At 33.3% G+C, this 57,671-nt stretch carries 64 protein-coding genes and 1 tRNA gene (2 of these 65 cut by a window edge); 23 read left to right on the top strand and 42 right to left on the bottom strand.

Annotated features, from left to right (window positions below; all coding sequences use genetic code 11):
• The 10 genes from EF513_RS05010 to EF513_RS04965 all read left to right on the top strand — a co-directional run.
• Positions 1–811, top strand: the 3' portion of a protein-coding gene (locus EF513_RS05010; protein ID WP_206425188.1) for a tyrosine-type recombinase/integrase. It extends 413 nt beyond the left edge of the window; the window shows 811 of its 1,224 coding nt (coding positions 414–1,224); the start codon falls outside the window, past its left edge; the stop codon is at positions 809–811.
• A gap of 29 nt (positions 812–840) precedes the next feature.
• Positions 841–1,830 (top strand): hypothetical protein, encoded by a 990-nt coding sequence (locus EF513_RS05005; protein ID WP_125216317.1) that lies wholly within the window; start codon positions 841–843, stop codon positions 1,828–1,830.
• 217 nt (positions 1,831–2,047) lie between these two features.
• Positions 2,048–2,266 (top strand): helix-turn-helix transcriptional regulator, encoded by a 219-nt coding sequence (locus tag EF513_RS05000; protein ID WP_125216316.1) that lies wholly within the window; start codon positions 2,048–2,050, stop codon positions 2,264–2,266.
• A complete protein-coding gene (locus EF513_RS04995; protein ID WP_125216315.1) occupies positions 2,266–2,580 on the top strand; it encodes a hypothetical protein in 315 nt (104 codons plus the stop codon). The genes EF513_RS05000 and EF513_RS04995 overlap by 1 nt, the downstream gene beginning before the upstream one ends.
• Entirely contained in the window at positions 2,577–3,149 is a 573-nt protein-coding gene (locus tag EF513_RS04990; protein ID WP_125216314.1) for a toprim domain-containing protein, read from the top strand. Before EF513_RS04995 ends, EF513_RS04990 begins: the two co-directional genes overlap by 4 nt.
• Positions 3,133–4,719 (top strand): DNA primase family protein, encoded by a 1,587-nt coding sequence (locus EF513_RS04985; protein ID WP_125216313.1) that lies wholly within the window; start codon positions 3,133–3,135, stop codon positions 4,717–4,719. Before EF513_RS04990 ends, EF513_RS04985 begins: the two co-directional genes overlap by 17 nt.
• A gap of 10 nt (positions 4,720–4,729) precedes the next feature.
• The gene (locus EF513_RS04980) at positions 4,730–5,143 is read left to right on the top strand and encodes a hypothetical protein (protein WP_125216312.1); all 414 of its coding nucleotides are present in this window, start codon (positions 4,730–4,732) and stop codon (positions 5,141–5,143) included.
• A gap of 22 nt (positions 5,144–5,165) precedes the next feature.
• Positions 5,166–5,576 (top strand): hypothetical protein, encoded by a 411-nt coding sequence (locus EF513_RS04975; protein ID WP_125216311.1) that lies wholly within the window; start codon positions 5,166–5,168, stop codon positions 5,574–5,576.
• A 95-nt stretch (positions 5,577–5,671) separates the two neighbouring features.
• The gene (locus EF513_RS04970; RefSeq protein ID WP_125216310.1) at positions 5,672–8,722 is read left to right on the top strand and encodes an Eco57I restriction-modification methylase domain-containing protein; all 3,051 of its coding nucleotides are present in this window, start codon (positions 5,672–5,674) and stop codon (positions 8,720–8,722) included.
• Positions 8,722–9,705 (top strand): hypothetical protein, encoded by a 984-nt coding sequence (locus EF513_RS04965; RefSeq protein WP_125216309.1) that lies wholly within the window; start codon positions 8,722–8,724, stop codon positions 9,703–9,705. Before EF513_RS04970 ends, EF513_RS04965 begins: the two co-directional genes overlap by 1 nt.
• 14 nt (positions 9,706–9,719) lie before the next feature.
• On the opposite strand, the gene EF513_RS04960 is transcribed toward EF513_RS04965, so the two are convergent.
• On the bottom strand, positions 9,720–10,859 hold the full coding sequence (locus EF513_RS04960) for a hypothetical protein (RefSeq protein WP_125216308.1): 1,140 nt from the start codon (positions 10,857–10,859) through the stop codon (positions 9,720–9,722).
• Between the two features lie 434 nt (positions 10,860–11,293).
• Here EF513_RS04960 and EF513_RS08155 point away from each other — a divergent pair, with 434 nt between their 5' ends.
• On the top strand, positions 11,294–11,446 hold the full coding sequence (locus EF513_RS08155; protein ID WP_125216852.1) for an Arm DNA-binding domain-containing protein: 153 nt from the start codon (positions 11,294–11,296) through the stop codon (positions 11,444–11,446).
• Between the two features lie 278 nt (positions 11,447–11,724).
• Here the strand turns inward: EF513_RS08155 and EF513_RS04950 are convergent, their stop codons facing one another.
• Positions 11,725–13,521 (bottom strand): sensor histidine kinase, encoded by a 1,797-nt coding sequence (locus EF513_RS04950; RefSeq protein WP_164503831.1) that lies wholly within the window; start codon positions 13,519–13,521, stop codon positions 11,725–11,727.
• A 414-nt stretch (positions 13,522–13,935) separates the two neighbouring features.
• Here EF513_RS04950 and EF513_RS04945 point away from each other — a divergent pair, with 414 nt between their 5' ends.
• Positions 13,936–14,595, top strand: a complete 660-nt coding sequence (locus tag EF513_RS04945; protein WP_164503830.1) for a phosphatase PAP2 family protein — start codon at positions 13,936–13,938, stop codon at positions 14,593–14,595.
• On the opposite strand, the gene EF513_RS04940 is transcribed toward EF513_RS04945, so the two are convergent.
• Positions 14,592–15,131 (bottom strand): redoxin domain-containing protein, encoded by a 540-nt coding sequence (locus EF513_RS04940; RefSeq protein WP_164503829.1) that lies wholly within the window; start codon positions 15,129–15,131, stop codon positions 14,592–14,594. The genes EF513_RS04945 and EF513_RS04940 overlap by 4 nt on opposite strands.
• A gap of 149 nt (positions 15,132–15,280) precedes the next feature.
• On the opposite strand from EF513_RS04940, the gene EF513_RS04935 reads away from it, so the two are divergent.
• The gene (locus EF513_RS04935; protein WP_125216304.1) at positions 15,281–16,276 is read left to right on the top strand and encodes an aspartate-semialdehyde dehydrogenase; all 996 of its coding nucleotides are present in this window, start codon (positions 15,281–15,283) and stop codon (positions 16,274–16,276) included.
• A gap of 3 nt (positions 16,277–16,279) precedes the next feature.
• Here the strand turns inward: EF513_RS04935 and EF513_RS04930 are convergent.
• A tRNA-Met gene (locus tag EF513_RS04930) sits at positions 16,280–16,354 on the bottom strand.
• A 30-nt stretch (positions 16,355–16,384) separates the two neighbouring features.
• Between EF513_RS04930 and EF513_RS04925 the strand changes: the two genes are divergently transcribed.
• From EF513_RS04925 to parC, 3 genes are all read left to right on the top strand, one after another.
• Entirely contained in the window at positions 16,385–16,897 is a 513-nt protein-coding gene (locus tag EF513_RS04925) for a TlpA disulfide reductase family protein (RefSeq protein WP_164503828.1), read from the top strand.
• Positions 16,894–17,625, top strand: coding sequence for a DNA repair protein RecO (recO, locus tag EF513_RS04920; protein ID WP_125216302.1), 732 nt, complete (start codon positions 16,894–16,896; stop codon positions 17,623–17,625). The genes EF513_RS04925 and recO overlap by 4 nt, the downstream gene beginning before the upstream one ends.
• Positions 17,626–17,703: 78 nt before the next feature.
• Positions 17,704–19,929 (top strand): DNA topoisomerase IV subunit A, encoded by a 2,226-nt coding sequence (gene parC, locus EF513_RS04915; protein WP_125216301.1) that lies wholly within the window; start codon positions 17,704–17,706, stop codon positions 19,927–19,929.
• Between the two features lie 26 nt (positions 19,930–19,955).
• On the opposite strand, the gene EF513_RS04910 is transcribed toward parC, so the two are convergent.
• The 35 genes from EF513_RS04910 to EF513_RS04740 all read right to left on the bottom strand — a co-directional run bounded on the left by EF513_RS04910 (position 19,956) and on the right by EF513_RS04740 (position 45,197).
• Complete coding sequence (locus EF513_RS04910) at positions 19,956–21,353, bottom strand: fused MFS/spermidine synthase (protein WP_125216300.1); 1,398 nt, start codon at positions 21,351–21,353, stop codon at positions 19,956–19,958.
• 627 nt (positions 21,354–21,980) lie between these two features.
• Positions 21,981–22,691 (bottom strand): SURF1 family protein, encoded by a 711-nt coding sequence (locus tag EF513_RS04905; RefSeq protein WP_125216299.1) that lies wholly within the window; start codon positions 22,689–22,691, stop codon positions 21,981–21,983.
• A 1,330-nt stretch (positions 22,692–24,021) separates the two neighbouring features.
• Positions 24,022–24,396, bottom strand: coding sequence for a 50S ribosomal protein L17 (gene rplQ, locus EF513_RS04900; RefSeq protein WP_125216298.1), 375 nt, complete (start codon positions 24,394–24,396; stop codon positions 24,022–24,024).
• 13 nt (positions 24,397–24,409) lie between these two features.
• Positions 24,410–25,435 carry a DNA-directed RNA polymerase subunit alpha gene (locus EF513_RS04895; protein WP_125216297.1) on the bottom strand — a complete coding sequence of 342 codons (1,026 nt, stop codon included), beginning with the start codon at positions 25,433–25,435 and terminating at the stop codon, positions 24,410–24,412.
• Positions 25,436–25,473: 38 nt separating this feature from the next.
• Entirely contained in the window at positions 25,474–25,851 is a 378-nt protein-coding gene (rpsK, locus tag EF513_RS04890) for a 30S ribosomal protein S11 (RefSeq protein WP_125216296.1), read from the bottom strand.
• Positions 25,852–25,857: 6 nt separating this feature from the next.
• A complete protein-coding gene (gene rpsM, locus EF513_RS04885; RefSeq protein WP_125216295.1) occupies positions 25,858–26,226 on the bottom strand; it encodes a 30S ribosomal protein S13 in 369 nt (122 codons plus the stop codon).
• A 75-nt stretch (positions 26,227–26,301) separates the two neighbouring features.
• Positions 26,302–26,940: an adenylate kinase family protein gene (locus tag EF513_RS04880; protein ID WP_125216294.1), complete on the bottom strand. Its 639-nt coding sequence runs from the start codon at positions 26,938–26,940 to the stop codon at positions 26,302–26,304.
• A gap of 2 nt (positions 26,941–26,942) precedes the next feature.
• Positions 26,943–28,274: a preprotein translocase subunit SecY gene (gene secY / locus EF513_RS04875; RefSeq protein WP_125216293.1), complete on the bottom strand. Its 1,332-nt coding sequence runs from the start codon at positions 28,272–28,274 to the stop codon at positions 26,943–26,945.
• A gap of 15 nt (positions 28,275–28,289) precedes the next feature.
• Positions 28,290–28,739 carry a 50S ribosomal protein L15 gene (gene rplO, locus EF513_RS04870; protein WP_125216292.1) on the bottom strand — a complete coding sequence of 150 codons (450 nt, stop codon included), beginning with the start codon at positions 28,737–28,739 and terminating at the stop codon, positions 28,290–28,292.
• A gap of 21 nt (positions 28,740–28,760) precedes the next feature.
• Positions 28,761–28,943, bottom strand: a complete 183-nt coding sequence (gene rpmD, locus EF513_RS04865; protein ID WP_125216291.1) for a 50S ribosomal protein L30 — start codon at positions 28,941–28,943, stop codon at positions 28,761–28,763.
• Positions 28,918–29,496 carry a 30S ribosomal protein S5 gene (gene rpsE, locus EF513_RS04860; RefSeq protein WP_125216290.1) on the bottom strand — a complete coding sequence of 193 codons (579 nt, stop codon included), beginning with the start codon at positions 29,494–29,496 and terminating at the stop codon, positions 28,918–28,920. The genes rpmD and rpsE overlap by 26 nt, the downstream gene beginning before the upstream one ends.
• 9 nt (positions 29,497–29,505) lie before the next feature.
• The gene (gene rplR / locus EF513_RS04855; RefSeq protein WP_125216289.1) at positions 29,506–29,865 is read right to left on the bottom strand and encodes a 50S ribosomal protein L18; all 360 of its coding nucleotides are present in this window, start codon (positions 29,863–29,865) and stop codon (positions 29,506–29,508) included.
• Between the two features lie 21 nt (positions 29,866–29,886).
• A complete protein-coding gene (gene rplF / locus EF513_RS04850) occupies positions 29,887–30,447 on the bottom strand; it encodes a 50S ribosomal protein L6 (protein WP_125216288.1) in 561 nt (186 codons plus the stop codon).
• Between the two features lie 9 nt (positions 30,448–30,456).
• Positions 30,457–30,849: a 30S ribosomal protein S8 gene (gene rpsH / locus EF513_RS04845; protein ID WP_125216287.1), complete on the bottom strand. Its 393-nt coding sequence runs from the start codon at positions 30,847–30,849 to the stop codon at positions 30,457–30,459.
• 6 nt (positions 30,850–30,855) lie between these two features.
• The gene (gene rpsN, locus EF513_RS04840; RefSeq protein WP_125216286.1) at positions 30,856–31,161 is read right to left on the bottom strand and encodes a 30S ribosomal protein S14; all 306 of its coding nucleotides are present in this window, start codon (positions 31,159–31,161) and stop codon (positions 30,856–30,858) included.
• A gap of 11 nt (positions 31,162–31,172) precedes the next feature.
• Positions 31,173–31,727: a 50S ribosomal protein L5 gene (gene rplE, locus EF513_RS04835; protein ID WP_125216285.1), complete on the bottom strand. Its 555-nt coding sequence runs from the start codon at positions 31,725–31,727 to the stop codon at positions 31,173–31,175.
• 18 nt (positions 31,728–31,745) lie between these two features.
• A complete protein-coding gene (rplX, locus tag EF513_RS04830) occupies positions 31,746–32,060 on the bottom strand; it encodes a 50S ribosomal protein L24 (RefSeq protein ID WP_125216284.1) in 315 nt (104 codons plus the stop codon).
• Positions 32,057–32,425 (bottom strand): 50S ribosomal protein L14, encoded by a 369-nt coding sequence (gene rplN, locus EF513_RS04825; protein WP_125216283.1) that lies wholly within the window; start codon positions 32,423–32,425, stop codon positions 32,057–32,059. The genes rplX and rplN overlap by 4 nt, the downstream gene beginning before the upstream one ends.
• Positions 32,426–32,448: 23 nt before the next feature.
• Positions 32,449–32,694 carry a 30S ribosomal protein S17 gene (gene rpsQ / locus EF513_RS04820; protein WP_125216282.1) on the bottom strand — a complete coding sequence of 82 codons (246 nt, stop codon included), beginning with the start codon at positions 32,692–32,694 and terminating at the stop codon, positions 32,449–32,451.
• The gene (gene rpmC / locus EF513_RS04815; protein WP_125216281.1) at positions 32,687–32,902 is read right to left on the bottom strand and encodes a 50S ribosomal protein L29; all 216 of its coding nucleotides are present in this window, start codon (positions 32,900–32,902) and stop codon (positions 32,687–32,689) included. Before rpmC ends, rpsQ begins: the two co-directional genes overlap by 8 nt.
• On the bottom strand, positions 32,895–33,320 hold the full coding sequence (gene rplP, locus EF513_RS04810; RefSeq protein ID WP_125216280.1) for a 50S ribosomal protein L16: 426 nt from the start codon (positions 33,318–33,320) through the stop codon (positions 32,895–32,897). The genes rpmC and rplP overlap by 8 nt, the downstream gene beginning before the upstream one ends.
• A gap of 18 nt (positions 33,321–33,338) precedes the next feature.
• The gene (rpsC, locus tag EF513_RS04805) at positions 33,339–33,986 is read right to left on the bottom strand and encodes a 30S ribosomal protein S3 (RefSeq protein WP_125216279.1); all 648 of its coding nucleotides are present in this window, start codon (positions 33,984–33,986) and stop codon (positions 33,339–33,341) included.
• Positions 33,987–33,994: 8 nt separating this feature from the next.
• Positions 33,995–34,348, bottom strand: coding sequence for a 50S ribosomal protein L22 (gene rplV / locus EF513_RS04800; protein WP_125216278.1), 354 nt, complete (start codon positions 34,346–34,348; stop codon positions 33,995–33,997).
• 2 nt (positions 34,349–34,350) lie between these two features.
• Entirely contained in the window at positions 34,351–34,632 is a 282-nt protein-coding gene (rpsS, locus tag EF513_RS04795) for a 30S ribosomal protein S19 (RefSeq protein WP_125216277.1), read from the bottom strand.
• The gene (gene rplB / locus EF513_RS04790; RefSeq protein ID WP_125216276.1) at positions 34,632–35,468 is read right to left on the bottom strand and encodes a 50S ribosomal protein L2; all 837 of its coding nucleotides are present in this window, start codon (positions 35,466–35,468) and stop codon (positions 34,632–34,634) included. Before rplB ends, rpsS begins: the two co-directional genes overlap by 1 nt.
• Position 35,469: 1 nt before the next feature.
• Positions 35,470–35,763, bottom strand: a complete 294-nt coding sequence (gene rplW / locus EF513_RS04785; RefSeq protein WP_125216275.1) for a 50S ribosomal protein L23 — start codon at positions 35,761–35,763, stop codon at positions 35,470–35,472.
• Entirely contained in the window at positions 35,760–36,380 is a 621-nt protein-coding gene (gene rplD, locus EF513_RS04780) for a 50S ribosomal protein L4 (RefSeq protein ID WP_125216274.1), read from the bottom strand. Before rplD ends, rplW begins: the two co-directional genes overlap by 4 nt.
• A 25-nt stretch (positions 36,381–36,405) precedes the next feature.
• Positions 36,406–37,143 (bottom strand): 50S ribosomal protein L3, encoded by a 738-nt coding sequence (rplC, locus tag EF513_RS04775; RefSeq protein ID WP_125216273.1) that lies wholly within the window; start codon positions 37,141–37,143, stop codon positions 36,406–36,408.
• Complete coding sequence (rpsJ, locus tag EF513_RS04770; protein ID WP_125216272.1) at positions 37,143–37,460, bottom strand: 30S ribosomal protein S10; 318 nt, start codon at positions 37,458–37,460, stop codon at positions 37,143–37,145. The genes rplC and rpsJ overlap by 1 nt, the downstream gene beginning before the upstream one ends.
• Positions 37,461–37,483: 23 nt before the next feature.
• A complete protein-coding gene (gene tuf, locus EF513_RS04765; protein ID WP_125216271.1) occupies positions 37,484–38,674 on the bottom strand; it encodes an elongation factor Tu in 1,191 nt (396 codons plus the stop codon).
• Positions 38,675–38,689: 15 nt separating this feature from the next.
• The gene (gene fusA / locus EF513_RS04760; protein ID WP_125216270.1) at positions 38,690–40,771 is read right to left on the bottom strand and encodes an elongation factor G; all 2,082 of its coding nucleotides are present in this window, start codon (positions 40,769–40,771) and stop codon (positions 38,690–38,692) included.
• 14 nt (positions 40,772–40,785) lie between these two features.
• Positions 40,786–41,256: a 30S ribosomal protein S7 gene (gene rpsG, locus EF513_RS04755; protein WP_125216269.1), complete on the bottom strand. Its 471-nt coding sequence runs from the start codon at positions 41,254–41,256 to the stop codon at positions 40,786–40,788.
• Positions 41,257–41,269: 13 nt separating this feature from the next.
• Entirely contained in the window at positions 41,270–41,641 is a 372-nt protein-coding gene (rpsL, locus tag EF513_RS04750; RefSeq protein ID WP_125216268.1) for a 30S ribosomal protein S12, read from the bottom strand.
• 124 nt (positions 41,642–41,765) lie between these two features.
• Positions 41,766–43,076, bottom strand: a complete 1,311-nt coding sequence (locus EF513_RS04745; RefSeq protein WP_125216267.1) for a 3-phosphoshikimate 1-carboxyvinyltransferase — start codon at positions 43,074–43,076, stop codon at positions 41,766–41,768.
• Positions 43,077–45,197 carry an Rne/Rng family ribonuclease gene (locus tag EF513_RS04740; protein ID WP_125216266.1) on the bottom strand — a complete coding sequence of 707 codons (2,121 nt, stop codon included), beginning with the start codon at positions 45,195–45,197 and terminating at the stop codon, positions 43,077–43,079. It abuts the gene before it with no gap.
• A 362-nt stretch (positions 45,198–45,559) separates the two neighbouring features.
• On the opposite strand from EF513_RS04740, the gene EF513_RS04735 reads away from it, so the two are divergent.
• Positions 45,560–46,759 carry an N-acetylmuramoyl-L-alanine amidase family protein gene (locus tag EF513_RS04735; protein ID WP_125216265.1) on the top strand — a complete coding sequence of 400 codons (1,200 nt, stop codon included), beginning with the start codon at positions 45,560–45,562 and terminating at the stop codon, positions 46,757–46,759.
• Between the two features lie 9 nt (positions 46,760–46,768).
• Positions 46,769–49,162: a penicillin-binding protein 1A gene (locus EF513_RS04730; RefSeq protein WP_125216264.1), complete on the top strand. Its 2,394-nt coding sequence runs from the start codon at positions 46,769–46,771 to the stop codon at positions 49,160–49,162.
• 255 nt (positions 49,163–49,417) lie between these two features.
• Here EF513_RS04730 and EF513_RS04725 read toward each other — a convergent pair whose 3' ends face one another.
• Complete coding sequence (locus EF513_RS04725) at positions 49,418–51,631, bottom strand: flagellin N-terminal helical domain-containing protein (RefSeq protein WP_125216263.1); 2,214 nt, start codon at positions 51,629–51,631, stop codon at positions 49,418–49,420.
• Positions 51,632–51,855: 224 nt separating this feature from the next.
• On the opposite strand from EF513_RS04725, the gene EF513_RS04720 reads away from it, so the two are divergent.
• A complete protein-coding gene (locus EF513_RS04720; RefSeq protein WP_125216262.1) occupies positions 51,856–53,304 on the top strand; it encodes an NADP-dependent isocitrate dehydrogenase in 1,449 nt (482 codons plus the stop codon).
• 239 nt (positions 53,305–53,543) lie between these two features.
• On the opposite strand, the gene EF513_RS04715 is transcribed toward EF513_RS04720, so the two are convergent.
• Complete coding sequence (locus EF513_RS04715) at positions 53,544–53,894, bottom strand: YraN family protein (RefSeq protein ID WP_125216261.1); 351 nt, start codon at positions 53,892–53,894, stop codon at positions 53,544–53,546.
• 203 nt (positions 53,895–54,097) lie between these two features.
• Between EF513_RS04715 and dksA the strand changes: the two genes are divergently transcribed.
• The 4 genes from dksA to EF513_RS04695 all read left to right on the top strand — a co-directional run bounded on the left by dksA (position 54,098) and on the right by EF513_RS04695 (position 57,547).
• Positions 54,098–54,520, top strand: coding sequence for an RNA polymerase-binding protein DksA (gene dksA / locus EF513_RS04710; RefSeq protein WP_125216851.1), 423 nt, complete (start codon positions 54,098–54,100; stop codon positions 54,518–54,520).
• 438 nt (positions 54,521–54,958) lie between these two features.
• On the top strand, positions 54,959–55,894 hold the full coding sequence (locus tag EF513_RS04705; RefSeq protein ID WP_125216260.1) for an AEC family transporter: 936 nt from the start codon (positions 54,959–54,961) through the stop codon (positions 55,892–55,894).
• Between the two features lie 4 nt (positions 55,895–55,898).
• Positions 55,899–56,756 carry a dTDP-4-dehydrorhamnose reductase gene (gene rfbD / locus EF513_RS04700; protein ID WP_125216259.1) on the top strand — a complete coding sequence of 286 codons (858 nt, stop codon included), beginning with the start codon at positions 55,899–55,901 and terminating at the stop codon, positions 56,754–56,756.
• Positions 56,753–57,547 (top strand): glycosyltransferase family 2 protein, encoded by a 795-nt coding sequence (locus EF513_RS04695; RefSeq protein ID WP_125216258.1) that lies wholly within the window; start codon positions 56,753–56,755, stop codon positions 57,545–57,547. Before rfbD ends, EF513_RS04695 begins: the two co-directional genes overlap by 4 nt.
• Positions 57,548–57,581: 34 nt before the next feature.
• Here the strand turns inward: EF513_RS04695 and EF513_RS04690 are convergent, their stop codons facing one another.
• Positions 57,582–57,671 carry the 3' portion of a hypothetical protein gene (locus EF513_RS04690; protein ID WP_125216257.1) on the bottom strand. It continues 723 nt past the right edge of the window, so 90 of the gene's 813 nt are visible here — the last part of the coding sequence; its start codon lies off the right edge, out of view — the gene reads right to left on this strand; its stop codon occupies positions 57,582–57,584.

Raw genomic sequence — 57,671 nt, 5'->3', positions numbered from 1 at the left:
AAGATTAGAAGCTGATATATTTCCTAAACTTGGCTTCAAATCAATCAATACTGTTACACCACCCGAATTACTTTTAGTATTACGAGATATAGAAAAAAGAGGAGCTATTGATATTGCCAAGCGAGCGCTACAAACTTGCGGACAAATTTTTAGATATGCTGTTGCAACGGGCAGAGCAGAACGTGATATTTCATCTGATCTACGAGGAGCTCTCCAAACTCGTAAAAAAGAACATTATTCAAGGTTGGAAGCAAAGGAACTACCAGAATTTTTAGAAAAGCTTGCATTATATGATGGGGATTTACAAACAAAATTAGCTTTAAAGTTATTGATACTTACATTTGTACGCACAGGGGAATTAAGAGGTGCTAGGTGGGAAGAAATCGATTTAGAAAAGAAAGAATGGCGTATACCCGCAGAACGAATGAAGATGCGTGAACCTCACATTGTACCTTTATCAAATCAAGCAATAGATATCATACAAGAATTAAAGCTAATAAGTGGTTATAGAGAGCATTTATTTACTAATCGCAATAAACCATTAAGCTTTATAAGCGAGAATACGCTACTATATGCTATGTATCGGATGGGTTATCATAGTAGAGCAACTCCCCATGGTTTCAGAGCTACAGCCTCCACTATTCTCAATGAGCACGGATTTAGACCGGATATTATAGAAAGACAACTTGCTCATGCCGAACGTAATAAAGTACGAGCAAGCTATAACCATGCCCAGTATTTACCAGAGCGCCGAGAAATGATGCAATGGTGGGCGGATTATTTATACGCATTGATAGAAATAAATAGATAACAAAAAACAACCCAACTTATGGTAATAATATGACTATTGTATGCAAAGATAGAGAAGATAAAATGCAGTATTTAATACAGTATGCTTTTCCATTTAGGCAAAAGATTTATAGAGAATCATGCCGACTTAATCATGAATTCTCTACCAATGATCAATTATATCTGGATAACGCAAAAGAATATGAAATAAAATTAAGATCACTTTCTGAACAAGAGTTTTATGAAGAATACAGCAAGATAGAAAAGCAATATGATTTCCCACCTTCTACAAAAAAAGTTAATTTTGAATTTTATGCTAAGCTACCCACTTGGAGAACAGATGAAGCCATCGCTCTAATATTTGGATTAGATCCTATCGCTTTACAGTATAGCATAGGAAGCTTCTTCTCGTGCGACCCGCATGTTCACACCATGGAGAGAACAATACAATATGTAAATCCAAATAAATTTTCTGCTCATTATGCTCAACTTTACTTACTTGCATATAGAGCACTAGGCACAGGGGCGCTAACAAACCCAATAAAACCAGCAGATTTTATATTATGGGCTAAAAATAATGATTTAGAGGTTCCTAATGAGCTTGAGGAATTATTAAAAAAGCATAGTAATTTTATTGATTGGGAAGAAAGATATAAAAATTATCAATATGAATCTGAACAAAAAATAACTGTATTACAAAGTAAAAATAATGAATTAAATGATATAATTCAAAACTATGGATATAGTAATTCAAATAAACCAAATAACAACCAAACTTTATCAAGAGATGATAGTTTAAAATCTATAATTTTATTACCATTCAATGATTACTATATTGAGAATCGACAAACTCCAAATGCAAAGCAATTATGCAAATTTATTCAAGATAAAAAGACAAACAATAGCCTAGCATATGAAGATATCAAAGATATTAAACATGGTAAATGTATTATAATTGTTAATTCTCAAGGTGATGATGTACCAAGAGAATATAAAAGCTATATGAATAAAGTCTCAGAATTAAAAAAGGAGAGAAAGTAACATATTGTCCAATCATCTAAGCTTATAATTTATCCCTATTTCTTCCTTGTTATATCCTCAATTTGCCCTTAATCCTTCCCTAGCCTATCCCTAAGCATTCCTTTTTTCCTTACTTCCTCCTTTATTCCTAGAACGGCGGCAAGCTTTTCTGTTATATATTATAAACCTTAAAATATTTATTTTCTGAATATATTTAATTTAAAAATAAGGTTTAATTATGACTTGTAAAAATAGATGTTACATACCAGAAATCGGATACATCCGGCTTCCAATTATCTTACAGGTTATCCCTGTGGGCAAATCCACTTGGTGGGCAGGCGTCAAGGCAGGTCGCTTTCCGCAGCCTGTTAAACTTGGCCCTCGTATTACTGCATGGCGTGCAGAAGACATTACAGCCTTGATTAATAAATTTAACCAAGAACAAGGAGAAATGTAATGAGAAAGAAATATTCTTACAAAAAAGATATCTTTCAAAAAGGCAGAGCCATTCTAGAGAGAAATCATAGCAGCATTTTACCCAGGATACTTCCTGGTGGGAAAGTGATTGGTAATGAATATGTAGCTACTAATCCTAATAGAGCTGATAAACATTTAGGTTCTTTCAAATTTAACTTAAGAACAGGTAAATGGTGTGAATTTGCTGAAGGCATCGGGGGAAATGATATAATTTCCTTCTATGCATACCTAAGCCGCAAATCCCAAAAAGAAGCTCTGCTTGAATTGTTAGATATTATAGGAGAAAGGATATGAATATCAAACGAGTGCTTAACATAGTTCCTGAAGATGCTAATTGCTTTAGTGATATTCTAAAGAAGATTGAGCCTAGTAGCATATATCCTTATTATGTTGATATTAACAAATTAAGCTTCTATGTGTTACGCAGAAATATTAAGGGACCAAAACCTGGTCAAAATGATAAAAAAATATTTCCTTACTGCTATGTAGAATTTTTAACTGGCACATACACATGGGTTAACAAATGGCCAGATTTTATAAGGCCTCTATATAACCTTCCTGATATTATTCATTATCCAGAAAAATCTATTTTAATAGTTGAAGGAGAAAAAACCGCAGAAGCAGCAAAAAAAGCTTTTCCAGAATGGGTAGCAACCACCTCATCTGGAGGAAGCAATGCAGCTGATAAATCTGATTGGAGTATACTACACAACCGTATTGTATACATAAGCTATGATTGCGATGAAGCTGGCATTAAGTACTACAATAAGGTTATTGAAATTCTAAAAAATATCAGAGTGAAAGAAATTAATATTATACAAACTGAAAAACTGTGGGAGCTAAAAAATGATATTACCAGCTAACTTTAATAATACACCTAGTGGTTATGATTTATGTGATGCCTTTGAAGGAGGCATCACAGCTGAATGGATAAGAAATAACTTACCTAGCATCACTTATAGCATAGATCTTTCTACAAAACCTATCAAGCAAAACAAAGAATTTTTGATAGAAGCCGAACAAACGATCCTTTGTTATAAACTTACTAAGAAACAACAACTCGAAATGCTCAGTTTATTAGCAAATGAACATAAATTACCTGTAAGTGAATTATTGGAAGAACTTGAGGAATACTGCCAAAATAAGGGCATAGATTGGAAGATATATTATTTAATTGAGAACCAATTAGCTATCGCCAATAAGGTGATCAATTCTTTATCAAGAAAGGATATTAAATATATCAATGACAAACCATATAAATATAAAAAGTGTAAATGGGAAAAAATTAGCGAAAGAGAAGTTAAAAAGATTATCTCCCATACGTTAAGAAGCTCTAACTATATATCTAAGCAAAAATCTGAGTCAATTTTAGATTTAATTAAAACAGAATTATATGATCCTAATATTAAACTTGATCAGGATATTGAATCAATCATTGCAAAAAACCTTCGCTTAGTATGGGAAGAAGGGAAGTTTACCGAAAAGTCTCATGATAAATCTTTGTATAATACGACTTGTTTAAATGTTGATTATGATCCCAATGCTACTGCACCTAGATGTGAGCAATTTTTAGAAGAAATTTTTGCTTACGATCCAGATAAAGAAATCAAAAAGATATTAATACTAGAGATGATGGGATACATGCTTCTTAAAGACTGTAGATTTGAAAAATTCTTTATCTTAGTTGGTGAAGGAGGCAATGGCAAATCAGTATTACTAAACATAATAAAGAGCTTGTTAGGTGCTGATAATATATCCTCTGTAAAACTTTCTCAACTTGCAGATAAGTTTCTAACTGCAGAATTACACGGCAAGCTAGCTAACATTGTTACCGAAATAGCAGAAGGAGAGCAACTTCCAGATGAAGCTATTAAAACTATAACTTCAGGAGAAAGAATGATAGCTCAGCGTAAATATCAAGAACCTTTCGAATTTGAACCTTATGCAACTCCAGTATTTTCTACTAACCATCTACCTCACTCCAGGGACCATAGTGATGCAATTGACCGCAGAGCAATTATACTTCCTTTTAACCGAAAATTTAAAAGGGAGGAAATTGATACCGTTCTTCCAAAAAAATTGGAACAAGAAAAGGCTGGCATCTTTAATCTAATACTAAACGCTTTAGAAGGATTATTAAGCCGTGGTCATTTCTCTATTCCTCCTTCTTCAGATGAATTAATTCGAGAATGGAAGCATGCTACAGATCAAATATTACAATTTCTTGAGCAATGTTGCACCTTAGGTGAAGGCAAAGTATCGTCTAAAGAACTATATCAGCGATACCAAAGTTGGGCAGAAGATAATGGACATAAAATGCCTTACTCACATCAAAAACTTACTATCAGACTAAAGAAGTTTAATGTTATGCCAGTCAAAGGAGAACAAGGCAAACGTTTACTTCAAGGCATTAAATTAAACAACACATATTAAAGGTGGCACGGTGGCACAGTTTTCAAACAAATTATGTAATATTACAGAAAATACTAATTTAACTCAGGTAAAACCCACAGGTTTCCTAAATGATTACAAATTAGCTATTATAAACAATTATAATAATTACCAAAATAACGCCACCTGCGCCACCCAGCAAATACTAAGCATTAAAAGCTTGTTGATACTAAATAATTCACATACTTCAAAAGAGTATTACCAAGAATTATATGAAGAACGAGTAAGTATAATGTATTATGATGGTGGAGTAGATATCAATGAAGCAAAGAAAGCTGCCTTTAATGAAATAACAAGCCTTTACCTTGAAAATGAACTATTATTAAAAGGTAGCTCTAACCCACCAGAAGAACAATATGTACAAACTATTCAAACATTTAAAAGGTGGGGTATTGGTAATAATTAAATTTTAGTTAACGGAGTAAAAAGTGAGGAAATCGAATAATCCAAAGGGTAGACCACGCAGTAAAACCATACTAAGGAAAGATGATAAAGATAAGATAATATGTTTAGCTGCCATGAATTGCTCTAAAGAAGGTATTCGTCATTACTTAGGTTTATCAAATGATGCATTTTATGGAACGTTACTAAAAGATATTGATACTAAAGCAAGCTTTGACCAAGGTTATGCTCTTAGAAACTTCTTAATCAGAATGAAACAAATGGAAGTAGCAATGGATGGTAACATAAAAATGTTAATTCATCTCGGTAAAGTTTATCTTGGTCAGACAGATAAAGTTTTAGCTGTTGAACATACTAATACAAAACCATTGCTGAAAATTAATAATGAAGCTTTAAAAGAAATGGCTAGAAGGATATTGATTCAAGATAAAGAATAATATAAGCAACCGCCCAACATCCTTAATAAATTAGAAATTGAGAAATATATCTTTATAGGTTAACATATTAATATATTTGTATTAATGAGTTAACAATGACAGTGCCCAATTCGATAAAGCATCTAGTAGAAAAGTTTGATCATTTAATGCATCTAGGCAAAATTAACAGCTATAACGAAGCCCAAACTAGAACTGACTATATTGATTCACTTTTTGAAGCTCTTAATTGGGATATAAGAAACAAAGAAGGGTACTCTCCAAGTTATAGAGAAGTTGTCACTGAAGATATTATTAAGTCATCTGAGGAATCTTTAAAAAGGCCTGATTATACTTTTAGGATAGGCGGAGTTCGAAAGTTTTTTGTAGAAGCAAAAAAGCCTACAATCAACATAGCAAAAGATGAAAAATCAGTTCTGCAAATTAGAAAATATGGCTGGAACGCTAAACTACCTATTAGCATTATTACCAACTTTAAAGAATTTGCAGTTTACGATACGCGTATAAAACCTTTGCATGATGATAAGCCCAGCAATTCTATTATCATGCATTATACCTTTGATGAGTATATTGATAAATGGGATGAGATAGCAGGAGTATTTTCAAAGGATGCCATTCTTAAAGGTTCCTTTGATCATTTTGTAGAAAAGCGCCCTAAAAAAGGTGTTATTCCGGTAGATGAAGAGTTTTTAAAAGATATTGAAAAATGGCGTGAGTTGCTTGCTAAAAACATTATTTCTAATAATCACTCAATAGCCGAAAAAGATTTAAACTACGCAGTTCAGATGATCATTGATCGTCTTATATTCCTAAGAATTTGTGAAGATAGAAAAATTGAAGATGAGAATAGATTACTTAATACTTCCAAAAATAAAGATATATATCAAAAGCTAGTTCGTAATGTTTTTAGAGAAGCAGATGATAAATATAATTCCGGCCTATTTCATTTTAAATTAGAAAAAGGCAGAGCTAATTATCAAGATTCTATAACTCCTAATCTTAAAATTGATGATAAACCATTAAAGGAAATTATCGCTTCAATGTATTATCCGTGTCCCTATGAATTTTCAGCTCTACCTCCTGAAATTTTGGGTAATATTTATGAAAGATTTTTAGGACAGGTAATTACTGTATCTTCTACTGGTAAAAGTGTAAAAATTGAACAAAAGCCTGAAGTGAAAAAAGCCGGAGGGGTATATTACACTCCAAGCTATATTGTCGATTATATTATTAAAAATACTATAGGTGAATTACTTAAAGATAAAACGCCAGAACAAGTAAGCATGATAAGAGTGCTTGACCCTGCCTGTGGTTCAGGCTCATTCTTACTAGGAGCTTACCAATTTTTACTTAACTGGCATTTAGATTATTATGTAAACCACCCTAAAAAGTATAAGGATAAGTTCTATAAAATTGGGGACAGTAATTATAAGTTAACTATTTCCGAACGCAAAAAAATCCTTACCAATAATATTTACGGAGTGGATATTGATTCACAGGCTGTTGAGGTAAGTAAGCTATCACTGCTTATTAAGGTTTTAGAGAATGAAACCCAGGAAACTGTAGGCGAGCAGCTTAAGTTATTTAAAGAAAGAGCATTACCTGATTTAGGGGATAATATAAAATGCGGTAATTCTTTAGTAGGAACAGATTTTTATAGTAAATATCCAAATCAATCAGAAGAAGAAAAGACACGCGTAAACCCGTTTGACTGGCAAAGCGAGTTTCCTCTGGTATTCAAAGATGGCGGTTTTGATGCAGTAGTGGGAAATCCGCCGTATGCACGTATTCAAACTTTACAGGAAATGTTTGGCAGTTCAGTAGCTTACTTTAAATCCGAATATATGTCTGCTGATAAAAACTTTGATATATACATTTTATTTAATGAAAAAGGGTTCAGCTTGCTTAAATCTAAAGGCTACTTAGGCTTTATCCAGCCTCATAAATTTTTCCAATCTGAAATGGGGCAAAAGCTAAGAAACTACTTAGCGAGTAATAAAGCTTTGCACAAAATTGTTAGTTTCGGTAGTGCTCAAATATTTGATGGAGCAACTACCTATACCGCTATTACTATCCTTAAAAAAGCATTTAATAAAAAGTTTGACTATGCAATACTAGAATCAGATATTGCCCTAAATATTAAAAATGATAAAACCTTAAATAAAAATTTTATTTCACTAAACCAGCCTGAAGTTGATAATAATTGGCATTTTTTATCCAATGATAAGCAAAAAGTATTAGATACAATCTCTAAATTACCACTAAGGCTTAAAGATGTTACTAGAAAGATATTTGTTGGGTTACAAACAAGCGCTGATAAAATTTATGTTTTAGAGTTAATAAAGCAATCTAAACATACCTCAACGTGTTATTCAAAATCCTTAGATAAAGAAATAGAAATTGAAAATGATTTAATAAAACCATTTTTGATGGGTAAGGATGTTAAAAGATACAGTAAACCATCACCTAAAAATGTTGTGATATTTCCATACCTTCTTGAAAATGGCAAAGCAAATTTAATGTCGCAAGATTACTTGAAAGCTAATTATCCCCTCGGATGGCAATATCTACTAGAAAATAAAGACGAGCTGGAGAAACGTGAAAATAGTAGGATGAAGCATGAGAATTTTTATGCGTATATTTATCCTAAAAATTTAGTAGAGTTTGCTACACCTAAAATCATGACTCCTGAAATTGCAAATTCACCAAATTTAACATTCGATGCTGATGGTACAATGTACCATACTACTACAGTATATACTATTTCTATAACGGATAGTATGGGATCAAAATTATTTTACTTGGGTTTACTTAATTCTAGTATATTGAAGTTTTTCATTGCGCAAACTGCACATACATTACGTGGTGGATATTTTAGATTTCAAAACAGATATTTAGAGGCTTTCCCAATCCCAAAACTCGACCTATCCAAAAAACCAGACAAAGCCATTCATGATAAACTATCCTCACTTGCAGAAAATATGCTTGAGCTGAATAAGAAGCTTCTATCCACCAATAACCCCAATGACAAAACCAAAATTCAAAGGCAGATTGAAGCAACCGACAAAGAAATAAATGCCATAGTCTACAAACTCTACGGTCTTACAGATGAGGAAATTAGGATTGTTGAAGATAGTGTGAGGAAATAATGCTCTGGAATAATAAACATGAATACTATGAATTTCCTTTTTCTTTAGAAACAGAGCTTGAGGAAGCTGTATGGGAAGTTCGCAATAAACTTTTTGGTAAGGACCACATTTATCTTAATATTAAAAAGCGTTTGGGTAAGAAAAATCAACATCAAAGTATTCCTGATGGGTATTTGTTAGACTTTAGTAGCCCTAATAAACCAAGGCTGTATGTTGTTGAAGTTGAACTGGCGTCACATGATTCTATAAGGCACATTGCCTCTCAATTGTTGAGAATTAATTTATCATATGAAGATGATGGGCTTTTAGTTAAGAAAATTCTTAGAGAAACTATTGAGAGCGATAAAGAGATAAATGAAATTTGTCAAAATTATCTTAGAAATTCCAACTTTCCTAATATTGATAGAATGCTTGAGCATCTTATTTTTGGGCAGGAGTTTTGCATACTTGTAATAATTGATCAAATTCATGATAAGCTTGCGGCCGTTTTAAAAAATAAATTTAATTTTCCTATAGAGGTTATTACTCTTGAAAGGTTTAAAAATTCTAAGAACGAATGTATTTATAAGTTCACACCGTTTTTAGAGGAAATTCAGCAATCGCTTAAATTGTCTAAACAAGATATTGCGGTGAGTGATATTGATACAATTGTTGCTTCGGCAAAACCATGGGGAGTAGAGGAAGTTTTTATTAAGCAACATTGTTGGTGGGCTTTAAGAATTAGTGCTGCTATAATACCAAATCTCAAATACCTTGCGCTGTATCAGGTTGCACCTATTTCGGCTATAACTCATATTGCAAAAATACAGTCTATTAAACCTTACAAAGATACCGACAAATATATTGTATATTTTTCTGAAGCTCCCCAAGAAATTAAACCACTAAGGTTGGTTCCTAATGGTAGGGTTAAGGCTTCACAGGGACATAGATATACAACATATGAAAAATTAAGAAGCGCAACATCAATGGAGGATGCTTTTTGATAATTTAATTTATCTTACCATCTTATTTTAAACCAATTATATTTCAGAAAAGATATGAGTCTTTGAAAGATAGATAATTTAGCTCGATCTACAGTAGGTTGAAAAGTTGGTTCTAATGATTGCTCTTTTATTTGAATAACTTCAGTAATTTGGGATGCCAGATTAGTATAATCTTGCACTTCTGGTATGAATAATAAACTAAGCTTTTCCTTCTGCTCTTTGAGATAAATCTCGTAATTTTTCGCTAATTGTATCTGCGCTATTTGGGATAATAAATTTATTTCATTTTCGAATTTAGGATTATGGACCCACGAGCTATTATCATGTGTTAATGGGTAAGCCGTCTCGGGATCATATGGATCAAGCTCCTTAATATTAACCTTAATACTTGGAATATCAATCATTTTCATTAATTCATATTTCTCTTCCGTAATATCAGAATTAACAATAATTTCTATTATGAGTATAGGTTCTATATTAATATCATAAGCAACTATATCGAATACTTTTTTTCTAAATGAAGTCACCTCTTGATCATGAGTTAATTTATTTTTTATGAGATCATGATTTACTGCATTATCAATTAAATTAGCACCTGAAATATTGATCTCTATACTATGGATGCCAAAATATTCTCCACCATAATCTATCTCTAAAAGATTATGTTTATAATCTTTTTGCTCATTAAACTTAGTTTGCTCTAAAATAAATTCCTTGAAATTATAGTATTCTTTTGCTTTATTCTTTCTATGAAATATTTTATGCCCGTCATATAACCAGTTATTCAAAATATTTTGATTAATTAAATATCTTTGTGTGCTTGGTATTGGTACTTCCTTTTTTTTCTGAACTAACAACTGGGTTAAATAGTGAGAAGCACTCATATTTATCGAAGCTTGATTTTCTTGATTTATGTTTTCTCCTTTTTGAGATTTAAAATGAGGTGTTTCAGAGTTTTTAGCATAAGATAGCTTTACATTTTTATATGTTAAATTGCATTTATTGCCTGTTTGAATTTTATCATTTGGAAGTTTCTTCTTTTGTACTTTATCCCAAACCCATGGATAAAAGATTTCTTCATTTTTATCAAAACCGAATGGATATTTTAGGGATTTAAATTTCTTATACTTTTTTATCTTTTTTGCTTCTTCCATTGTTTTTTATAAGCTTTATCAGTTTAGATTATTAACTTATAATTTAGAGAGAAAATATTTCAAACAAATATTTATTATAGCAATTTTCATATAAGACTATAAGAACACTAGCAGATAAATTTTTACAAAAATCAGCAAGAACCTGTAATACAAAAAATCTTCTGTGGGTACTTTTGAGGGTACCTTGTAAATAACCTAAATAACAACCTTAGGGAAATCAAGCTACTTCACCTATAATATGAACGCCACCCCACCGCCAGCTTCATATCTTACAAAGTCCAATATAATCCAGAAACCCTTGATAAAAAGCGCCTTTTGAGTTAAATCATCGTCCAATAATATCCAACATAGTATATTAACATCCGGGGGTATTTGGGGCCATAATTGGGGGCAACAATTCCTCCGCATTAATGGAGATGCCCCCATGCTAACGGATACATGCTAAACCTAGCGATAAAGCCCGTAAACTGTCCGATGAGAAGGGATTATACCTTGAGGTTATGCCGAGTAGCAGCAAGTATTGGCGTTTGAAATATCGCTTTGGTGGTAAAGAGAAAAGAGCCTGCAAGCCAAAAGGCAGCCTGTAAATAATATTGATCCTTCGGTAGTTAAAAAGGAAGAAAAAGTTCAGCAACAATTAAACTCTGATAACTCTTTTGAATTAATTGCCAGGGAATGGCATAGCAATCAAAAAAATAGCTGGGCCGAGAGGCATACCGTATATGTTCTAAGAAAAATGAAACAGATATTTCTCAAAATTTGATTTAAAACCCTTCAGACAAAACCTACCGCAATACGTTAAACTTAATGATAAAAAATTATAGGGATTCACAGCTTATTACATGCATCCTAGCTAATAACTAAGCTAAACTATCCTAAGCTGTTCATTATTCTCACACTCTCTTTTTAAACGGAAAGCAGGGAAAGTAATTATAACCTCAGTTCCTTTACCAACTTCCGAATGAAAATCTAATTGGCCACCATGCATCTTGGTAAATTTAATAGCAAGAGGTAATCCCAGCCCCGTGCCTTGATAATCCGTACGTAAATAAGCATTACGGGCCTGACCAAATTCTGATAATATCAGTGGTATCTCACCTTCATCTACGCCCACCCCATTATCTTTAATTAAAATTTTCAGCTGGCTATTATTATCTATAAAAGTGTTAATAGTTATTAACCCATTTGTGTCTGTAAATTTAATTGCATTAGAGATAATATTTAAAATAATTTGCCTAAATCTTAGCTCATCCGCATATAAAAGAGGTAACATTTCATCTGATTGGTTAATCACTTTAATATTTTTCTTATTTGCCATTTGCAAAATAAATTGCAGACACCCAGTAATGTTTTTTACTACATCAATATAATCTTCATGCAATTCCATACTACCAGCTTCAGCTTTAGATAAATCTAAAATATCATTAATTAAGGTAAGTAAATGGCGGCCTGCATAAAGTATATTATCTGAAGCAATTAAATATTCCTGCCCAACCGGGCCATAAATTTGTTCTTTAATGGCTTCAGCATAACCCGTAACCGTAAAAAGCGGTGTTCTAAGTTCGTGACTCATATTAGCTAAAAACTGGGATTTTGCATTATTAGCTCGGTCTGCCTCTAGCTTGGCAAACCGTAGTTGATTTTCAATCTCAATAATTTCATTAATATAACTTTTAATTTTACCAAGCTGGGTAGCAAAGTTATCTAGCTCAATTACTTCTAATTGCGGAATTTCTACATCTAAATTCCCTCTAGAAATTTCATCCGCACATTTAGTTAAATTAAACAGCGGCTTAAATAAGCGGTTACGAAATTCATAAAGAATGACAATAAACAAAATACACATTAATATAAAAGGAGCTATCTGCAGACTTAAACTGTTTTTAATATCAGCCCATATAACTGAAGGATAGTATCCTACAGCAATAATTACTGGATATTTGGATGACTTATAAACAGCTGCGTACTCAACCCCATTAAATTTCAGCTTTTTAGGAATGCCATTTGCAAATTCCTCTATAAAAAATGTTTTGGGAACTTTAATTTTATGCTTGGACGATTGGGTGATAACCGTACCGCTTTCAGTAAATATAATATAGGAAATTTCTTTAGTATTCATTGAACCTTCAAAATACTTAGATAGCCCTCCGATTGATAACCCAATATTAATATAGCCAATCAACTCCCCGGTAATATTATCGCATACCGCCTTCACCACCGGCAACAAATAAATCTTAGAAAGGGTACCATAAGATGGTTCATCCACCACTACTTTAGATGGATTTTTACGCGCAAAATAAATACTTTTTCTATGAGCCAAGCTTACAATTTTATCTTTGCTTAGCAAACCCAACTGGCTATTAATAATAATTTCTCTATTTGGATTTACCCAGGTAAATCGTGAAATGGGAGGCAGATTCAGTTTACGATAATCATAATCCAACTTAACAAATAATTTGGCTAAATCTGCTAACTCAGCCTCATTCTTTAAACCGCTATTATAATGTTTTACCTGATTTTCAATAAAGATAGACAGATAGGAAATATAATCTAATGCTCTAATGATTTCAGCATCAATAGCATATAACTCCGACTGCAATTCATTACGATAATCACTTTTAATTTTATTGTAGTTGAGCCAACCAACCCACAAATAAAACATCAAAATAATTAAGCTAATAGCAGTAGTAAAATATAAATAGTTCTTACTGAGACTATACCGATTATTTCTAAAGATCATTAATTTACATTAGTTTTTTTAATGAATATTATTATAATAAAATAAATTTATATATTAGTATTTAACGCAAGGCAAATCTAATTATAGAATTAGCAGTTTATATCTATTCATCGTAGGATTAAAGCAACCGTGCTAACTAATACTTATATAAAAACAAGATCAGCTAATTTTCATCCCAATGTTGCTATAATCTAAGTTATATTATATACAAATACTCATAAAATTATTTAAGACAGCTTATTTAGCAGAAATTACAAGCTTCAGGCATTTACTTTACACCTCACATTTGGCTAAATAGCTTAGGCTTAAAATACCACTTATAATATGAATAGGATCATGGAACAAATTTGTTTAAAGAAGTTTTTATTACATTACTTTTTGCTTAGTATATTGCTGATTATTAGTTTAACCTTTTTAGACCTACCGGTTTTTACCATTCTTAATAAGTCATTAGCTTTAAATAATATTCACGGATCCTTTTGGGCAATTCTTAATCACCCGCGAGAAAAATACCTTAATATGGTGGTAATGTTGTCAATACTCGGTGTAATAATTGCCAGATCCAAAGAACCATGGAATGCCTTAAGGTTTGTTATTTTAGCTAGTATTTGGCTACAATTTGCAATTATGTTTGCACATTATCAAATTGAAAAGGTTTTTCTTAGGCCATCACCCAGCTTGGCAATTGGCAATTTTGTAGAGCTAAAGCAATTCTTTCCCCAATTTGAATTTAGACAATTTTCCCGCAGTTCAATGCCAAGCGGCCATGCTTTAGCTACCACTTATTGGTACTTAGCTTGTACCAGCTTAACTAAAGAAAAATTACTTAAAGGAATAGTAGTTTTCATCACTACCATATTGATTTTCAATCGATTATTCGCAGGTCTTCACTGGTTAAGCGATAGCATTGCTTCAATCTTAATTGCCTATCTTTGGTTTTACTTACTAAGTATTGGCCTGATTAAATTAAAAATTATCAAAAGCCATAAACGCTAGTAATTTGGGATAATTCTAGATATGCTATTTTCTATAGATTTGATTATACTAGACGAAAGGATAGAGATATTGTTACCATAGGTTTCCTTTATCTCTCCATCAGAATCTATTATAACTTTGAAATAATCATTTTCAGGTATACTTGCCATACCCCTACTAGCTTTAAGCCATTGATAAATTGGATGAGCATTATCTCCAATAACTTTAGACGGCGCTGCTATTGGAAAAGTAGCAATTTGATCAAGCTTACATTCTTTATCATCCACTTTATTAGTTGATGCTTGCTTATCATTAAAATCATTTGAAGGAATAGCAATCATTAACAACCCCCTATCTTTATACTGCTGCCACACTTGTTCCAGCTGCTGCAATTGTCCGGTAAACCCGCATTTTGCAGGCACGTTTATAATTAATAATACTTTTCCTTTTTCAGTTTCCAGATCAAGCTCTTTACCATCAAGCAGCGTAACTTTAAAATCAAATATATTATAATAATTTAAGTTCTGCGCATAAAGCTCAATATTTAAAACAAGCATTGGAAGGAGAAACTTAATTATACAAGACCACATTCGGCGCATAATATTTTGTTAATAGGTTATTTTTTAATATTTTAGATCTTTATAATTGCATATTCAAACTAAAATATTAATGTACCTCTATAATAATTATAAACAACAGGTTAAAAGTGCAAAAATATAATGTAGCAATAGTAGGTGCAACTGGCGCTGTAGGAAGAGAAATGCTTGCTTTACTAAGCGAAAGAGAATTCCCAGTAGAAAAGGTTTATGCAGTGGCTTCAAGAAGGTCCGCCGGTAAAGACGTAAGTTTTGGAGAGGTTGAAATTTTAAAAGTAGAATCACTTGAAGATTTTGATTTTAGTAAAGTTGATATTGCACTATTTTCTGCAGGAAGTAATGTTTCAAAGAATTATGCTGAAAAGGCTGCGCAAGCTGGCTGCTTTGTAATTGATAACAGTTCTGCCTTTAGAATGGAACATAATATTCCTTTAATTGTTCCAGAAGTTAACTTAGACGCATTAGGCAATGAAAAATTAATAGCCAATCCAAATTGTGTGGTGATACCGATTGTGCTTGCTTTAAAACCATTAATGAATCTTGCTAAAATTAAAAGGATTGTAATTTCAACTTATCAATCTGTTTCTGGTGCCGGCAAAAAAGCCATGGATGAATTATTCAACCAAACTAAATCTACTATAATGTATCAACAAGCCGAACATAAAATATTTGAAAAACAAATTGCCTTTAATATTCTTGCTAAAATTGGTGATTATTTACCGAACGGCGCTACTGAAGAAGAGCAAAAAATTGTAGAAGAAACCAGGAAGGTATTAGGTGGAAATATTAAAGTCACTGCTACCTGCGTTAGAGTACCGGTGTTTATTGGACACTCTATATCACTTAATGTAGAGTTTCATGATAAGATCGATTTAGATAAAGCTAAAAATGCATTAACTACAGCCCCTGGAGTGCTAGTTGACGAAGATGATTTCACCACACCCATGGAAATTGTAAAAAGCGATGAAATAATGATTTCAAGAATCAGAATTGATGAATCAGTTGATTATGGTTTAAACATGTGGATTGTAGGTGATAATATCCGCAAAGGTGCCGCTCTAAATGCAGTGCAGATTGCTGAGGAACTCACTAGAGAAACTGAATAAAATTGGTGGCTAGGGAGGGATTTGAACCCCCGACCAAGGGATTATGATTCCCCTGCTCTACCACTGAGCTACCCAGCCACAATTGATACAGAGGTTATGAAAGATTTTATGAAAATTGTCAATATGCTTATTGCAAAACTAGCGATATTTTTGTTAACCTTAAACCTAAGCCTAATAGCACATGCTGATAAGCTTGATAGCGAAAGCAGCTTTTTAACTGCTAAAAATGAACAAATTAATTTTGAAAAATATGATGAAAATGTGCTAATAGTTCATTTTTGGGCTACCTGGTTTCAACCAAGCTATCTTGAGTTACAAGAATTAGATCAACTTCAAAAAGATTATCGCAAAAAACCGCTTAAAGTGATAGCAATCTCAGAAGACTTTAAAGATTTAGAAATTATCAAAGACTATTATAAAAAGTATAATATCAAACATCTAGAAATTTTTGTAGATCCTAAAAATGCACTTTTTAAGAAAATGTTAATTAAATCGCTACCTTTTAGTTTCATTGTTGATAAAAATTATAATATTATAGAAATACTACCAGGTACGGTAAACTGGAAAGACCCAAAAATTAGAAAATCTCTTGACCAGCTTACAGCCGAAAAACCAATATGAATTTAAACGATGAAGGCATTATTTTAAGCAAAAAATGTTACGGAGAACATTCTTTTGTACTTAATATTTTTACCAAAGAGCATGGTCTGATTAGTACTCTATATCGGTATGCTAACAAGAATAAGTTTATTGCCTCTATTGGCAATGAGGTGGTGGCCAACTTTAAAATAAAACAAGGTCACAAACTTACTTTTATCAAGCTAGAATTGCAGCAAGCATTGGATATTGAATTTTTTGATAATTCACTATTGTTAAACATATTGCTTTGTTCTTTAAATTTAGTTAATGAAACCACCCCATTATACCAACCAGAACCCAAAATTTATATGCAAATTCAAGATTTTATTGCTAAAATAAAAAATAGCACTTCTCCTTTGTTAGAATTAAATATGCTGTTATTAACTTATCTATCAATCAGCGGTTATAGGCTAGATTATACCGAATGTGCAGCTAGCGGCAGCAAAGAAGAATTAATTTATCTTTCTCCTAAAACTGGGCGCGCGGTTTCTAAGCAAGCAGGAGATCCCTATCAAGATAAATTATTTACTATGCCACAATTTTTGCAAGGTGATCATTCAGCAAGCTCATTAGTAGAGATGCTTAAAGTAAATAGTTTTTTTATAGAAAAATTTTTATATCGCAATCGTGAATTAACCAAACCTTCAATTTTTAAACATTATCTTCAACAAATTTTAAATCATTTTATTTTAATCAAGCATAATATGTAAGTATAATATTGAAATACTTGCTTTTAGCCTATAAATTAGTCACACGCTACAGTTCCGTATTAATTGAGTTTTATATCCATGGATCCAGAAAATAAAGAAACTATTGAAAATGAAAGTTTTAGTAACGCACTAAGCAGCCGTTATTTATCTTATGCACTTTCCACTATTATGTCGCGCTCATTACCTGATGTAAGAGATGGTCTAAAACCGGTGCATAGAAGGTTGCTTTACGCTATGCACGAACTCAAGCTTGATCCTAAATCAGGCTTTAAAAAATGCGCCCGTGTAGTGGGTGATGTAATAGGTAAATTCCATCCTCATGGTGACGCTGCCGTTTATGATACGTTAGTAAGACTTGCTCAAGATTTTTCATTAAGATATCCGCTGATAGAAGGCCAAGGGAACTTTGGTTCAATTGATGGCGATAACGCTGCAGCCATGCGTTATACTGAATCAAAATTAACCTACACTTCAACCTTACTGCTTGCCGACCTAGAAAATGAAACTGTAGGGTTTAGACCAAATTATGACGGTAGCGACCAAGAACCTGAGGTTTTGCCTGCTTTATTTCCAAATTTACTTGCCAATGGATCCGAAGGTATCGCTGTTGGTATGGCCACAAGTATTCCACCCCATAATATTCTAGAAATTTGTGATGCACTAATAGCCTTAAGCCATAATGCCGAAATTAGTCATGAGCAATTGACCAACTTTATAATTGGTCCAGATTTTCCTACTGGTGGACTTATGTATGAAACCAGGCAATCAATTACTGAGACATACAAAACTGGCAAGGGAAGCTTTAAAATTAGGGCTCGTTGGGAAATAGAAAATTTATCCCATAATATGTATCAAATTATTATTACTGAAATTCCTTATCAAGTAAACAAATCCAGGTTGATTGAAAAGCTAGCAGATCTACTCAAAGATAAAAGGTTAGCTTTAATTGGTAATATTCGAGATGAATCTACCGAAGATATTAGGATTATAATTGAACCTAAAAATAAAGGGGTAGATGCCGAGTTACTAATGGAGTCTTTGTATAAACTGACTGAACTTGAGACCAGATTTAATTTAAATTTAAACGTGCTTGATCCAAATCTTGCACCAAGAGTTATGTCACTTAAGGAAGTGCTTAGTGAGTTTTTAAAATTTAGACGAGAAATTATTACCAAAAGATCCCAATTCCGCCTCCGCAATATTAATGATAGGCTAGAGACTTTAGCCGGATTATTAATTGCTCATTTAAATATTGATCACGTCATTAAAATCATTCGTGAGAGTGACGAACCAAAAGCTGAACTCATTAAAACCTTCAGCATTACCGAGAAACAAGCAGAAGCTATTTTAAATATCCGCTTACGGTCCTTAAGAAAGCTTGAGGAAATTGAGATCAAAAAAGAGCAAGATAGCTTAAATAGTGAAAAACAAGAATTAGAATCAATCTTAAATGATACTAAAAAACTAGAAAAAGTTTTAAACAAAGAAATTAAAGAACTGAAAACTAACTTTGAGAAAAACCCTGCTTTAAGCAACAGAAGAACCGAAATAATCGATCAAGAACTTAAAGTTGTTAATATTAACATCGATGCTTTTATTGAAAAAGAGCCAATTACTGTAATCATTTCCCAAAAAGGTTGGTTAAAGTCATTAAAAGGGCATCAAAGCGAGATCAGTGATAATAACTTTAAAGATGGTGACAATGTAAAATTTATTTTACCAACTCATAATACTGAAAAAATTATTGTAAGCTCCTTAAAAGGTAAATTTTTTACTTTAAATGCCGATAAGATCCCTAGCGGCAAAGGTGCCGGCGAACCTATTAGAATAATTCTCGATCTTGTACCGGAGGATGACATTTTAGAAATTTTTGAATATAATCCGGAACACAAAATTCTCTTAGCCAGTAGTAACAACAAAGGCTTTATTACTGAAATGAGTAATGTAATTGCCCAAACTAAAAATGGTAAGCAAATTGCTGATATTTCAGGAGAAGATAAGCTTATTTTTGTACAAATTATTAAGGGAGATATGGTCGCAGTGATCGGGCAAAACAGAAAGCTGCTAATCTTCCCAATTACCCAAATTCCGGTTATGCGTAAAGGCCAAGGGGTAACCTTACAAAAATATAAAGATGGCAATATTAGTGATATTACTATTTTTAATCAACAGGAAGGGCTTAAATACGGCAATAAAACCTTAACAGACCTCACTCCTTACACTGGTAATAGGGCATCAGTTGGTAGAATGGCTCCGCTGGGTATGCCTAGAAATAATAAGTTTAGGAATATAAGAGAGGGATAAAATCTTACAAAAATAGTGTAACCGAGCTATTTATCAATAGCAGCTGTATTTTTGTTATCAGTATAAATTTGGTTATCTATTTCTTTATTATTAAAATAAATATATACATTATTAGTAGCTCGGGAATTATTTTTATCCCAAGGGTCAAAGTTTTGTATTATTTGTCTAGAGTGAGGATTAAATACAGAGCTAAGAGTGTTGTGTACGCGAAGACTATACTTATCTTTAAAATTAGGTTGTGCAATTACATTAGCAACTAAAATACCATCCTCTGCTATTATATTTTTTACTTGTTCAAAATATTCTTTAGTAAGGCATTCTTGAGGAACCGAAATTGCGTGCGAATATACATCCAAAATAACCAAATCAAACTTATCTATATTTTTTCTAAGAAATGACCTTGCGGATATTGATATAAATTTCTTATTAGGCCCCATTTTATGAGGTAAAAAATGCTCTTCTGCAACCTTCTTAAGATCAGGGTCAATATCTACAAAACTATATAAATTTTTATTATCTTCATATCCTAGTGTAAACCCTCCTGCCCCAATAACTAATATTCTTTTTTGTTTACCTGCAAGGATGGGTTTTATAAAATTATCTTCTATGTAGGCTATATATTTAAATTTGTTTGCATTTTCAGAGCTAAAACGTGATGAATTGGAATGATTAATATACATATTACTAATATCATTAATCTCATCATGTGTAATGCTGATCATATTGTAGGCGTTGTTAGATACAATATTTGCATTACGAAATACACTCGTATGATTAAGCATCACTCCAATAGCACATACTATTATAGAATATATCACTGTTAAATTATAAATTCTTCGACTGAGCATTATAATTAATAACAACATAAGCCCCATTACTAATATAACCGTATTATTGACCCCTATAATCATCATCAATACGACAGTAGTTAAAATAGACCCAGCAAACGACCCGGTAGTTGAAAAGAATAAAATTCTTCCTGCCACTACACCGAGTTTTTGAGTATTAAAATAATTACTAACTAACGGAATAATTTGTCCTAACAAGAAAGTTGGCAATACTAAAAAAAGCATAGAGAATATTACGGTTTGTAAAATATGATTTTTAATTCCTATTAAATCAATACTAAGGAAAAATAGACTTTGAATTATGTATGACAGGCCTAAAGTACAAAAAATTAAAGCTACAAACAAGTTTCGCAGTAAAATACGCCGTATAGATAAATGTCTTTGCTTAGAGCCTAAATTGCCAGCGTAATAATAACCACAGGCTAGAGGAAGCAAAATACTGCTAATTATTATAGAAATCACTTCAATTCCTCCTCCCACAAAAGGGATGAGCAATCTTATAGCTAAAAGCTCTATGGATAATACAATATAACCCTCAAGAAAAATTAAACAGTATAAAACACTATGATTTATCATGACTATATTGCAAAAATTTAAATTATTTCGTTATTTGCTTACCAGCTCGAATATAACCACACCACACGATATTTTGTCGATTGAAATTTATAGTTAGCTTTGTATTTTTCAAAAATTTATTAACCTCTAGCTGATAAACTTAAAACAACTATAATAATTTTAAAAAAAATTTTATTACCATTTCAAACTAAGCTCATTCTTGATGAATAACGAACTAATCTTTATTTCTCAAGCACTAGTAAATTGATATTAAACGATAAAGGACCGATTATTCAGCCCTTGATCAACTATTTATTAAGCCAATTATACTATGTACTATTTAAACTTACAAAGTTTGTTACCTTGCTTGCTAACATGATGCAAGGGTTACACTTTACTCAGTAGCTTTAATCATCATAGTGGGCATACAGAATCCAAGTTTATTTTTCATAGTATTTGCTATTACTGGTTTTATATAACATATCAGCTTCGCAAAAATTTATTCTAACTATTACCAATAAAGATTTAAGCACAAATTGGGTCATATTTATGATTATATATTTTTTGTTAATATCAAACAATCTCACAAGAGTTCATACGCTAACATAGTTATTACATGAACTAAATCCACGCAATAAAAGATATAATTTATGATGATCTAGGGGAGGAAATAAATCTAAAATAAAATATACCCGCTAAAATTATAGCTAAACTAAACCAGGTAATGGCATAAGACAGATGATTATTTTTTAAATTAGGGGAAGGGTTTTTGCCGATAGGATAAATACTATTTTCATACGAGCGCATTAGATAAAAATTAGAAAAATCTGTTTTCCAATGTTTTGCTGCCTGTTTAATATCAATATAATACCAGATATTTTTGTTTAATTCATTTTCTGGAGTAAAAGTCCCTGGTTTTTCTGATGGCATTATTGTTGCATTTAAATTTACATTTACCGCTGGGTCATTATTTTTATAACTATTTAAATGTGAAGTTTCAACCCATCCCTGATTAACAAGCAGATTAGTGCCATCATCACATATAAATTTACTTAGCATAAAATACCCAGGTTTACCTCTAATAGCCATAGGTCCCGCATAAACAAATAGATTCTCTGAATTATCATAATGGCCGTTGATTTTAATTTTGCGATAAAACGAATCTTGATTAAAATTACGCTCTAAATCTTTGCAGCTAATTTCCATTATTGGAAGATCTGTTTTTGCTTGAATTCCTTGTATAAGATGTTCTTTATAATCCAGCCGTTTTAACTGCCAGGCACCTAAAAAAATTAAAATTACAAACATTATCCCAAAACTAATACATGGTAATATTAATTTACTTTTTTTCTTCATCATATTAATAACTTTTATATTTATTTACAAACCACTAATGTTGATAAGCTAATCCAGATATATTTAGCAGTCAAGAGATTCACTCTGTTGTGCTCACTCTATAATTAGGCTCATTGCATACTCAAGAGATATAGAAGAACGAGCTACATTAGCTGAAGTAAATTGTTTCTCAATAATTTATTTCATTACTGCTTACTATATTCTATTATCATCTCTAAATATAGATATATTCACTTGTTCCTAATTTAAATAACTTGCAAGACAAAATAGAATTTGAAGTTAATCAAGATACACAGCCAAGTCTATCTTAAACAATTATTATATAAATTGGCAGATTAATTAAGGTAGTGATAGTTAAAATTTAGACGGTATACAAACTCTATATACAAGATGTAGTTATGAGCAACCCAACAAATATAAAAGAACAACGTAATAACATTTTTTTCAGAAGATGACAGGAAAGTTAAAATGCATGAGCTTTTCAACATATGCAAATTACAACAAATCTAGAAAAACCTATCCTGGAAAACATCGTTTTTAGCTAAATATATTAATCTCAACTAAAGAAAATGAGCTTGGCCGCATATTAGTTTACCTTACATAACCTATTATTAAAGCCTAAAACCTGGATCACAACCCTTGAAACACAGAAGCAATCTTTTTAGAAATTACTAAAGTTATAGCATCCCTTTTAATTTCCGATCTATCTTTAAAAAATTATACCATAATAAATATGGGTGCAAAAATAATTTATCTTCAACTTTAACCCAATGTTCCAGCCCATTTTTCAGCAATAAACGCAGCCATATCCCTCATACGAATTCTAGTAATTTTAGCCGCTCTGTTGCATAGCAACATAATAATATTTACAAAAATACCGATAGATTTTATTCTTGTATTTTACACAGTTACCCAAATAATATTAAAATAATGTATAGTCAAGCTGGCACCAAAATGAGATTATTAATTAATAGAAGATTATAAATTTTTAATAAGAAATACAGTAAAACTTGAAACTATAGCAAACAAAAATTGAAGTTAAGATTAGTTCTATACGGCTAATGCAATTCTATCTATACTAACTAATTACATATCTTAAATACAATAAAGTTAAACAAAAAGCCCTAAAATAACTCTTTTAATTACAAAGTTTTATATAATGAGCAGATATTTATCAACCGGTTGGAAAACAAAGGGTTAAAATTCACGATCATTTTTGGGAGAGTATAGCAAGTATAGTACGCTATATAACTGTGCTATGCTTTAGGAACCATTATAATAAGACAAAAGAAATGTAAGAAATAAAAAAAGGGAGTCACCTCCCTTTTTTTAACTAAGCTTGTGCAAGCTTATCTGAATCTACCAGTTGTATGTAAGCTACCGGAGCCATATCACCGTATCTAAATCCAGCTTTTAAAATCCTAGTATAACCACCTGGGCGAGTTTTATAACGATCAGCAAAAACTGTAAACAGCTTGTTAACTAACATTTCATTTTTGAGCACGGATAAAGCTTTTCTTCTATTGTGCAAAGTATCAATTCTACCTAATGAAATTAACTTCTCAGCAAATGGTTTAAGAAATTTTGCCTTAGGTACAGTAGTTTTAATCTGCTCATGTTCAAACAGAGCAAGCACTAAATTATTTAATAGAGCCTTACGATGAGCAGAGGTTCTATTAAGTTTTTTTGTATTTTTATTGTGTTTCATATCAACAACCTAATTAATTGTATGGATCTTCAAATTTTTTGGATAATTCTTCAATATTTTCTGGAGGCCAATTTGGTACATCCATTCCAAATTTAAGACCCATTGCAGTTAATACTTCTTTGATTTCATTTAAGGATTTACGGCCAAAATTTGGAGTTTTAAGCATCTCACCTTCAGTCTTTCTAACCAAATCACCAATATAAACAATGTTTTCATTTTTAAGACAATTCTGTGATCTAACTGACAACTCAAGATCATCGACCTTTTTAAGTAAGCGTGGATCAATTTTAATTTCAGGCTCTTCTTCTTCGTGCTTAACCACTTCTTGCTCTTGGAAGTTAATGAACACTTGAAATTGATCTTGTAAAATTCTAGCTGCAACCCCAACAGCAGTCTCGGGATCAATAGCAGCATTAGTCTCAACATTTAAAATAAGCTTATCATAGTCAGTTACTTGGCCTACACGACTATTTTCTATTTTATAGTTTACCTTCCTAACTGGGCTAAACAATGAATCAACAGCTATTAATCCAATAGGATCATCTGCTTTTTTATTATTTGCTGCAGTCACATAACCTTTACCATTAGTGCAGTAAATTTCCATATTAAGTGAGGCATTAACGTCTAAATTACAGATTACTAAATCCGGATTTAAAATTTCTACATCTCCAGATGTTTCAATCATCGAGGCAGTTACTTCACAAGGACCGGTTACAGACAAACGTAATTTCTTTCTATCGTTAGAATGATTTTTTATCACTAAAGATTTCAAGTTTAAAATAACATCAGTTGCATCTTCTTTAACGCCAGGAATGGGAGAAAATTCATGTAATACACCATCAATTTTAACAGCTGTAACGGCACAGCCTTGAAGAGAAGATAACAATACTCTTCTTAGTGCATTACCTAATGTTATTCCAAACCCTCTTTCCAAAGGTTCAATAACTACATCTGCAATATTAGCATTATATTTACTAGCATTGTAATTAATAGACGATGGCTTAATTAAATCGTTCCAAGCTTTTGATAATAAAAACATAGCCTTAAGTCCTATTATTTAATATAAAATAAATTCATTTACACTCTACGTTTTTTACGCGGTCTGCATCCATTATGCGGAACAGGTGTAATTTCCTTAATATATTGCACTTTAAAATATTGCGATATAACACGTGCTGCTGATTCTTTACCTGCACCAGGACCTTTAATATATAAATAAATAATATTTTTAAGTCCAAAATCCCTGGCTTTCTTACATGCTATCTCGGCATTAGTTTGTGCAGCAAAAGGAGTAGACTTTTTTGCACCTTTGAATTTATTAATTCCAGAAGAACACCATGCAATCACATTACCGTTAGTATCAGTAATAGTAATTTTAGTATTGTTAAAACTGGTAGTAACATATGCGTTACCTACAGCAACATACTTCTTTTCTTTTTTAACTTTCTTTACCATACAAACCTATTTTTTCTTACCAGCAATTGGCTTAGCTTTTCCTTTACGAGTACGAGCATTAGTATGAGTTCTTTGACCGCGAACAGGTAATCTCTTACGATGTCTTACGCCACGATAAGAACCTAAATCAATTAGCTTCTTAATATCCATAGCTACTTTACGTCTTAAGTCACCCTCAACCATAAAGCTTTTCTCAATATACTCTCGTATTTCGATAATTTCTTGGTCAGTAAGCTGATTAATTCTTCTCAGATTCTCAATTTTCAAATCTTTACAAATTGTTGCAGCTCTAGCACTTCCTATTCCATGGATATAGGTAAGAGCAATAATTACTCTTTTATTTGTTGGTACGTTAACACCGGCAATTCGTGCCACGATTATCTCCTTAACAATTCATTAATTTAACAATGACTGCATATTCTATTAAAAAAAGGCTACAAGTCAACAAAATTAAACAAAACTTATATGACTAATAATTTCTTCAGTTACTATATTAATTGGTAACGAACCATCTATAGTAACCAACAGGTTACGATTATGATAAAAATCAATAATCGGCAGCGTTTGAGCTTTATAGTTTTCTATACGTTTCTGTACGATTTCAATATTATCATCTTTTCGTATTGATAATTGTTCAGAACCGCAATTACTACATTGTTTAATATTTTGATTGATATTAAACACCTCTCCACAATTACTACAAGTAATACGCGAGCTTACCCTATTCACAAGCAAGCTCTCCGGCACATCTAAAAAGAAAGCCTTAGTAATTGTTTTATTTTTTTCTACAAGATATTTATCATAATAAAGAGCTTGTTTTAAAGTCCTAGGAAAACCATCTAATAAATAATGATCTTGTAAGTTTTTAGTTTCTAAATGATCAATTAACACTTTAGTAACCAAATTATCATCTATCAAACCGCCACTTGACATAACTTGCGTTACCTCACGAGCAAGAGCAGTATCTTGCACAGATAATTCACGAAAAATATCTCCTGTAGAAATTTTCTTTAAATTAAATTTCTTACATAAAATAGATGACTGAGTACCTTTACCTGAACCAGGAGGTCCTAAGAAAACAATAATCATTTTTACCTTTTCTTATTTTCGTGTTTCTTTACTAAAGAATGATATTGACCCACAAATAGATGGGTTTGTATTTGAGTAAACCCATCCATAATGACATTAACAACAATTAAAATGCTAGTGCCCCCTAAATAAAAGGGAATAGAGAAATTAGACACTAAAATTTCTGGGAACAAACATACTAAAACCAAATATACTGCACCAACAGCTGTAATCCTATTAACAATATATTCAATATACTTTGCAGTAGCTTCTCCAGGCTTTTTACCAGGTATAATAGCACCATTTTTTTTCAAATTATCAGCAGTTTCCTGAGGATTAATTGTTATAGTACTATAAAAGAAACAGAAAAATACTATAAGCAGCGTATATAATACTATATATAACAACCTACCATGGGCTAAATTAGTAATTAACCAGTTTAACCATTCCGATTCAAATTGTTTATTGCTAAAATTTACAATAGTTAATGGAAAAAGTAACAACGAACTAGCAAAAATAGGAGGGATAACACCTGCTGGATTTAGCTTAAGTGGTAAAAATGAAGATTGCCCTCCATATACTCTATTACCAACTTGGCGCTTAGGGTATTGTACAAAAAGTTTGCGTGAGGATCTCTCAAAACAAACTACCACTGTCAACAACAATGCAGCAAATGCAATTATAAAAATTATTGACAATCCTGAAACAGCTCCTGTCTTACCCAAGTTAAATAAATTGAATATCCCATTTGGCAAGCCTGAAATTATTCCAGAAAAAATTAATAATGAAGTTCCATTACCAATGTTTTGCAATGAGATTCTATCAGCTAACCACATCAAAAAGATGGTTCCTGCAGTTAACGATGTCATTGTAATAATTTTAAATAAAGGACCCGGAATCAAAACCAAGCTACCTAGCTCAGTTGACATGTTTTCTAAAGCAACCGATATACCATAAGACTGCACTATACATAATAAGATAGTAAGATAACGGGTATATTGGCTTATTTTCCTACGGCCCGCTTCGCCATCTTTTTTTAAAGTTTCCAAATCTTTAACTACAACCGATAAGAGCTGCATAATAATAGAAGCAGTAATATACGGCATAATTGCTAAAGCAAAAATGGTCATACGCCCTAAAGATCCACCTGAAATCATATCAAACATACCAAGCAAACCAGCTTGATTTTTTTGAAAAAGTGATTCAAGAACTTTGGCGTCTATTCCCGGCAAAGGAATATAACAACCAACCCGATATACAATAAGCATAAGCAAAACCAGAAAAACTTTTTTCTGGATTTGCTTTATACTAGCAAGATAATTAGAATTTAAATGATTTAAATGTGAAGATTTCATATCTATATATAGAAATTAAGCTATTTGACCACCAGCTGCAGTTATTAACTCTTTAGCTTTACTGGAGTAAGCATCCAAATTAAATGTAAGCGCTATAGTTAATTCACCATCAGCCAAGAGCTTAATAGGCGTTCTTAAATTATTAACCAATCCGATTTCAAGTAAAAACTCTCTGGTAATATTACTATCTTTTTTTATCACACCAGAATCTGCTAAATATTGAATATCAGCTAAATTAATTAATTGATATTCTTGTTTGTTGATACTAGAAAAGCCTCTTTTAGGAAGTCTTCTGTGGATAGGCATTTGACCACCTTCGAATCCATTAATAGATACACCAGAACGCGATTTTTGACCTTTAGTACCTCTACCACAAGTTTTACCTTTACCAGAACCTATCCCTCTACCGAGAAGCTTTCTTTTTTTAACTGAACCTGGCATAGGAAAAAGATGATGTAATTCCATAATCTAACTCTATTTTATATTTTAATTATTATTAACTTCTTCAACTTTAATCAAGTGCTTAACTTTAAAAATCATGCCCCTGATTGAAGAAGTATCTTCATGAACCGCACATTTATTCATTTTTAAACCTAAAGCAGTAAGAGTAACTTGTTGATCTTCAGGTCTTCTATTAGCGCTTTTAATTTGTGTTATTTTCAACTTCATTTTCAATACTCTTATGATTTACAGTTGATTCACGATTACTAATGATTTCGCTTACCTTTTTATTTCTTTTTTCAGCAATATGCTTAGGTGAGCTTAGCTTTAATAATGCATCAAAGGTTGCTCTAATAATATTATTTTCGTTATTAGAACCAGTTGATTTTCCTACTACGTCTTGCACACCAAGTGCAGCTAATACTTTACGTACTTCACCACCAGCAATAATACCAGTACCTGGAGGAGCTGAACGCAGAATAACACGAGAAGCACCATATACCCCTATCACATCATGATGTAAAGTACGATTCTCTTTTAATGGCACTCTTACGATATTTTTTCTAGCTTGGTTTATAGCTTTTTTCTTTGCATCAGCAACTTCAGGAGCTTTACCATGTCCAAAACCAACATTGCCTTTCTGATCTCCAACTACAAACAATGCAGTTAAGCTAAATTTACGGCCACCCTTAACTACTTTAGTTACTCTTTTATACGAAACCGCATATTCTTTGAAATTTGATTCAGTTACCTGCTTCTCTTTCTTTGATATTCTCACCATAAATATACCTTAGAAATCTAATTTTTTGTTTCTTGCACCTTCAGCAATTGCCTTGATACGACCATGATATGGCTTACCACCTTTGTCAAACACAACTTTAGTAATACCATTTTTTAAAGCACGTTCTGCAATTATTTCACCCATTTTAAATGCAGCGTCAATATTTCTTGCATTTGAAAACTCTTTGGCTAGCTCTGTCTCAACAGTAGATGCAGATATTAAAGTCTTATGTTCTTGATCATCGATAATCTGAACATAAGTATGATTATTTGAAACAAAAACAGATAATCTCGGTCTTTTAGAAACTCGCCTAATTTTTGCTCTTTCTCTTTGCTTACGTCTTTCAGCACGTAATGTTGGATTAACCATATAGATACCCAATTATTAATATTATTTTTTCTTGCCTTCTTTTCTTAAGATAGTCTCATCAGAATATTTAATACCCTTACCTTTATAAGGCTCAGGAACTTTAAAGGATCTAATCTTAGCGGCCACTGAACCAACTTCTTGCTTTGAAATACCAGCAATAGTAACTTTATTTTGTACTACCGTTACGCCAATACCTTTTGGAACTTGATATTTAATAGTATGGCTATAACCAAGACTTAGACTTAATATTTTACCATCAGTAGCTACACGGAAACCAACACCATTTACTTCCAATTCTCTAGTAAAGCCATCACTTACACCTTTAATCATATTACTAATTAAGGTTCTTGAAAGACCCCATAAGCTTTTTGCTTTACGATCAAGTGACTTTAAATTTTTAATGTCATCAAGATCTCTTGGCCATACGATAACTTTATTATCTTCCAAGGTAACATTTATAAGCTTATTAATAACCGCAGAAAGTTCACCTCTAGGTCCCTTAACAGTAACTAAATTATTTTTATCTACTGTAACATTAACACCATTAGGTATATTAACAGGTAATTTTCCAATTCTTGACATAACTATACCTTAGAATACGCAACAAATTAATTCGCCACCAACATTTAAATGTCGAGCTTTATGATCAGTCATAACACCCTTAGGCGTAGATAAAATGTATATACCCAAGCCATTAAAGTATTTTGGTAAATTTTTAATTTGAACATACTCTCTTTTACCAGGCTTGGAACATCTTTTTATCTGAGAAATAACAGATTTACCGTTATGATATTTAAGATTAATTCGAATAATCTTTTTAACTTCACCGATAACTTCATAGTCAGATATATAACCAGATTCCTTAAGAACTTCCATAATCTCTTCTAAAAAAGTTGAGAATGAAATCTCAACATATGACAACATTGCCATTTGAGCATTTCTAATTCTTGTTAATGAATCTGCAACAATATCAGTTAACATAATTCGCTCCTACCAACTTGCCTTTTTAACACCAGTAAGCAACCCAAGATTAGCAAGTGATCTTAATGCAATACGAGACATTTTAAAATCTCTATAAAAACCTCTTGGTCTGCCTGTTATTTCACAACGATTTCTAACTCTAATATATGAGCCATCTCTTGGAAGCTCAGCAAGTTTTTGCGCTGCTTCGAAACGTTCACTAAGAGGTAGATTCTCGTCTTTACATTGTTGTTGTAAATTTTGTCTTTTTAAAAACTGTCCATTGGATAGTTTTTTTCTTTTATTATTTTTTTGAATAGCACTACGTTTCGCCATAACTTCCTTCTTTAGTTATAAAAAGGTATATTAAATAATTTTAAAAGCTCATAACCTTCGTCATTAGAAGTAGCTGTAGTAACGATGGTAATATCTAAACCTCTAACTTTATCAATCTTATCGTAATCAATTTCCGGGAAAATAATTTGCTCTTTAACACCAATTGTTAAATTACCACGGCCATCAAAAGATTTTTTAGAAAATCCTTTAAAATCTCTTGCCCTTGGTAAGGCAACTAACACAAGCCTTTCTAAGAAACTATACATTTTATCACCACGCAAAGTTACCATACAACCAATCGGCATATTTTCACGCAACTTAAATGAAGCAATAGACTTTCTTGCTTTAGTAACCACTGGTTTTTGAGCAGCTATTAAAGTTAAATCTTTAACTGCATTATCCATTAATTTTGAATTTTGTGCAGCTTCCCCATATCCAATATTAACTACAATTTTAACAATTTTTGGAATTTGCATTACATTTGTATATTTAAACTTTTCTTGAAGTTTTTTAACAACTTCAGTTTTATACTTTTCTTTATAGTTTTTTAATTTACTAGCAGTCATATTTTTAACCTAAATTACTTAGTCAAGCTTTTCACCTGATTTGACCAAAACTCTTTTCTTCTCACCATCAAGTATTACAAATTTAACACGTGATGGTTTACCAGACTTGGGATCTTTATGCGCAACATTAGACCAATCAAGCGGCATTGGCTTTTTTATTTTACCACCGGCTGATGAATAACTTGGCTTTTCATGTTTAGTAACCGTGTTAATATTCTCAACAATCACCTTACTATCTTTAGGTATAACCTTAAGAATTTTACCTTCTTTGCCACGATCTTTGCCCGTAATAACTACTATTAAATCGTTTTTCTTAAATTTATTCATAATTATAACACCTCTTCGGCTAATGATATTATTTTCATAAAACCACCTGCACGCAATTCTCTAACTACTGGGCCAAATATACGAGTTCCGATAGGTTCATATTGCTTATTAAGCAATACAGCAGCATTTTTATCAAACTTGATAAAGCTCCCATCAGGTCTTCTTATTTCTTTTTTTATCCTTACTATTACAGCAAAGTAAATCTCACCCTTTTTAACCTTAGTTCTAGGAGCAGCCTTTTTCACAGATACTTTGATAATTTCACCAATACCTGCAATATATTTTTTTGAGCCACCTAAAACTTTAATACATTCAATCTCACTAGCTCCAGAATTATCTGCAACTTCAAGACGTGTACCCATCTGAATCATAAGAAACCTACTATAAATTCAAATTATTGTTCTGACTTAGCAATATTTGTAACTTTCCATTTCTTGGTTTTAGAAATAGGAGAAGACTCTTCAAATGTCACAAAGTCACCCATATGACATTCATTATTTTCGTCATGTACAGAATATTTTTTTGTTACTGTTACTGTCTTTTTGTAAATTGGATGTTTAATACGACGAGTAACTTTAATTACAGCTGTTTTATTAGGTTTATCACTAACCACTACACCTGTCAATACGCGTTTAGGCACTGGATTTACTCCGCTTAAATTTTTGATTAAACAATGTTAACAAACGAGCTTTTTGTTTTTTTAAATCTCTTATGCGAGCAGTATTTTTAAATTCCGAAGTGACTCTTTGAAAACGAATATTCATCATTTCCTTGTCAACCATTTTAAGCTGTTCAAGAATTTGCTCTTTTGCACAAGAATTAATTTCTTGCATTTTTTTATTAGCCATTTACTTCCTCTCCAACAGCTTTAACAAATTTTGTTTTAATTGGAAGTTTTGCAGAAGCTTTATCAAATGCACCACGTGCCAATTCTTCACTAACACCATCCAGCTCAAACAAAACCTTGCCAGGCTTAACTCTTACTACGAAATACTCTGGAGAACCCTTACCACTTCCCATTCTCACCTCTGCAGGCTTTTTAGAAACAGGAATATCCGGGAAAATTCTTATCCATAATTTGCCCGAACGCTTTATATAACGCATAATTGCTCTTCTGGCCGCTTCAATTTGGCGAGCGGTAATTCTTTCTGGCTGTAAAGCTTTCAAACCAAAAGTACCAAAACTAACAGAAAAGCCACCCTTTGCATTACCATGAATTCTTCCCTTATGGGCTTTTCTATAACGTGTTTTTTTAGGAGCTAACATCTCATTTTTCCTAAATTATTAATAATTATCAGATCTATAAATCCAAACTTTAACACCAATTACACCGTAAGTAGTGTGAGCTTCAGCTAATGCATAATCCACATCAGCTCTAAATGTATGAAGAGGTACACGACCCTCATGATATCTCTCAGTTCTTGCAATCTCTGCACCACCTAAGCGACCAGAAACTATAACTTTGATTCCAAGAGCGTTATACTTCATCGCCTGCTGGATCGCAGACTTCATAGCTCTTTTTACAGAAACCCTTTTTTCAATTTGATAAGCAATAGATTGAGCAACAATATTTGCATCAACTTCAGGCTTCCTAACTTCAACGATGTTCAAATGAATATCATCTTTTGTAAATTTGGCAAGCTCTTTTTTGATCACATCAATATCAGAACCTTTTTTACCAATTACCACACCAGGGCGCGATGTATGAATATCTACCTTAAGCTTACCAGCCGTACCTTCGATACCAACCTTGCTTACACCTGCAGATTTCAATCTTGTAAACAAAAAGCTTCTGATTTTTAATGCTTCATGTAGCCTTTTTGCATATTCATTTCTATCAGCGCAATAAAAAACAAAATCCCAGTTACGAACTTGTCCGTTAGCTTTTTTGATTCCTAAACGAGCACCTATTGGATTACACTTCTGACCCATAATTTATCCTATGCCTTACGTTCTTTTAATAAAATGGTTATATTGCTAAAGAATTTTTCGATTTTTGCACCTTTACCTCTAGCACGAGCACGAAATCTTTTCATAAGAATTGATTTTCCTACCTCTATGCGGTCAATATATAAATCATCGATGTTCATACCATGATTATTTTCAGCATTTGCAATTGCTGAAAGTAAACATTTTCTAACTTCGGTTGAAATACGTTTTTTACAAAACTTAAGTTGCAACAAAGCAGCATCTGCTTTTAATCCACGAATAAGCTTAGCAACATTATTAAGCTTAATCGGACTGGTTCTTACCACACCTAATTTTGCTTTAGATAATCTTAATGTATCAGTCATAACTAACCTTTCTTTGCTTTCTTGTCAGCACCATGGCCATAGAAAGTTCTTGTAGGTGCAAATTCACCAAATTTGAAACCAACCATTTCCTCTTTCACATGAACTGGAATAAACTTCTTACCATTATGAACAGCAAAATTTAAACCAACAAACATTGGTAATATAACCGAACGTCTGGACCAAGTTTTAATAACTGTGGATAGTTTACCAGACTCCTTAACAGCCTTTACCTTTTTGATCACATAAGGATCAACAAACGGACCTTTTCTTATTGATCTAGCCATTATTTACCCCTATTCTGATGTCTTGAACGAATTATAAATTTACTTGTTCTCTTATTTCTTCTGGTCTTCTTACCTTTGGTCTTTTTACCCCATGGTGAAACAGGATGTCTACCACCAGAAGTTTTACCTTCACCACCACCATGCGGGTGATCAATCGGATTCATAGCAACACCACGAACGGTAGGTCTTACACCCAACCATCTGCTTCGTCCGGCTTTACCATGGTTAGTATTTTGATGATCTTGATTCGATAAAACTCCAATAGTTGCCATACACTCAGCTTTAATAATACGAACTTCACCGGATCTTAACTTAATCATCACATATCCAGCATCTTTACCAACTATTTGAGCATAACTACCAGCAGCACGAGCTAACTGACCACCCTTACCAGGTCTAAGTTCCACATTATGGATCATAGTACCAACCGGAATTCCTGATAATGGCATAGCGTTACCAATTTTAATATCAGCATTTTTGCTAGAAATAATTTTATCCCCAATAGCTAACTTTTGTGGAGCCAAAATATACGCATGCTCTCCATCTTCATATTTAACTAATGCGATAAAACAAGTTCTATTGGGATCATATTCTATTCTTTCTATTACAGCAGTAACGTCAAGCTTCTGACGCTTGAAATCAATTATTCTGTAAAGCTTTTTATGACCACCGCCTCTATGCCTAGTAGTAATACGACCTAAGTTATTCCTACCACCAGTAGAAGATTTACCTTCAGTAAGTTTTTTAAACGGATCGCCTTTCCATAACTCCGATCTATCAATTAAAATCAGTTGACGCTGACCTGGAGTAGTTGGATTATAAGTTTTTAAACTCATATTATATACCTGCAGCTAAATCTATAGTTTGATTACTTTCTAACGTAACTATTGCTATTTTTCTATCACTTCTTTGACCGATAATTCCACGAAAACGTTTCACCTTACCTGGTCGATTAGCAATATTAACTCCTGTTACTTTAACCTTGAAAATCTCTTCGACAGCTTTTTTAACTTGCTGTTTATTCGCAACAATCGCAACATTAAACATATATTTATTTTGCTCTTGAAGTAATGTTGATTTTTCAGAAACTACAGGAGAGAGCAATACTTGATAAACTGATGTCTTTCTCATTGTAAGCGCTCCTCAATTTCAACAAGCGCTTGCTTAGTAATAACAAGATTTTTATGACGTAAAATATCATATACGTTTAAACCCATTACTGGTAAAACATCTATATTGATTAAATTACTACAAGCCCTTTTAAATTTTTCACTTTGATTATTTTGATCAACAAACAATACTGAATCAAAATTAAATTTTTTTATGATATTATTTAATTCTGCAGTTTTGCCATTTTCCAAATCTAAATTATCCACAACAATCAAACTTCCACCTTGATGCTTATCGGACAATGCATGACACAATCCTAACTTGCGCATCTTTTTTGGAAGACTAATCGCATGACTTCTTACTACCGGTCCAAATATAACCGCACCACCTCTAAATTGAGGCGAACGTAAACTACCCTGGCGGGCACGTCCGGTACCCTTCTGAGCATACGGTTTTTTAGTAGTCCCAGATAACTCTGATATCCCTTTCGTTTTATGAGTACCAGCTTGGCGTTTTGCAAGCTGCCATAATACTACTCTATGCAATATATCAGGCCTTGATTCATAACCGAAAATATCTTCGCTTAACTGAACCTTATCAATCACTTCGTTTGATAAATTAACTATACTTATATCCATTGCTTAAACCTTACAATATCTTCTGCTACGCTGCACTTTCGGCATCTGCGTTTTCAATTATGGAAGCTGGATACGGAAGATTTGCGCCTAAAACTTTTTTTACAGCATCTTTTGCAAATACATACGACCCTTTTTTACCAGGTACGGCACCCTTTACTAAAACCAAGGATCTTTCAAGATCAATATCCACAATCATTAAGTTGTGTATTGTTACCTTATTATTACCCAGTTGTCCAGCCATTTTTTTATTCTTAAATACCTTACCAGGATCTTGACATTGACCGGTAGAACCATGAGATCTATGAGTAATTGATACACCATGCGTTGCTTCAAGCCCTCTAAAATTCCATCTCTTCATTACACCAGCAAAACCCTTACCAATGGCAGTTCCAACGATATCAACAAATTGACCCACTTTGAAATGCTCAATTTTAAGCTGAGTACCAATTGGTAACAGCGCATCCTCAGAAACTAAAAATTCCTTAGATATTTTTTTAGGTTCTACTTTAGCTTTAGCAAAATGACCCAATTGCGGCTTTGCTACATTTTTCTTTTTGATTTTGCCACATGCCAATTGAAGAGCATTATAACCATTTCTTTTAGCGGTTAATACACCTACTACGAATTGAGGTTCAAACTCAAGCACAGTACATGGCACCACGTTACCATTATCAAATATAACCGAAGTCATACCAATTTTTTTGAAAATTAATCCGGTACGTTGTTTTTGTCCAGTTTCAATTATCTTGGATGCTTTTGCCATTATGCTGCCTCCATCAATTTAATTTTAACTTCAACACCAGCTGGTAGTTCCAGTTTCATTAATGACTCCACTGTTTGAGGAGATGGTACAATATATAAAACTCTAGTATGAGTAGTTAATTTAAACTGTTCTTGCGACTCCTTATCAATATGAGGAGAACGTTTAACAGTATAAATTTGAGTTTGAGTCGGCATTGGAATTGGACCGGAAATTTCCGCTCCAGTTCTTACCGCAGTATTATATATCTCTAAGGAAGCATGATCTACCAATGTAGAGTCATACGATTGCAACCTTATTCTGATCTGCTGATTATTCATATTTTTACTCAATATTTTTTTAACTATTTTAAAATTTTAGCAACCACACCAGCGCCAACGGTTCTACCACCCTCACGGATAGCGAATCTTAAACCTTCTTCCATTGCGATTGGTGCAATTAATTCCACAGTGATTTTAAGGTTATCACCTGGCATCACCATTTCTTTTCCTTCTGGTAAATTTACAATACCAGTCACGTCGGTAGTTCTGAAATAGAATTGTGGACGATAATTTGCAAAGAACGGGGTATGTCTTCCACCTTCTTCTTTACTTAATACATACACTTCAGCTTCGAAGTTAGTATGTGGAGTTATACTGCCTGGTTTAGCAAGAACTTGTCCACGTTCCACATCTTCACGTTTGGTACCACGGAGTAATACACCAACGTTATCACCAGCTTGACCTTCATCAAGTAGCTTACGGAACATTTCTACACCAGTACAAGTAGTTTTTTGGGTCGCATTAATACCAATGATCTCTACTTCTTCACCAACTTTGACAATACCACGTTCGATACGGCCGGTTACTACAGTACCACGTCCTGAAATTGAGAACACATCTTCAATCGGCATTAAGAACGGCTTGTCTACTGGACGTGCTGGAGTTGGAATATAGCTATCTACTGCTTCCATAAGTTTAAGAATTGCATTCTCACCTATTTCCTCATTATCACCATCTAACGCTGCAAGCGCTGAACCACGGATTATCGGTATATCATCACCTGGGAAATCATATTTGGATAATAATTCTCTTACTTCCATTTCTACTAGGTCTAATAATTCAGGATCATCAACCATATCTACTTTGTTCAAGAACACTACCATCGCCGGTACACCTACTTGACGTGCAAGCAAAATATGCTCACGAGTCTGTGGCATTGGACCGTCAGCAGCTGATACTACCAAGATTGCTCCATCCATTTGTGCAGCACCAGTGATCATATTCTTTACATAGTCAGCATGTCCTGGGCAATCTACGTGTGCATAGTGCCTATTTACTGTCTCATATTCTACGTGTGAGGTTGATATAGTTATACCACGTGCTTTCTCTTCAGGTGCTGCGTCGATTTGGTCATACCCTCGATACGTCGCACCGCCTGCCTTTGACAACACTTTAGTGATTGCCGCTGTTAATGTGGTCTTACCATGGTCTACGTGTCCGATGGTCCCTATATTTGCGTGCGGCTTATTACGCTCAAACTTTGCTTTCGCCATTTTTACTAACTCCTTTTAATTACCCTGTTTTGAAATAATTTCATCAGCAACATTATTAGGCACTTGCTCATAATGTGCGAAAATCATAGTGTACTGCGCTCTACCTTGAGACATTGATCTTAGATGGTTCACATATCCAAACATACTAGCTAGTGGCACTAGAGCATTAATAACCTGAGCATTACCTCGCTGCTCCATACCAGTCACCTGACCACGACGCGAGTTCAAATCGCCGATAATATCACCCATATACTCATCTGGGGTAATAACTTCAACTTTCATAATTGGCTCAAGCAATTTAGCACCAGCACTTGGCATAGCTTGCCTAAACGCAGCTTTGGTTGCTATTTCAAAAGCAAGCACGCTAGAATCCACATCATGATATGCACCATCAATTAAGGTAGCTTTGAAATCAATAACCGGGTATCCAGCAAGTACTCCTGAATCCTTAATAGCCTCAAGTCCTTTTTGAACACCAGGTATATATTCTTTAGGAACAGAACCACCAACAACTTTAGATTCAAATTTGAAACCCTCGCCTGGATTAAGCGGTTCAAAAATAATTTTGATACGAGCAAATTGTCCAGCACCGCCGGTTTGCTTCTTATGAGTATAATCAACTTCGTATGTTTTTGTAATTGTTTCGCGATAAGCCACCTGAGGAGCACCAATATTCGCTTCCACCTTAAATTCTCTTCTCATACGATCAATGATAATTTCAAGATGTAGCTCACCCATACCCTTAAGTACAGTTTGGCCAGTTTCTTGATCGGTATGAACATGAAGTGATGGATCCTCTGAAACCAACTTAGAAAGCGCAAGTCCCATTTTTTCTTGATCAGCTGCACTCTTAGGTTCAACAGCAACTTCAATAACTGGAGCAGGAAATTCCATTCTTTCAAGAATAATTTGCTTATCAGGATCACATAATGTATCACCCGTAGTAGTATTCTTTAATCCAGCTAGAGCCACAATATCACCAGCTTTTGCACTTTTAATATCTTCTCTATTGTTCGCATGCATTAATAACATACGGCCAACTCTTTCTTTATTATCTTTCACTGTATTTAAAACAGTACTACCTGCATTTAAAACACCTGAATATATTCTAACAAAAGTAAGCGAACCTACAAACGGATCGTTAATAACCTTAAATGCCAATGCTGACAAAGGTTCGTTAATATCACTTTTACGAGCTTCTTCAGCTTCAGTTTTTGGGTTAATCCCTTGTACCGACGGAACATCAAGCGGGCTTGGTAGATATTCAACCACAGCATCAAGCAAAGTTTGAATCCCTTTGTTTCTAAAGGCACTACCACAAAGCACAGGAACAAACAACCCGGAAAGCACCCCCTTACGGATGCATTTTTTTATTTCAGCAGTAGAAATTTCTTCTCCGCTTAAATATTTTTCCATAATTTCGTCATCAGCTTCTACAACCGTTTCAACTAATTTAGCATGATATTCATTAGCTTTTTCAACCAAATCAGCAGGAATATCACCAACATTAAATTCAGCTCCTAATACATCACTCTGCCAGGTAACCCCCTTCATCTCTACCAGATCTACAACTCCGGTAAAACTTTCTTCGATACCGATAGGAAGTTGGATCACGGCAGGATTAGCACCAAGCCTACTTTCTATCATTTCAACACAACGATAGAAGTTAGCACCAACACGATCCATCTTGTTAGCAAAACAAATTCTAGGCACCCCGTATTTATCAGCTTGACGCCATACTGTTTCAGATTGAGGTTCCACACCAGCTACACCATCAAACACCGCAACCGCACCATCAAGCACGCGCATTGAGCGCTCCACTTCAATTGTAAAATCTACGTGTCCCGGAGTATCAATTATATTTACCCTATGATCTTTCCATCTTGCAGTAGTAGCAGCAGAACTAATAGTAATACCACGTTCTTGCTCCTGCACCATATAATCCATGGTTGCCGCACCTTCGTGAACTTCACCAATTTTATGGGTCTTTCCGGTATAATACAATATACGCTCGGTCGTAGTAGTTTTACCTGCGTCAATATGAGCACAAATACCAATATTACGATATTTTTCTAATGGAATATTATCAACTGACATGATTACCTTTTAAATTACCAACTATAATGCACGAAAGCTTTGTTAGCTTCAGCCATCTTATGAGTGTCTTCACGCTTTTTCATCGCAGCGCCACGCTTCTCAAGAATATCTCTAAACTCTGCTGCCAGACGTTCAAACATTGTTTTTTCAGATCTTTTAGCAGCCGCATCTTTGAGCCAACGAATTGCCAAAGCAAATGCACGAGCCGGGTTAACCACTATTGGTACCTGGTAAGTCGCACCACCCACACGTCTTGATTTAACTTCAAGCTGTGGCTTTAAATTTTCAATAGCTTCTTTAAAAATCTCTAACGGGTTTCTTTTGAGCCTCTCAGCAACTGAATCTAAAGCACTATAAACAATTTTTTCTGCTACAGCTTTTTTACCGCTCATCATCAGTATATTAATGAACTTTGCCACCTCAATACTATTGTATCTAGCATCAGTATTTATTATTCTTTTTTTCGTACGACGACGTCTTGACATAATTTAATCCTAATTATTTCTTCTTTTTAGTACCGTATTTAGATCTACCTTGGCTTCTATCTTTAACACCTTGACAATCTAAAGTTCCACGAATTACATGATAACGCACACCAGGTAAATCCTTTACCCTTCCGCCTCTAATCAACACCACTGAGTGCTCTTGCAAGTTATGCCCCTCACCCGGAATGTAACCAATCACATCAAATGTAGAAGTTAACCTAATACGACTAACTTTACGAAGAGCGGAGTTTGGCTTCTTTGGAGTTGTAGTATAAACCCTTACACATACACCACGTCTTTGTGGACAGGAAACAAGCGCAGGTGACTTGGTGTTTCTTTGATTTCTTTTTCTTGGTGATCTAACCAACTGATTAACTGTAGGCATTAATTCTCCTAATTTTTTCAACAATACTCGTAATTCTAAGTCGCAGATACTAATCAAAAGCCTTATTGGCGTCAAGCACTTTTAACAGATGTTTAACTTTATTAACAAAAATTGTGTTTGGCGTTTAAATAGAGGACTTCTTCACATTAAGCAACAATAAATTTTTCCAAATTTCAGGGTAACTTTTGTTAGCCACATAAGGTTTTGATACTATTACCTTACCTTTAATTGCCAAATGAGCAATAACAAATGCAATTAAGATTCTATGATCATCAAGATCAAAAATTTGCCCTTTATCAATACTCAAGCTGCCTGGATAAATCATAATATCCTCACCTCTCACCTCACATTCCACTCCTAAATTTCTTAAATTTAGCAATATGCCCTGAGCACGATCAGATTCCTTATTAACCAAACCATGAGTTAAATTCTTAATAACACTTTTAGTTTTAGCAAATGCGCACGCAACTGACAATACTATATATTCATCAATCAACTTAGAAAACAAAATACCTTCTATCTCTATTCCATTAAGAACAGAATAAGCTACCTGTATATCCACCTTACTAAACGGTTCACCTTCTCTTATATTAACCATTGCTATCTTACCCCCCATTTTCTGAAGTATACTAACGAACTCTAATCTAACTTTATCGAACAAAACATCCTTAATGGTTATTTGCGAGTTAGGTATAATCAGAGCAGCTAATATTAAAAATGCTGCAGATGAAGGATCTCCTGGCACTGAGAATGACTGCCCTTTAAGTTCGGGATAACCTTCAAGTAAAATCATCCGATCTTGGTATTGCACTCTAGCACCAAAAAAACTTAACAATATTTCCGTATGATTTCTGGTTTCACACTCTTCAACAATCTCGGTAATACCCGGAGTATTAATTCCAGCTAACAATGCAGCAGATTTAAGCTGAGCAGAATTATAATGATTAAGAAATTTAATTGGAAGCGCAGCACTAGCCCCTTTCATTACAAAAGGGAACTTACAATCGTTTGAATAAAATTCAGCACCATTTTGTTTTAGCATATCTATAAGATATAGCATTGAACGTTTTTTTAAATTATCATGCGCGCTAAAAGTAAAAATCTTATTATAAGTAGATAGCAGGCCAACAACCAGCCTTGCTAAAGTGGCAGAATTACCAAAGTTAACTATATCATCATTATAGCCAATACCATATCTTGACACCCCTTGGATAACATAACCTTCTTGCGCTTGCATGCAATTTGCCGGCGAGATTAATGATTTTATACAGTTATAACTATCTTTTAGATCTTCTGAATTATTCTGAGCATAAATACTTGTTTTTCCTTGAGAAATTGCAGCAATTATCAAAGCACGCTGCAGTATTGACTTATCAGCAGGAATTACCACTTCCCCTGATAAGCCGTTACATTCTAACTGAAAAGGTCTCAGCATTTAATCAATAATTCTTTTCCATAATTCTTTTAACAAGGAGGTTTCACTAGTATTGCGTGATGTTGGATGCTTAGCCTCTCCTACGTATTCCAGCTCTCTCTCTTCATTACGCTCATGATGATCATCATTAATAGAAACTCTTTCCATAGTACTGCGCTTCTTATACTTATTATGACGATTACGACGATTATTACGCTGGCGAGCAGGTTTACGGTAAGCCCCTTCTTTAGTAGCTTTAAGCACCCCTTCAATAACCTCAACATTGCTTACTTCTTCAAACGCCGATTCTGTTTGTGTATCACGCATAACTTCATTAGCATCCTTGCGAGGTTGGCGTTGAGCATAACTGCGTACCACTTCTTCTTCGATCTCGCTTTCTTCGTCAGCAATTTGTTCTTTTTTCAAAGGCTTAGATCTTTTAGTTTTCTCAATAATATATTCTTCGCCGATAATATGCTCAGAAGGCAAGAAATAGATCCTAACTTTATGTTTCAATTCGAGTTGAGTTATATCAGCTTTATGAAAATTAAATAAGTAAGCCGCATGTTCAAAACCCAAATGAACATTTACGCTCTCATAATCTCCATACACTAATTCTATTTCAACCGCTCTTAAAATTTCGACTGCCATGGTTTCAATGACTCTTACCCGTCCTCTACCTTGGCAATGCTGACATGTATGAGTATGCGACTCCATAAAACTAGATCTTAATCTTTGACGGGACATTTCTAGCAAACCTAAGGGGCTTATTCTGCTCACTTGAATTTTTGCACGATCTTTTTGTAAAGCTTGGCGCAAACAATTTTCTACAGCCGCACGATTTTTTGGCTCTATCATATCAATAAAATCTACCACCACTAAGCCAGCTACGTCTCTTAATCGTAGTTGGCGGGCAATTTCTTGCGCAGCCTCTAAATTAGTCTTAAGAGCTGTTTCCTCTACATTACTCTCCGAAGTAGATCTACCGGAGTTAATATCAACCGAGGTTAATGCTTCCGTAGGATTAATTACTAAGTAACCACCAGCCGGTAGTGGTACATTAGTGCTAAACATTGAAGATAATTGCTCTTCTATTTTATATCTAGTAAAAATTGGCACCTTACTTTTATAAGGCTTTAATTTAGAGATTTGATCAGGCATCATCATTTTTATAAAGTCTTTCGCTGTCTTATAAGCCTTTTCTCCTTGAATTACGATTTCATCTACAGAGCTATCGTAATTATCTCTTAAGCATCTTTTTATTAGATCACTCTCAGCATGTATAAACTCAGGCGCATTAGTACTACTAACTTTTTTTCTTACTTCATTCCAAAGCTTTACTAAATATTCATAATCTCTCTTAATTTCCCCTTTGGATCTATCTGCTCCTGCGGTTCTAATGATTACCCCAGCTCCTTCAGGCAAACTAAGATTATCGATTATCTCTTTAATTCTTCTTCTAGCATCAGGGTTAGCTATTCTTCTGGAAATACCGCCTTGCCTTATACTATTAGGCATTAATACACAATATCTACCTGCCAAAGATATATAAGAAGTAAAAGAAGCTCCTTTATTACCCCTCTCCTCTTTAATCACCTGAATAAGAATTATCTGATCTTTTTTAATTACATCTTGAATTTTATGGCGCCTTTGCAATTTGTCATGCAGTTCTGCATCTAACTCTTCACTTATACTATCCGCCACAAAAGAACTATCCTCTTTCAATTCTAAAATTTCCGGAGCTGGCTGTTCAACAACCAGATTCGGCTCTTCCACATCTGAACTAGAAATAGGGATTTCCTCATCTTCCGGAGCCACACTTGGCAAAAGAAGTTCACGTGATTCTAAAATGCTTCTAAGTTTCGCATAAGGATCAAAACTTCCGTTTTCTTCTTCCTCTAAATAATAGTAATCCGGATGAATTTCTGAAAATGATAAAAATCCGTGTTTACCTGCGCCATATTCTATAAAGGCTGCCTGTAAGGATCCTTCTATTCTTGTTATACGCCCTAGATAAATATTTCCTTTTAACTGTTTTTTTGTACTAGTTTCAAAATCAAAGTCTTCAACAACATTGTTTGAGCAAGTTGCCACACGCGTTTCTTCTGAATACGTCGCATCTACCAACATCCTGACTGTCATGTAAATTTTTCTCCCAATTATCGTAATAATATAATTTAATTAATTTTATTTTGCTTAAAAATATATAGAAATAGCCCTTATTAAGATCAAAAAAATAAGATTTTTGCTTATAATATTTTTTGCAAACATTTTGCATGATACTGGTTGCTATGATTAGCAATCTAAAAACATTCAAAAGAATTTTTATGCAAAACATTTGTTATATTGAATTTTATATTGTAATTAAAACTAAACTTAATTGTCACATTAAAATGCTAAGTTTTGTTTTGTCATTAAATTACCACTTGTGAGAAATTGCAATTCATTTTTCTACAATTATAGAATATTTTTGCAAAAAATTTAAAAAATTGATTTTAATTCTGATGGTACGATATTTTTTTACCACTACTTTTTTACTAGTTCTCACATTATTTACGTTGGTTAATGTTGCATCGGCCAAAATTTTAACTATTAGATGGGCAGATAATGATACACAAACCAGATTAGTGATAGAATCTGATAACAAATTAACCCCCACTCTAAATTATAACAATTGCACCCTTGTTATCACCTTAGCCAAAGAAGAGCTATTAAAAAATAATTTTCAAAACAATCTTAACAATCATCCTCATAATATAAAAAATATTATCCTCACCCACCATATTAACCAAAATCAAATAAAACTTTTTTTTAATAAACCACTAACTTACAAAATATTTACCATTGCTCCGAGATCAGGATATCAACATAGATTAGTTATAGATTTACTACCTCTTAGAAAAGATGGTAAGAAAAACAAAAAGCCTACATCTATAGCAAAGGTAGACTTAATTAAAAACCACACCACCAATTTGCCATTACCCTCCATAGAAAAGCAAAATAAAGATAATAAGCGTCAAAATTTTGTTATTGTCATTGATCCAGGCCATGGAGGTAAAGATAGAGGAACTGTTAGCCCTAATAAAATAGTTGAAAAACATTTAATGCTTAAATATGCTCAAGAATTACAAAAGAAACTTTCTTACAATAAAAATTTTAAAATTTACTTAACTCGCAATAAGGATCTCTATTTAAAACCTCAAACAAGAGTTAAAAAAGCTGAAGGACTTAAAGCAAATTTATTCATTTCATTACACGCAGATTATCATAATGATCCACAAATGAGAGGGTTATCCGTCTATACCGTATCAGATAAGGCCTCTGATATTGATGCAGCCAATATTGCTCAACAGAATAATGATAACAATGGTGGGCCAGTAGATAATTTTTACACCATAGATGACCCATTGATCAAAGAAGCAATAAATGATATGGTTAATTCTCAAACTCAAAATTATTCATTTTATTTAGCAGAAATTATAACAAGCGAGCTTAGCAAGAATATTAAACTACTTAACAAGTCACATCGTTATGCAAATTTAAAAGTACTTAAATCTAACAAATTTCCGTCAGTGTTAATTGAATTAGGTTATTTATCTAATCCTATAGAAGAAAAATTATTAACTTCAAATCAATATCAAAGTAAACTGTTAAATGATTTAGTTAATGCTATAGAAAAATATTATAAAATACATTATAAATAAGTTTATAAAATGAGCAAAAAAAGAATTACAAAAAAAAATAATAAAAGAATATATAAAAAATTTCTTTATTTCATCTCCTTTAGTGTATTCAGCCTATCCTTACTAGGTGCTGCAAGTTTACTTTACTTAGTAAGGTTTTATCACGATGGATTACCTGATTATAAACAGCTTGCTAATTACAACCCCCCCTTAACCACTAGGATTTATGATAAAGATGCTAATTTGGTTGCCGAATATTTTGTTGAAAATAGGATTTATATCCCTTTTAATAAAATTCCGCATAATATGGTTAATGCGTTCATAGCCGCTGAAGATCAGAATTATTATTCTCATCCAGGCGTAGATTATACTTCTTTATTGCGCGCTATTTTTCAAAATCTGTTAAACTTAGGTAGCAACAAGTCATTAGTAGGTGGTTCTACTATTACTCAGCAGGTAGTTAAGAATTTTTTACTTTCTAATGAAAGAACTATCACACGTAAAATTAAAGAAGCTATTTTATCTTTTAGAATTACCCAAGTTTATTCTAAAAATAAAATTTTAGAACTATATTTAAATCAAATATATTTAGGTAGAGGTGCATATGGAGTTGCTGCCGCAGCTCTTGCATATTTTGATAAACCTATAGATCAACTTACTTTAGGAGAAGTAGCCTATATAGCAGGACTACCTAAAGCACCAAGCAATTACAACCCTAATAATAACTATTATCGCGCCAAAGCCAGAAGAGATTATGTAATTAATCGGATGTATGAAGAAGGCATGATTAACGAAGAGCAAGCAAAACCTGCGATGATGAGCAAGCTCGATACTGTAGATCCTGCAGATCACATTAAAAATAACTATCAAGATTATTTTAATGAGCATGTCCGACGTACAATTAATGACAAATTTGGCTATAAGGAACTTTACGAAGGTGGATTAAGCATAATAACCACCCTAAACTCTGATTTTCAAAAAAAGATTCAAACAGCTTTAAGTAACACATTAGTTAATTACGACCAAGCTTTTAGCCTTTTTAGAAAACCGCTAGCTAATATTAATATTCACAATAATATTCCTACCCAGCTTAAACAATTAAAGATAAGCCCACCTTTAAATTGGCAAATTGCAGCCATCACTAACGTGAATCATCAGCAACTAAAAGCTAGAACATTATTAAACAATGAAATTAAGATAGAGTTACCCGACAACAAATGGATTAAAACTAATATTAATAATTTTGCAGAAATATTTAAACCTGGCGATGTAATCTATGTGGAAGCCAATCAAGGTAAGTATTTTATTAGACAAGTCCCGGAAGTTAATGGAGGAATGATAGCAATTGAGCCTAATAGTGGCCGAATATTAGCTTTAAGCGGAGGGTTTGATTTTAAAGTTAGTGAATTCAATCGAGCCACCCAAGCTATCAGGCAACCTGGCTCAACTATTAAACCATTTGTGTATCTTGCAGCTTTAGAGCTTGGGGTTTCTCCCACGACTATCTACCCTGATGCGCCTGTAGAAATCTATTTAGGACCCGGCCTACCCTTATGGAGACCTAAAAACTATAAAGGAGACTTTTTAGGAGATATCACCTTTAGAACTGCACTTGAAAAATCAAGAAATACAGTTACAGCCCGAATTGCCGAGCAAATAGGCATGAATAAGATTGCGGAAGCTATTAAAAGATTTGGCATTAATGACAATCCTGATAAAAATTTTGCAGTAGTATTAGGATCCTCTGAAACCACCTTAATAAAAATGGTAACTGCCTACTCTATGATCGCTAATGGAGGAAAATATATTAAACCCTATGCAATTGAACAGGTTTACGACCATCAAGGAATAAGCGTTCAAAGAAGTAGCGCAAAATATTGCTCAGATTGTAATAATATTAGCAGTACTCCTATGATCCAAGATAGTAATAAGACTGTGACCGACGAAAGAACTGCTTTCCAAATGCTATCAATTTTAGAAGGAGCAGTTTCAAGAGGAACTTCACAAAAAGCATTAAAACTAAAAATGCATTTATTTGGCAAAACCGGTACTAGCAATGACAGTAAAGATATTTGGTATATAGGTGGTAACAACCAATTAGTTGTCGGTATCTATTTAGGTTATGATCAACCCAAAAGTTTAGGCCAACGTGTAAGTGGCGCTACCCATGCTCTTCCAGGCTTTATTGAATTTATGGAATCAATAAAAAGCAATCTTGATAATTATCCCTTTACCCCCCCAAATGGCATAAAGTTAATAAATATTTTTAGTCGTACGGGGCAACCAGCTGACAGCAATGCAGATGGTAAAGAAGTTATCCAAGAAGCATTTAAGATTGGAGCAGAACCTACTATCAACCAACAATTTAACGAAAATCAAGAATCCGATGAGGTTCCAGAAAGAATCAATGATGGAATATATTAATAACAAAAATCAAAAATGATTGCATGATTATCGGGCAATGAAAATATATATAGTACTTTAACAGGTTAGGCCAAAGCAGCTACCTAACTATAAGTATACTACAATGATTATCTAAATAACGATAAATTATATTTGTATATTATATATTATGGAATTGGCTTAATTACACCTAATAAATGATTGTTTGAATAGTTTCTTTAACAAAAAAGGTGAGAGCATAAACTCTCACCTTTTTTTCTAAACAAGACTTTTAGCTTAACCAATAAGCTTGAGCAAGCTTTGTGGAATTTGGTTAGCTTGAGCAAGTACAGAAATACTAGCTTGTAAGCGAACTTGTGATGTAGCAAACTTAGTTGATTCACTTTCAACGTCAGTATCTAAGAAGATACCACGAGCTGTATCTAAGTTTGAAGCACTAGTATCAATAGTAGCAGATGAGAAATCAAACCTTGATTGGAAAGCACCCACGTCTGCTCTTAATGCAGTAACAAACCTAATTGCTCCATCAAGAAGAGTACCTGCCGTATTAGCATTAACAGCGTCTGCACCGCCAATATTAACGTTGGCTACAGCGTTACCATCTTGGTCAATATACATGTCCTTAGTTTGGGCGCTTTTCAACTGAACACTAATTGCATCATCAGAAGTAAGACCCACTTGGAATGAGAGTGATGAACCACCTTGTCCTACACCGAAAGCACGCTCTAGAGCTTTTTGAAAACCTTGAGCTTTAGATACGTTATCGATTTCAATTGTAGCTCCTGAATTATTAGAAAACCTTAAGATCTTACGAGGATCAGTGGTACTTACAAAACCAACAGTAGTGGTATTGGTTATCTGGTTAGTAAGAGCGGTAGTAGTACCCTCTCCATCATAGCCACTTCTAAAGATTTCACCATTAATTTGAAATTCAATTGTTGCTTCAGTACCGCCACTTACAGGGCCGTTTACTTTAATGCTCTCAATTTGTACATTTGAAAAATCATTATTAATGAGTTCAAATTTAGTACCAGCTAAGTTACCAGAAGAAGTTGAGCTTCCTGTTGGGAAAATAGTACCAGCAGCAACATATGACGATACTTCACGTTTTTGGAAGAAATCTAAGCCTTCAAAAGCTCGGTCTAAACGTGAGGCAATAACATTAGCAGCAGACTGGTCAGTCACCATAGTAGTTAAACCTGAACTAGTACCTGTTTCAAACTGAAGATCAAAGAATCCACCACCATTTTCGATTGAAGCAAAGCGATAAACTGTGGCAGCACCTGCAGTACCTGGAGTTGTTTTGACGTTCTTAGCTTGATACGTATAATTACCCACTTCAATACTAATGTTAACATAATCATCCTGAACATAAGTTGCCTTAAATCCTGATAACTTACCAACAAAATCTTTATTATTAGATACGCCTGCTGTACTTACGCCAGTAGCATTACTATCCATACCGGCTACTGCAGCAGCATCAATATCAATAGCGGTAATGATATTATCCCCCCTGGTCCCCTGTGTTATAGTAGTTGCTGTACCTGCATACGCAGTTGCGCCAGCAGTTGCAAAAGTACCTGCAGCAAGATCACCATTCACACCAGCAGTCCCACCTGTACTTAGTGATATAGTTGTATTATCAACATCGGCACTGTTTACTAAAACTGCACCAGCGCCAAGTGCTGCACTACCAACCACCGCAACAACTTTAGTACCACCATTATTAAACGCAGCACCACCCGCTTTGGTAGTGATTACAACATTAGCACCGTTTAGAGTAAAATCTAATGATGATAGTCTTACTTTACTTGCTGCGTCAGTTGGATCGATGGAATTTAATGTATTTTGAACTGCTGTATAGAATGCTTTAGCATTATCAGCAGCTACAGCGGTCGTAATAACCTCAGTATTAGCACCACTAACTACAGCAGCCTGGAAAGTAAATGTCACACCATTAATAGTTAGAGTCTCATCATCAGCACCGGCGGTAGCTGTAAAAGTTAATGTACCACTTGTTGCACTAGAATTAGCACGGTCACCAGTAGTTACCTTTGCTGGATTAAACAAACTACCATCAATTAACTTAACACCGTTAAAGTTAGTTTTAGTAGCAATTTGGTCAATTTGCTCTTTAAGTTGCTGGAATTCTTGATCAAGGAATCCTCTTTCACTTTCACCTAAGGTACCGGAAGTAGCCTGAGTAGCAAGAGCTTTTTGACGTTGAAGAATTTCACCAATCATTTTTAAAGAACCATCAGCCACACCAAGCAGGCTTGATGCCTGAGCAGCGTTAGTACGTGCTGAAGCTAATGTACTCACAGACGCTCTCATAATGGTACCAACTGAAAGAGCAGCAACATCGGTTGCAGCACGATCAATTTTCTCACCACTTGAAAGTCTAGCAATAGAAGCAGCTGAATCAGCATTGGCCTTTTTAAGGTTAGCCTGTGCAGTTGATGCAGCGCCGTTAGAAATTATACTTACCATAACAATCTCCTACCTGGATATTAAATTTTATCAGCTACTTGCCGAAGCTGGTTATTCACCATGTTACTTATATATTAACATCTTAATATTTAATAACAATAAATATTTTAATAACTTTATAAAATTTAGAAGATTTTTTATTTAGCAGCAAATGCAGTTGCTCATTAAGCTTAAATATATTAATATATTAACTATAAGATTAAATTGCAGTAGGATAAGCTATTATGACTAAATCGATTACAGTTGCATATGGCGATGGTATTGGCCCTGAGATAATGGAAGCAGTATTATATATATTAAAAGAAGCTAAAGCTAATATTAATTTTGAAACTGTAGAAGTTGGAGAAAATCTTTATACTAAAGGTTATAAATCAGGGATTAGTGATAATACATGGGAATCATTGAAACGCACTAAGGTTATTTTAAAAGCCCCCATTACTACCCCTCAAGGTGGAGGATATAAAAGCCTAAATGTAACTATGCGTAAAACTCTAGGTCTTTTTGCCAATATTCGTCCAACAATTTCTTACGCTCCTTTTGTTGCCACTAAACATCCAGAAATAGATCTAGTTATAATTCGTGAAAATGAAGAGGATTTATATGCAGGTATAGAGCATAGACAAACTACGGATATGTATCAAACACTTAAACTAATCTCACGCACAGGGTGTGAAAAAATTATTAGATTTGCCTTCGAGTATGCTGTAAAAAATAACAGACACAAAGTTACTTGTATGAGTAAAGATAACATTATGAAAATGACGGATGGAATTTTTCATAAAGTTTTTGATGAAATAAAAAAAGATTATCCACAACTTGAATCCGAACATTATATTATTGATATAGGAACTGCGCGTATTGCAGCAAGACCTAATATTTTTGATGTAATTGTAACCTCAAATTTATATGGAGATATTATTTCCGATGTGGCAGCAGAGGTATCAGGATCAGTAGGACTTGCAGGCTCAGCCAATATCGGCACAGAATATGCTCTATTTGAGGCCATTCATGGTTCAGCACCTGATATTGCCGGCAACAATATTGCTAACCCTTCAGGACTTTTGCATGGTGCGCTAATGATGCTAATTCATATTGGCCAACCAAAAATTGCTGAAAAAATCCATAACGCTTGGAGCTGCACAATTGAGGAAGGTATTCATACTGCAGATATATATAACCAAGCATTAAGCAAACAAAAAGCAGGAACTAAAGAATTTGCAGAAGCCGTAGTAAAAAGACTTGGCAAAATACCGCACAAATTCAAACCTGTTAGCTATCCGGAAGTACAACCAGGCAATATCCGTACACATGTTAGCAATATTCCTACCGTTAATAAACAATTAGTAGGCAGTGATATTTTTATAGATATAAAAAACACTTCTCCAGATGACATTGCAAACAAAATTAACACTCTAGCTGATGGTAAATTAAGGCTTCAAGGCATTTCAGCTAAGGGACTTGCCCTTTGGCCTAAGACCCACCAGATGATTAATATCACTTGCGATCATTGGTGCTTAAGATTTGTACCTATTGGCGAAAATAAAATTTGCACCCATCAAGATATTATTGAATTATTAAACAAACTAAATGGAGCTCAAATAGATGTAATTAAAACTGAAAATTTATATCTTTTTGATGGGCAACTCGGTTTCTCTTTGAGCCAGGGAGAGTAGCTACATTAAATTTCAGCAGAATGGGTATTTTACTAATAAAGGTCCTACAAAGCTAGCTTTTACCAGAATCTACTATTAAAGATGGGGGAAATCTGCCTATTGCTCCCCACTTCCTCTATAAAAAATTATTAAGATAAAGTTTTTATAACCAGTTATGATAAACTAAGCTTCTTACATAAGTAGACTAAATATTTCAAAGATCATTTTGTCTTATAATGCATGGGTTACTTTAATGTATGTCATTCCCCAAAAGCATTTTCATAATGTAATATTTCTTCTTTTGCAATTAGGATAGCATCAAACCGTTTATCAAAAGTTTCATAGATAGGATTTAGCGACAAATAATCTTTTGCAGCGTTAATAATGCGGTTGATTTGCTTTATTGTCACAGCAAAATGAGCATCATATATATCTTTTCTAAATTTCACTTCACAAAAAACAATTAAATTAGCTTTTCTAAATATCAGATCAATTTCACCATATTTACTTTTAAAACGCTTAGTTAAAAATATATACCCTTTACTTTCAAAGTAATGAATTGCGGCCTGTTCAGCTAGCACGCCCCTTTTATAACTACTAATATTTTCCATCTAGCGTTAATATTTAATATTTTTCACTTTGAGTTTTAATGAGTTAAAAACTTATATTACAAGATTGCATACAAATACAACAAATATAAATATAATAATAAATAAAGGTGTTTTTATTAATGAATGTGAAAAAAACATTTGACGACTCTATAAATTTTGCTGTAACTAAATATACTACGTTTGGTTATTACTTTGAGGGTACTATGCTTACAGAGCTTGATAAAAATTATCGTCCAAGTGAAAAAGAAGAATATATGAATGAAATGCAGCTTGCTTATTTTAAAAGAAGGCTGCTGGATTGGAAAGAAGAATTACTTAAAGAATCAATGGAAACATTAGAGCACTTAAAGGAATCAAATTTAAACAATCCTGACTTTAATGATAGAGCTAGCGCTGAAGTTGAAACAGCTTTTGAGCTTAGAACTAGAGATCGCTACCGCAAATTAATTGATAAAATAGATCAAGCATTAAGTAGAATTGAAAAGGGCACTTACGGGTTTTGCTTAGAAACAGGTGAACCAATTGGCCTAAAAAGATTGGAGGCTCGACCTGTGGCTACTTTAACTATTGAAGCGCAACAAAGACGCGAAAACTATGAGCGGCAACATAGTGAAGATGATGAATAATCAGCAAATGAATATTAAACTAAGCTAAATAGCAATAAATTTGCATAGTTTAATATTCAACTTATTATCTTTTGGGCCTATCATATTACTACTTCCAAACACATTTAACATGTCAATCTATCCCAATCTACAAAATTTAGTACATTTTGTAATAATATTTATAAAGAGTACCTGAAACGTCTACTTAAAAAATTTCCAGCTACCATTTTTATATATTTCTTATTTTCTCTAAATAACTCAAGTAACAAAATCACAATATATCCAATTAAATGCTAACACTCCAAAACAGCGCAAGCTTTATACTCAATTACTCAATTAATTTCTTAGAAACTGCTAATTATTCAATTATATATAACAATTAACAACTCTAGTAAGGATAACACTTTACAATATATCAAATAAATTATAGGTTTTCTAGGAAATGGAATATAAACAGCCATGCTATTTTTCCCTATTTTTCAAAAGCTCCTAATTATATACCTTAATATCCTAGTAGGTTTCATAGCGGGCAAAGCCTTAAAAATAAGTAGCACTGATATTGCGAAAATAATATTTTATATTGCAACCCCTTTTGTAGCCTTTCAGGGCATCTTAAAAGTAGAGTTGGAAGAAGAAATATTACTTTTACCCTTGATAATATTTATCATCGCCTGCTTTATGGCAAGCATTTTTTATCTTATTACCCGCAGGCTTTATTCTGATTTTAGTAAGAATATCCTTTCTTTTACTGCTGGCAATGGTAATTTAGGGTTTGTAGGACTGCCTCTTGTTACCCTAGTTACAAATAATAATAATTATATGATAGGCACCTATATAACTGCTATGCTCGGAATAACTATATATGAAAATACTTTAGGTTTTATTATTGCGTCTAAGGGCGACACTACCAGTAACACAATAGGCTGTTTCAAAAGACTATTAAAACTACCTATTCTTTATGCTTTTGCTTTAGGCTGTATTCTCAATATCAACGGTATTAACTTTTACAACCTACCAGATAACATAATCGAATACCTGCATATTATGCAAGGATGCTATTTAACATTAGGCATTCTGATTATCGGGATAGCTTTATCTCAAATTGAAACTTTATCTTTTGATTTTAAATTTACCGGTATGGCATTTTTAGCAAAGTTTGTGTGCTGGCCTTTAATAATGAAAACTTTAGTAACTTTAGATAAACTTATTTTCAATATTTACGATGCTGACATTCATAAAATATTATTAATGCTCTCTATTGCTCCTATAGCCACCAATACCGTTACACTTGCTACAATTTTAAAAATTCATCCTGAAAAAGCAGCTACAACAGTATTACTAGGAGCCTGTTTTGCTTTAGTATATATGCCTCTTATGATTCAATATTTCGTATAATGAAATGCATAAAACTATTATCTTAGCAGGAAAAAATAGTAATCTAGGAGCTTCCCTAACCAAACTTTCACCTGCTTGGGAATTGATTGAGCGTAATAAATTTGATTTTTTATCACCAAATTTAAAAGTATTAGAAAAATTAAAACCTGATAATATCATTATCTCAGCAGCTTACACTAATGTAGATCAGGCAGAAATTGAACGAGATGAAGCACTTAAAATCAATGCCGGTACTGTAAAAGAAATTGCAAAATTTGCTAAAATTAATGGAACGCGAATTATCTACCTTTCCACCGATTATGTATTTAATGGTGATAACACTATAGCCTATACCGAAGATGATAATAAAAACCCTATCAACCATTATGGCTATACTAAAGCCAAAGGGGAAGATCATATTATTGAACTATTAGATAATTTTTATATCATTAGAACCAGCTGGCTTTATAGTGAATTTGGCACAAACTTTGTTAAAACCATGCTCAGACTCATGCAGCAAACTCAGGAATTAAAAATTATTAATGACCAAGTTGGCTGCCCTACCTATGCTTTCAATCTAGCCAATATGATAATACAAATCATCACCAAAAAAATCCCTTCAGGTATTTATCATTACCGTGATCAATTAAGTTTAAGCTGGTTTGAGTTTAGCAAGTTAATCCATAATAATTTAAGCCATCATTTACCAATAACTGCGAATCTCAGTTTATTACCGATTGCCAGCCATGAGTATAAAACCTTCGCTACAAGACCAAAATTTTCGGTATTAAATATAGATAAAATAACTTCATTAGATATACCCTCTATAGAAACATCAACCTCTTTAAGTCAATGTATTAGCAATTTAATGAGCACAACATGATATCAGTTATCGTAGTTTCCTACTTTACCGGGGAAATTTTATTTGAATCATTAAGCAAGCTTGCTGCCCAAGAACTTGTTAAAGAAGTGATTTTAGTGAATAACGGCAATCCCAAAACCACTCTTACTGCCTTAAACCAACTCAAATTAAACAAACTGAAAATAATCACCGGTCATGGCAACATAGGTTTTGCCAAAGGATGCAATCTAGGGGCTGACCAATCAAATGAAAATCATATTCTTTTTATAAATCCTGATTCAATTATTGATGATCATCTACTACTTCAAAAAATGATAACTCATTTGGAAGGCAATCATAAAACTTTAATGTGCACTGCACTTATTACCAACCAAAATGGTAGCGAACAAAGAGGATGCAGAAGAAAATTACTTACCCCTTATAATATTTTCAATTTTAATTTAACTGATACCGATCTGCCGCTTGATACTTTTCAAGTGGAGGCTTGTTCTGGAGCTTTTATGTTTTTTAGAAAAGAAGATTTTATGATGCTTGGTAAATTTGATGAGCATTATTTTTTGCATGTCGAAGATATAGATATATGTTACAAAATCAAAAATGCAGGTGGGAAAATTAGCTTATTCCCACAATTTAAAATAACCCACTTACTGTCAACCAGCGATGCCCCTAAAAAATTTGTAGAATATCACAAATTAAAAGGTCTACTTTATTATTTTGATAAATACTTTGGAGGTAGGATTATTACAAAGCTTATAAAACTCTTACTGACTATTAGGTTTATAATCAGATTTGGTACAGTAAAAGCTAGCTAATCCTTCCCCCTTATTTCATTATTAATTATTATGCTTACAAGACAAAATTTTTGAATTGTTCATTATGCTGCAATTGCTGTGTCTCATGCCTTCTTCCTGTAAAAGATCTAGGAGAGTTTGCTCT

The sequence above is a fragment of the Rickettsiales endosymbiont of Stachyamoeba lipophora genome, from assembly GCF_003932735.1.
In the GTDB taxonomy this organism is placed as follows: domain Bacteria; phylum Pseudomonadota; class Alphaproteobacteria; order Rickettsiales; family 33-17; genus RICK01.
Note: the sequence above shows the minus strand (reverse complement) of the source record. Positions and strands in the feature narration are given on the sequence as shown.

Bases quoted from the DNA above. Each gene is read 5' to 3' on its own strand.
- rpsC (WP_125216279.1), bottom strand. From the start codon at position 33,986: ATGGGTCAGAAGTGTAATCCAATAGGTGCTCGTTTAGGAATCAAAAAA.
- EF513_RS04990 (WP_125216314.1), top strand. From the start codon at position 2,577: ATGAATATCAAACGAGTGCTTAACATAGTTCCTGAAGATGCTAATTGC.
- rplP (WP_125216280.1), bottom strand. From the start codon at position 33,320: ATGTTAGCTCCTAAAAAAACACGTTATAGAAAAGCCCATAAGGGAAGA.
- recO (WP_125216302.1), top strand. From the start codon at position 16,894: ATGAATTTAAACGATGAAGGCATTATTTTAAGCAAAAAATGTTACGGA.
- EF513_RS04735 (WP_125216265.1), top strand. From the start codon at position 45,560: ATGGTACGATATTTTTTTACCACTACTTTTTTACTAGTTCTCACATTA.
- EF513_RS04715 (WP_125216261.1), bottom strand. From the start codon at position 53,894: ATGGAAAATATTAGTAGTTATAAAAGGGGCGTGCTAGCTGAACAGGCC.
- EF513_RS04745 (WP_125216267.1), bottom strand. From the start codon at position 43,076: ATGCTGAGACCTTTTCAGTTAGAATGTAACGGCTTATCAGGGGAAGTG.
- rpsL (WP_125216268.1), bottom strand. From the start codon at position 41,641: ATGCCTACAGTTAATCAGTTGGTTAGATCACCAAGAAAAAGAAATCAA.
- EF513_RS04695 (WP_125216258.1), top strand. From the start codon at position 56,753: ATGATATCAGTTATCGTAGTTTCCTACTTTACCGGGGAAATTTTATTT.
- EF513_RS04720 (WP_125216262.1), top strand. From the start codon at position 51,856: ATGACTAAATCGATTACAGTTGCATATGGCGATGGTATTGGCCCTGAG.
- parC (WP_125216301.1), top strand. From the start codon at position 17,704: ATGGATCCAGAAAATAAAGAAACTATTGAAAATGAAAGTTTTAGTAAC.
- EF513_RS04730 (WP_125216264.1), top strand. From the start codon at position 46,769: ATGAGCAAAAAAAGAATTACAAAAAAAAATAATAAAAGAATATATAAA.
- rpsG (WP_125216269.1), bottom strand. From the start codon at position 41,256: ATGTCAAGACGTCGTCGTACGAAAAAAAGAATAATAAATACTGATGCT.
- EF513_RS04895 (WP_125216297.1), bottom strand. From the start codon at position 25,435: ATGTTTTTATTATCAAAAGCTTGGAACGATTTAATTAAGCCATCGTCT.
- EF513_RS04960 (WP_125216308.1), bottom strand. From the start codon at position 10,859: ATGGAAGAAGCAAAAAAGATAAAAAAGTATAAGAAATTTAAATCCCTA.
- rpmD (WP_125216291.1), bottom strand. From the start codon at position 28,943: ATGAAGTTGAAAATAACACAAATTAAAAGCGCTAATAGAAGACCTGAA.
- EF513_RS04965 (WP_125216309.1), top strand. From the start codon at position 8,722: ATGCTCTGGAATAATAAACATGAATACTATGAATTTCCTTTTTCTTTA.
- rpsE (WP_125216290.1), bottom strand. From the start codon at position 29,496: ATGGTGAGAATATCAAAGAAAGAGAAGCAGGTAACTGAATCAAATTTC.
- rpmC (WP_125216281.1), bottom strand. From the start codon at position 32,902: ATGGCTAATAAAAAAATGCAAGAAATTAATTCTTGTGCAAAAGAGCAA.
- EF513_RS04925 (WP_164503828.1), top strand. From the start codon at position 16,385: ATGAAAATTGTCAATATGCTTATTGCAAAACTAGCGATATTTTTGTTA.
- tuf (WP_125216271.1), bottom strand. From the start codon at position 38,674: ATGGCGAAAGCAAAGTTTGAGCGTAATAAGCCGCACGCAAATATAGGG.
- rplN (WP_125216283.1), bottom strand. From the start codon at position 32,425: ATGATTCAGATGGGTACACGTCTTGAAGTTGCAGATAATTCTGGAGCT.
- EF513_RS04880 (WP_125216294.1), bottom strand. From the start codon at position 26,940: ATGATTATTGTTTTCTTAGGACCTCCTGGTTCAGGTAAAGGTACTCAG.
- rplD (WP_125216274.1), bottom strand. From the start codon at position 36,380: ATGGATATAAGTATAGTTAATTTATCAAACGAAGTGATTGATAAGGTT.
- rplQ (WP_125216298.1), bottom strand. From the start codon at position 24,396: ATGAAACACAATAAAAATACAAAAAAACTTAATAGAACCTCTGCTCAT.
- rplE (WP_125216285.1), bottom strand. From the start codon at position 31,727: ATGACTGCTAGTAAATTAAAAAACTATAAAGAAAAGTATAAAACTGAA.
- rplW (WP_125216275.1), bottom strand. From the start codon at position 35,763: ATGAGAAAGACATCAGTTTATCAAGTATTGCTCTCTCCTGTAGTTTCT.
- rplO (WP_125216292.1), bottom strand. From the start codon at position 28,739: ATGGAATTACATCATCTTTTTCCTATGCCAGGTTCAGTTAAAAAAAGA.
- EF513_RS04725 (WP_125216263.1), bottom strand. From the start codon at position 51,631: ATGGTAAGTATAATTTCTAACGGCGCTGCATCAACTGCACAGGCTAAC.
- EF513_RS04945 (WP_164503830.1), top strand. From the start codon at position 13,936: ATGGAACAAATTTGTTTAAAGAAGTTTTTATTACATTACTTTTTGCTT.
- rpsK (WP_125216296.1), bottom strand. From the start codon at position 25,851: ATGGTAAAGAAAGTTAAAAAAGAAAAGAAGTATGTTGCTGTAGGTAAC.
- rfbD (WP_125216259.1), top strand. From the start codon at position 55,899: ATGCATAAAACTATTATCTTAGCAGGAAAAAATAGTAATCTAGGAGCT.
- EF513_RS05000 (WP_125216316.1), top strand. From the start codon at position 2,048: ATGACTTGTAAAAATAGATGTTACATACCAGAAATCGGATACATCCGG.
- EF513_RS04705 (WP_125216260.1), top strand. From the start codon at position 54,959: ATGCTATTTTTCCCTATTTTTCAAAAGCTCCTAATTATATACCTTAAT.
- rplV (WP_125216278.1), bottom strand. From the start codon at position 34,348: ATGACTGATACATTAAGATTATCTAAAGCAAAATTAGGTGTGGTAAGA.
- EF513_RS04910 (WP_125216300.1), bottom strand. From the start codon at position 21,353: ATGATAAATCATAGTGTTTTATACTGTTTAATTTTTCTTGAGGGTTAT.
- rpsJ (WP_125216272.1), bottom strand. From the start codon at position 37,460: ATGAATAATCAGCAGATCAGAATAAGGTTGCAATCGTATGACTCTACA.
- EF513_RS04740 (WP_125216266.1), bottom strand. From the start codon at position 45,197: ATGACAGTCAGGATGTTGGTAGATGCGACGTATTCAGAAGAAACGCGT.
- rplR (WP_125216289.1), bottom strand. From the start codon at position 29,865: ATGGTTAATCCAACATTACGTGCTGAAAGACGTAAGCAAAGAGAAAGA.
- EF513_RS04970 (WP_125216310.1), top strand. From the start codon at position 5,672: ATGACAGTGCCCAATTCGATAAAGCATCTAGTAGAAAAGTTTGATCAT.
- EF513_RS04995 (WP_125216315.1), top strand. From the start codon at position 2,266: ATGAGAAAGAAATATTCTTACAAAAAAGATATCTTTCAAAAAGGCAGA.
- rplF (WP_125216288.1), bottom strand. From the start codon at position 30,447: ATGTCAAGAATTGGAAAATTACCTGTTAATATACCTAATGGTGTTAAT.
- rpsN (WP_125216286.1), bottom strand. From the start codon at position 31,161: ATGGCGAAACGTAGTGCTATTCAAAAAAATAATAAAAGAAAAAAACTA.
- EF513_RS04985 (WP_125216313.1), top strand. From the start codon at position 3,133: ATGATATTACCAGCTAACTTTAATAATACACCTAGTGGTTATGATTTA.
- EF513_RS04940 (WP_164503829.1), bottom strand. From the start codon at position 15,131: ATGCTTGTTTTAAATATTGAGCTTTATGCGCAGAACTTAAATTATTAT.
- rplC (WP_125216273.1), bottom strand. From the start codon at position 37,143: ATGGCAAAAGCATCCAAGATAATTGAAACTGGACAAAAACAACGTACC.
- EF513_RS05005 (WP_125216317.1), top strand. From the start codon at position 841: ATGACTATTGTATGCAAAGATAGAGAAGATAAAATGCAGTATTTAATA.
- EF513_RS04950 (WP_164503831.1), bottom strand. From the start codon at position 13,521: ATGTTTTATTTGTGGGTTGGTTGGCTCAACTACAATAAAATTAAAAGT.
- rpsS (WP_125216277.1), bottom strand. From the start codon at position 34,632: ATGGCTAGATCAATAAGAAAAGGTCCGTTTGTTGATCCTTATGTGATC.
- secY (WP_125216293.1), bottom strand. From the start codon at position 28,274: ATGAAATCTTCACATTTAAATCATTTAAATTCTAATTATCTTGCTAGT.
- dksA (WP_125216851.1), top strand. From the start codon at position 54,098: ATGCTTACAGAGCTTGATAAAAATTATCGTCCAAGTGAAAAAGAAGAA.
- rplB (WP_125216276.1), bottom strand. From the start codon at position 35,468: ATGAGTTTAAAAACTTATAATCCAACTACTCCAGGTCAGCGTCAACTG.
- EF513_RS04905 (WP_125216299.1), bottom strand. From the start codon at position 22,691: ATGATGAAGAAAAAAAGTAAATTAATATTACCATGTATTAGTTTTGGG.
- fusA (WP_125216270.1), bottom strand. From the start codon at position 40,771: ATGTCAGTTGATAATATTCCATTAGAAAAATATCGTAATATTGGTATT.